Genomic DNA, 52,413 nt, shown 5'->3' with positions numbered 1-52,413 from the left:
GCGAAGAGACTCGAACTCTTACACCTTGCGGCGCTGGAACCTAAATCCAGTGCGTCTACCAATTTCGCCACGCCCCCGATGGCTGTGTATATTAGCGATAAGATCTGACAGTGACAAGTGTTTTTTTTCTAAAAAAAACTAACCGTGTAAATTGTATACAGATACTAGATCAATGATTTTTATCAATTTGAATCTCTTTTAAGCAATTTATTACTTCATCAGCATTTGAAAACCGATTTTGCTGTTGTTTTTGTAATAAACCTGCAAGTAAGGGATAAAAAATCAAAAACTGCGTGGATAATTGAATGTTTAATTTTTGACAGTGCAAGACTGCCCAATCACGATAACTACCAGCTTCTAAGCGAGTTTGAGTCAACCATTCATATAGAACGATGCCAAAAGCATATAAATCACTTTGTATTCCCTTATGCCCTCCTCTAAATAGCTCAGGAGCCATATAACGAGGTGTTGCATCCATGACTGTATCGCAACTTGAGATCGGTTTCGTTTTCTCAAAATCAATTAAACAAGGCTTTTGCTGAAACTTTCTAAAATGCTCTGCCTTAACGTCTCCATGAATCCAGCCAAGTTCATGAAGTTCTGCAAGCTTATTTATTGCGAACCAAATCTTACGGTATACATCAGTTAAATCACTTTCATGAACCAATGAACTGAACCACACTTCACTATCAGGTAAAATTAAAACCTTACCCAAAGAATGGCCTAGCTGAGGGATTAAACTGACCTCAATTAATTTATGAGGTAAAAGCCATGCAGGTTTTTTAAAGTGAATTTCTTCGTAAAATAATTGCTCATGCATGAAATCTTGCTCACTTTGAGCATGGGTTTCAGGCAAATGATATTTTAACCAGTAATTTTCGGTATCTATGGTACATGTCCATAAACACCGCCCTAACGCTGCACTTGTTGGCTTTGTTACACATGTTAAGTTTTCTATATGCGAAGCAAAATCATGCCTCAGCATAGTAAGACTCAGGCTGTTGTTTCTTTTCTTCAAAGCGCAAAACTTCTAAACAATGCTGAATTGTCTTACCAATACGAGCATGGGTTTCAATTGAAGAAATTTTTGGCCAAGTTGCACGTTCCCCTTCTCTTTGCAAACGCTTAAACAGATGCGGACGCGGGTTTTGCAAAGTATAGGTATAGTGACTTAGGCTATATTTAGCAATGATATTTACATCACCATAATAACGCTGTCCCATTACTCCATATCCATGATCCAACAATCTTCTAACGGGAGAAATTGAACCAAGTCGTTGACGCGTAAAGTCCATAATGCCCATTGATAGCACTTTACCTTGGCGTCTTAAAATTCTTTCCGGCCAACTTAAAACGTCTTTACGGAAGCGATCCGCATCATTTTGCATAAATGGAACAATATGTGGGTTAACCTGACTCGCAATGGTGTAGTTTAAATTATAAAGCCGCGCCATTCTTTCTTGCGGGAAATCGCTTCTTACACTTCCATCTACCCACTTTGTATTTGCCATATAAGGTGTATGTTCACCGTCATAACGTTTACTGGTTAAGCGTACTGGTGGGAATAAAATTGGCACAGCACATGAAGCCAATACAGCACTCCACACCAAAACATTCGGTGTCATAATGGCATTCATAATTCTTGGGTTTTCTGTTGCATCATACGGCGCTACTGCCACATTAATGTTTAAACCAGATTTTTTGAAAGCCTCTTCAAACGTAAGATCACCTAAATTCTCAATAAGGAATTTTTTCAAATACTGAACATCGGCAATTCCACCATTGCCTTTAATGAGTTCACGGAATTTCCTAAAATGAAAAGCATCACTAAAAAATTGCTCACCATTTAATAAGTTTTGGATATCTTCACTAGCAGAGGTTCCAAGCATACCTGTCATAATTGCCCCTGCACTTGAGCCAGAGAGCACTTTAGGCATTAAGTCTTGTTCAATTAAAGCCTTACATACTCCCGTATGAAAAAGTCCTAAAGTCGCCCCACCCGAAAACATAAGTGCAGGTTGTCCATATGCCCTTTCACAGTTTTCAAAAAACTCTATTTTTTCTTTTCTTTGAAACGTAATGCATTCACTTGAAGCGATGTAAGCCAAGCTTTGGCTAACTTCTTCAATATAGTCTTCAATTAACTTTTTTGTACCGACATGCGTTGCGGCAAAAAGCATTGGATGACCAATATTTGCAATATCGTAGGTTAGACCCTCTTTAAGTAAATAGATGAGGTCTAATGTGCGATGTTGCTGACGATATCTTTTGAGCAAAGTGTATCGATAAGAAATGAGTTCGGCATCAAAGTAAGGTGAACTATTATCAAACTTCCACTCTTGCACACCTGTTTCTTCATCTAGTTTTAATGCAAAAGACTTCCATTCCTCATAAGATTCAGCCATGTCTAATTGACGTTGTAATTTTTTGATACGGTAAGCCTGATGTGGATTCATATCACTTCGTATTTTTTCAAACATATTTCGTCCTCATCTTCACAGATGATTTTACTGAATAGACATCACAACACTATGCTCGGTCTGAACATTTCAATCAATTGCAAAACCGATAAAGTGTATAGGCAATAAGTTTTTTGTCAGCCTGTTAATTTCGGTGTTAGTATCCTATCAAACACTGTTTAACATGATTGACTTACCATGGCTACCATTGATTTACCGGACAATTTAGTTCAAACATTATCACTTGTATTAAATCAGTTACAGCAAGTCTTGCCTGAGCCTCGACAAGAAACAGATTTTACTGCACCTGCTTTTAGATGGGAAAATCAGCAACTTAATGCCATCTATAAGCCAAAAAATATTTATCTTGATGACTTAAAAGGCATTGAGCGTCAAAAAGAAAAAATTATTCAAAATACTTTGCAATTTTTAAATGGCCTACCAGCGAATGATGTGCTGTTAACAGGCTCACGTGGTACAGGAAAATCATCTATTGTTCGCGCTTTACTCACAGAGTATGCCCCTCAAGGATTACGTTTAATTGAAATTGAACGTGATGATTTATCAGACTTACCTAAAATTCAAAAACTCATTCAAAATCGTCCTGAAAAATATATCGTCTATTGTGATGACTTGGCTTTTAATGCCGAAGATGAAAATTACCGTAGTCTAAAAAGTGTATTAGATGGTTCATTACAATCAGGTTCAAGTAATTTTATTATTTATGCAACCAGTAACCGTCGCCACCTGTTACCTGAATTCATGCATGAAAATACACCTGTAACTAAGGTGGACGTTCCCCAATATACTGAATTACATCCACAAGAAGCGATTGAAGAAAAGATCTCTTTATCAGATCGTTTTGGTCTATGGTTATCTTTTTATCCAATGGATCAAAACTTATATTTAGAAATCGTAGAACATTATCTTGATAAATCAAACATGCCTTTTAATGATGAAGTCCGTGCTGAAAGTTTACGTTGGTGTCAGATGCGGGGTCAGCGCTCTGGTCGAGCGGCTTATCAGTTTTCTAAGCATTGGATTGGTTTAAACGCCTTAAAAGATTTGTCTAACAATTAAATAAAATGTCCCGCAAAGCCTTAGCTTTGGCCTATAAACCGCTTAGCTTTGGCAGTTGTTTTTCATAACCTAAAACAAAGATAGCCCTTCTTTAGGTTTATATATGAAAAAGCAATTGCCAAAAATTTCTACAACAAGTAAAGCGCTTGGTAAAAGTTTATTACTTGCACAAGGCGTTTTAGACCAAGCAAAAAAATATTCAACTCTTCCTTTTACTCAAGCTCATATCATCCGTCCACGAGTTGACGAAAAATATTATAGCTGGACACATTACGGTATCTTTTTCCCGCTTTTACCAGAGCCGCATCGTTACTTAAATATTATGATTTTAATCGGTACGCCTGGTGCACTTGCTTTTGACCATGATGATATCATCACTGAAAATCCTAGAAAAACAGCTACTTTCTTTTCAAGTACAGCCGCTCTGAAACAAGCTTTACTGAAGGCCTATATCATTCCCGAAGATACAAAAATTAATAAAGATGGGACCTTAATAGAACTAGGTCAAGAAATTTCAATTCAAGGAAAATTTCCGCACATCCATATTAATGGACATTATGATGGGTTTGATTTCGACTTTGATATCGATATTACTTCACATGTTTCATGGTTTATAAAAACACCAATCTATGATCATTTTAGCTTATTGGCAAAGTTTAAAGGTTTTCTAAGCTATCAAGCAGAACGCATTGAAAGCCAAGGACTCTGCACTTACGAATATGCTCGAGCAGTTGGTCCTCACTCCATCACAAACAAACTTATTCCTGATGTATATAAACTGCCACTTGATTTTTTTACTTATCAAATCATCAATTTAAATGAAACCACTCAACTTCTTCTTACCAAAGCCGATATTGCAGGACAAACAGCTGCATATACCCTGCATATTCGACATCTGGACCAGCCAGCTGAAATTTATACAGATGTAAGCTTTGATATTATTTCGCATCAAGTTGATGACTTTGTTTCACCTACTGGGCATAAAATGCGACTTCCAAAATATTTTTCTTGGATCGCTAGAAATGAGGCAAAGCAAATTATCTTAAACATTCAGGCAGAAATTGACTGCCCATTCCGCTATGGTCATGGGCGAGGTTATGCGAGTAGCTATATATTTACAGGTCATTATTTTGGTAATGAAGTTCAAGGTCGTGGTTACATCGAATACATTGATATTGAAAACCAACATGCTTTTGAAGATGAATAATTTTACTCAGGAATAGTGAGTTCAGTCATCGGCCAGCGCGGCGTGGTCGTTACCGCTAAACCATCATGCTGACCTGCTTTTAAACGTTGATATCCAGCAAAAGCAATCATTGCCCCATTATCAGTACATAAAGCAGGCTCTGCATAATAAACTTGCGCTTTAATTTTCGCCAAAGAGGTTTCTAATTGCTCGCGTAGTCTTAAATTTGCGCTAACTCCACCTGCAATCACTAAACGTTTAAGTCCAGTTTGCTTTAAAGCTTTTACTGATTTTTTTACCAAGGTATCTACAATTGCTTCTTGGAATGAAGCAGCAATATCAGCGTCACGATTTTCGCCATTCAATTTTTTCAATTGAACAGAAACAGCTGTTTTTAAGCCACTAAAAGAAAAATCCAAACCTTGATGAAGCATAGGTCTTGGAAACTCAAATGCTAATGGATCACCAGATAATGCAAGTTTTGCGATATTTGGCCCACCTGGATATGGCAAGCTCATCATTTTGGCAACTTTATCAAAAGCTTCGCCCGCAGCATCATCAATAGACTCACCCAATAGTTCATATTGACCAATAGCGTGGGCTGCCATCAATTGTGTATGTCCACCTGAAACTAACAATGCTACAAACGGAAATTCAGGTGGTTGACTTGAAAGTAATGGGGCCAACATATGACCTTCCATATGGTGAACACCAATTGCAGGCTTATTTAAAGAAAAAGCTAAAGTTCTGCCAAACAGTGCACCTGTCATTAATGCTCCCATTAAGCCAGGACCACGCGTATACGCAACCGCATCAATCTCTTGTTTTTTTACACCACTTTGTTCAAGCAATTGATTCATTAAAGGAATTAATTTACGAACATGGTCACGAGAAGCAAGTTCAGGTACTACTCCACCATATTCGGCATGAAGTTTAATCTGGCTATAAAGAACCTGTCCCCGTAAGCCGAGTTCGCTATCATAAAGTGCCAACCCTGTTTCATCACAAGAAGTTTCCAAGCCTAAAACAATCATCAAAACTGCCTTTTATATGAGTCAAAATATTGCAATCGCTATTATAGACTTGTGATATGAGTTGTAAATGAGTAAAATACTGACCTTCACTTGTGATCCGGCGCAATGGTGTGCCTGATCTTATCCATAATCTAGAGGATTTTACATGCCACAAGTTAAGTTGAAAGAAGGCGAACCAGTTGACGTAGCTATCCGTCGTTTCAAACGTTCATGCGAAAAAGCTGGTGTTTTAGCTGACGTTCGTAAACGCGAATTCTACGAAAAACCAACTCAAGAACGTAAGCGCAAAAAAGCTGCAGCAGTTAAACGCTACCAAAAGAAATTGGCTCGCGAATCTGTACGTACTACTCGCCTTTACTAATTAATTTGTGATTGACTGCTGAATTATGACTACTTTAAAAAACCAAATTACTGATGCATTAAAAACTTCTATGCGTGCCAAAGATATGGCAACAGTGACGGTTTTGCGTAGTCTACAAGCGGCAATTAAGCAAATCGAAGTCGATGAGCGCAAAGAGCTTGACGACGCTCAGGTTCTTGCGGTCATTGAAAAGCAAATTAAACAACGTAAAGAATCGATCAAAGCCTTTGAAGGTGCTGGTCGTAATGATTTAGCTAGTAAAGAACAAGCCGAAGCTGAGATAATCTCTCAGTTTCTACCAGAAGCTATGACTGAGGAAGAGCTTGATTCTATCATTGAGCAAACGATTGCTGCTCAAGAAGCAACTAGCATGAAAGATATGGGTAAGGTGATGAATTCTCTACGTCCGATCATAGCCGGGCGTGCCGATCCTGCTCAAGTTTCAGCAAAAATTAAAGCTAAGTTAGCTTAATTCCCCTTTTTAAATTTTATATTTCTTCCAATCAAGCTTCTTTAGTTTGTATATATTTGCACATCTGCAAATTAAGTAAGATATAACTTTTAAATCTTCATTCGTCGCTCATCTTGCATTTGTTTCAAACGACTGTCTATTCTTGCCGACATTGCTTGATTATCTTTTGCCAATCGCTGAGCATGCAACATTGATTTAATTGCATTTTCCTCACTACCTGACCAATATTCTGCTTCAGCCCGATAGCGTAGAACATTAACCGCTCTTAAAGGTCCATTCTTATCCAAATTCGCAGCTTGCTGTAAAAATTGCCAGCCTTGTATATCTCTTGGATTCTTATTAATAAATCTTTGAACTAAGGTTTGAACTTGCGCAAATTTACCTTGGCGTAGCAGCACCTCAGCCAACTTATAACTAAAAGCTTTATTTTCAGGCATCGTCATTTGTGTAGAAGCAATTGTTGTATAAGCTTGATCTAATTTATTTTGGCCGAGATAAATATCTGTCTGCAATAATGTGACAAGAGGCTTTCCACTAGATTTCGCTTGATCTAAAGTAGACTGCGCTTGCACATAATCACCTTGTCTTGTGTAAAATGCTGCTAAAGCAATCAGACCAGCAATATTTTTTTGGGACGCCAAACTTTGTAGTTGGTTTTCAGTTGCCTGATTGGCAACCACCATGGTGTACCATTTTAAAATTTCAAAATCTGCATCATATATACGATTTTTAACTCTAGGCAGCTGGTTTGCACGGAGCCTAGCTTCACTCATACGCTCAGTCGTCAATGGATGAGTCAACCAGAAATCCGGTAAAAAACTTACTCGACTTGTAGCTCTATGCATTGTTTCAAAATAATCAGCCATACTTTGAGGGTTATAACCTGCCGCAGACATATATTGCATACCAATACGGTCTGCTTCACGCTCTTGATTTCGACTATATGTTAATTGCTTATCCATGAGCGCAGCTTGGGTTCCAAGCATCACTGCTGCACCCGCATCGCCACCACCCTGCGCAGCTATAGCCACCCCTGCTAAAAGCCCCGCTAAACTTAACAAGGTTTGACCTTTAAAAGCTTCTTCAGAGCGACTAAAATGTCTTTGCGATACATGCGCAATTTCGTGAGCCATAACCCCAGCAATTTCATCAATATTTCGTGCTGAGGCAATAAGCCCTGTATTGAGCGCAAATAAGCCACCTGGAACAGCAAAAGCATTAATTTGTGGATCTTTAATCACGACTAGACCAATCGGCTGCCCAAGCTGAGTTTCACTTAAAATACTCGAAAATACCTGAAAAAATTGATCTTCTAGCCAGACGTCTTGAATAACGGGCATTTGTTTGTGAACTTCACGAAAAACTTTTTCGCCAATAAATTTTTCTTTTTGTTGATCAAGCAAACCAATCCCACTTCCAATATTTGGAATTTCTACTTGATTTGCAGAAGGCTGAGGATCGAAAGGCTGTGCGTACGAAGCATTTGTTATAAAAGCCGTACTTAAAATAATTGGCAAAAATCTCAAAAGTTTTTCTCTAGTAAAATTAAACCATCAAAAAAAGTCTACTGATATAAAACATAAAAAATTATGTTCAATCAATAGACTTTTAATATATCACTCGAGATCGCTTAGTTTTGCAATGAAGTGTTATTAATCATTTATGCAAAGTTTGGGTTTACCAAATATCTAGGAGTTTTATCCTCTAAAGCTTCAACCAGATTTTTATAAGCAAGATTTGCCATTTTTTTTCGGGTCTCTGCAGTCGCAGATCCTACGTGAGGCAAAGTAACAACATTTGACAGTTTAAAAAGCTCTGAATCTTGTAAAGGTTCTTTTTCATATACATCCAAACCAGCCCCAAAGATTTCTCCGCTTTGTAAGGCCTCAATCAATGCTTGCTCGTCAACCACTGAACCACGCGCAATATTAATAAAAATAGCGTGCTTTTGCATAAGCTCAAATTGAGCTTTACCCATCAAGGCTTTCGATTCATTATTTAAATCAACTGCGGTTACTACAAAATCAGACTGTTGCAATAACTCATCTAAACCAAGATATTGTGCTTTTAAAGGCTCTGCCAATTCAGGCTTTTCACGGCGGTTATGGTAAACAATATTCATGTTAAATCCATAAAAACCACGTCGTGCAATTGCAGCACCAATATTACCAAGTCCAATAATTCCTAGCGTCTTTCCAAAAACATCTAAACCAAACTGCTGAGGCCCAACAGTTCTTTTCCATTCACCTTGTTTAGTCCAATGATCAAGAAAAGGAACTTTTCTAGCAGCACTAAGCAATAACGTAAAAGCAAGATCAGCCGTTGTTTCAGTTAAAACATGAGGTGTATTTGATAACCAGATTTTTCTTTGGTTTAGATAAGCCACATCATAATTGTCATAGCCAACTGTTACAGATGAAATAATTTTGAGTTTTTGAGCAGGCGCAAGATTACTTTCATTAAGAAGTCGACCAGCACCAATCATCCCATCAGCATCTACAACTTGTTGGCGAATTTGCTCATTAATATCACCCAGTTTTGGATTAAGAACCACAACATGATAATCCTGTTGTAATCGAGACAAAATTTCTTCATCAATTTGGCTAAAAACTACAACTTTTTTCATGTAAATCCCTACTACTCGTTGTTATCTTGCATTAATTGCCATAACCTTTTTTTAAGGAGTGGTTTCTCCAACATCTCTTTTAAACTCGCCAAATGAATAATATTGGCATGTTGAATATAAGAACATTCCCCAAGGCACAAGATTTTCTTGTCTGCTGCGACAGCATCTAAAAATCCTTGAATATATGAACCTGCACCACGTTGATCTTGATAGTTAGCTAAAGGGAACGGCCATTTTAGTTCAGCATATTGCCCTATTTTTGCTTTTTGAATGTTATTCCAAAGCTGCTTTTCTTCTTCACTTAAATTGGTAACATCTAAAAAAATAACGCATTTTTCAAGCGCAAAAGCCTGTAACTCAAATGAAGCAATCGTAACCACTGGAGCTTGTACTTCAGTACGAGGCGACACAACAGGCGGAACTTCTACTGGAAGTGGTACCGCAATTTCAGGTTCAACTTTTGGAACTTCGTTGACTTGTGGTTTTGTCGGTTGCTCAACAACTGGATTGCTCTTAGAAGGCAATATAATTGGTTCACCTTCTGGCGCAGCTTGATCTCGCCAGAGACTTTGAGCATTATTTTTTTGGCACACCTGTGTCTTAGGAATCCATACATCAATTCCTAAAGTTGCCAATATATTTCTTTGCTGCCCAATCATCTGTAAATCAATACCTCTACTCTATCTACATTCTAACGGGCTTCAGTTTTTTTTTCAGTGTTTTATTTCATTCAGATGTTTTTATAATCGTATATGTCTTTTAAATAATCATCACACTATTTCTCTTTTGCATTTGATCCACAATTTCTTCTGTCTCGAAGCCAAAACGCCAATAAAGCAATTCAAGCACATCCAGTTCATCTTGCGTAATAATACGGTCGCTCCACAAACACATTTCTGCAATAGCTAGAATACTTAGACGGTCACGTAATAATAAACCAGCAATATCATTTAAAATTTCAGCCAGATCTAATGGCTCATCTGAAATTTCATCATAGATATACATTTCATCGGGATTGAGCAGCGAACGCAAAATACGCTCACGTACTTCTAATTGATTTGGGCTATTAATTTGCTGAACATGAAGTAAAGCATCAATCAAACGAACAATTTGAGGTTTCACTTCTTCAAATGCAGTCGGTAGATGTAACGGCATCAAATTCAATTCATGTTTAACTCGCTCCAATAGTAGTGCATCTAACAACCCAATCTCACCATCTTCTTGGATAATGAGGGCCAACTTAGTAAGAAATTGCCGCGCAATACTTGCGGGTATATGTCCAATATTTTTACAAGCATCATGAAATATCTGAATATGAATACGCCCATCCAAATTCAATAATGCATCGATAATGGCATGACTCACAGGTGCATCTTTTGGAATAAACTCGCGATATTGGCGAATCATCAAAATAGCAACCATAACTTCACGTGAACCAGTCGCAGTTTGTAGTGCTCGCTGAATTAATTCAGGACGCTTTTTATTTCGACGTACATCACTACTCAGGGGTTTAATGGCATCATTTAATGCAAAACTAATTGGTGATAACCTTAATAAAGGTAGAGGCTGTGGAGATGACCACGGAATATAAATTTCTTTCTCAGATTCTTCCAAGAAATGAAATAAGCTAAACAACGGACGGTTGCGAAGCTTCTTTAAATTTTCTAATTGTAAATCTTGTAGCAAAGTAGGATTTAACTCATAAATACGTTCACGAATACTCGGGTGAATATTCATCCAACTTTGTGGACTCAGTGAGTTAGCAAAACACATATGTGCGATTGATTCGGAATAAGCACTATGAATTTGCGAACCAGAGTGGTGAACATAAATACGCAACAAAGTTTGGGTATTCGCATTATTTTTTAATAGTCGTACTGTTTTTTGGTCATTACGAAATGTGCGCCCACTCAAAGTCAAATATTTAATAAAGCGAGTAATCAGTACACCTAGGCTTCCAGCCAACCAAATGACTCCACCGACCGCAACAAAAACAGTTTCAAATTTATGTTTATAACCCGGGCTATAGCGCTTAAAACCTTGCTTGGCTAATTTACTGCCCCACTGACTAAAAGTTGTTAAGCCGCTATATAAAATCTTTAATTTAGTATTCTCAACAGCCTCACCCGATAAAATCTGATTAAATTCATGGCCCAATAAACCATATAACTCAAGCTTATCCAGATTCTGTAAAGCACCCCATGTCAGAATAATTACAATATCTTTGGGATGAAAACCTGCCGTAAGTGCATTTACACCAACTTCATCAGGTAATACATATACGGTTGGAACTTTTAGTGAAAAATTTTGGGCTAAGTGTTCTGTAATTTTTAATGCCGCGAGTTCTTCGGGAGTACTCTCCTCTTTCACCAAACGACGTGCTTTAAGTTGTTTTGCTAAAGAGTGCCCACCTTTACGCAGAATATAAAGTTCGGTAACTACCGACCAAACCATAATAAAAAGTAATAGCGCAACGAAGTAAGGACTTAAGGTGTGCCACCAAATTGGCTGGCTATAATCAAAAAAATGAACGAGTAAACCTAAAATTAAATTTAAGATAAAAATAGTAAGCAGCACAGCAACCAAACACATAGTGATGGACCATGCCATATTTTTATTTTCGATGAGATAGTGGCTTACTTCTTTCAATGTAAATATTCCCAATTACATTGTTAGGTTTCATCATAAAAGAAAAAAGCGGGAAATACCCGCTTTTTTCGGCTATTTCTATTCTTCTTTGATGCCTGTTAAATCTACAGAAGCAGCATCGACATTAACGTCAATATAACCATCTTTTTTCTTCTTAGCAGAGTCATTACGCTTCTGCTCCAAATTATTTAGATAGTTACCATCAATATCACCTGTTACATAGATTCCATCAAATACTGAGCAATCGAACTCAGTTAAGTCAGGCACTTTGCTGGTACGTACAGCATTTTTCAAGTCTTCCAATTCTTGGAAAATCAAACGATCAGCACCAATAATTTCTTGGATTTCTTCCACGCTGCGTTCTGAAGCAATAAGCTCAGCTTTAGCAGGCATATCAATACCGTAAACGTTTGGATACATTACTTTCGGTGCTGCTGACGCAAAGTATACCTTTTTTGCACCAGAATCACGTGCCATCTGAATAATCTCATTACACGTTGTACCACGTACAATAGAGTCATCCACCAATAGAACGTTCTTGCCTTTGAATTCCAACTCAACAGGGTTTAATTTTTGACGTACAGATTTTTTACGTTGCTGTTGACCCGGCATAATAAAGGTACGGCCGATATAACGGTTTTTCATAAAACCTTCACGGAACTTCACACCTAGAATATTTGCAAGTTCTAAAGCTGAAGTACGGCTCGTATCTGGAATTGGAATCACCACATCAATATCATGGTCCTCACCCCAGTCACGTAAAATTTTATGAGCAAGCTTTTCACCCATTTTTAAACGTGCTTTATAAACCGAAATTCCATCAATAATGGCATCAGGACGAGCAAAATAAACGTATTCAAAAATACATGGACGGTATTTAGGATTAGCAGCACATTGTTTAGAGAACAACTCGCCATTTGCATTGATGAAAATTGCTTCACCTGGTTCAATATCACGCTCAATTTTGAAACCAAGAGCAGTAATAGCAACCGATTCAGAAGCAATTATGTATTCCATCTCACCTTGTTCAGTCACGCGTGAACCGTAAATAAGTGGGCGAATACCATTCGGATCACGGAAACCAACCAAACCATGACCAGTGATCATCGCTACTACACCATACGCACCTTGGCAACGCTCATGCACACGAGAAACCGTGTGAAAAATATCGTCAGCTGTAGGATTTAAAGTGCCTTTTTTCTGTAATTCATGCGCGAATACGTTTAAAAGAACTTCTGAGTCAGAATCTGTATTCATATGACGTAAATCTGTTTTAAACAGATCATCATGAATTTCTTCTGCATTGGTCAAGTTACCATTATGTGCAAGCGTGATACCGTAAGGTGAGTTTACATAAAATGGTTGTGCTTCAGCACTGCTCGCAGAACCAGCAGTTGGGTAACGTACATGGCCAATACCATAATTACCAAGTAATGCTCTCATATGACGAGTATGAAAGACATCACGCACCATACCGTTATCCTTACGAAGGAAAAGACGGCCTTCATGGCAGGTTACTATTCCAGCTGCATCTTGCCCACGATGTTGCAACATCGTTAAAGCATCAAACAACATTTGGTTCACTGGCGATTTACCGGCTATACCAACAACTCCACACATAGCAACCTCGCAGACAAGCTAGGAATTAATAAAAAGGATTCTTTGTCGAATGGTCGGATCGGTTTTCTAAATCTTCCGATTCGTCCATTGGTTTTGAAGGAGTGCCTGATGCACTACCTCCAGATGTTATTTGATGAAATGCCTCACTTGCAGCATCTTTAGACAACTCGGTAGCCAAAGGCGCATAAGGCAATAAAAACTGTATAAATTTGGACTGTTTCCAGTGTGGTGAACTCTCAACCCAAGGCCCTACACCCTGCATTGTAATTAGTACAACCAACAAGCCCTTTAAAGAACCAAAAGCACCACCTGCTAAACGATTTAATGGCCCCAATTTCAGACTTTTCAAGAGGCCATTTAAAAATGCAGAGACGATCCATGTTAAAACAATGATCAAAAGCGCTATAAATGCAAAAGCTGCAATTTTTTGAACAACTGGATCATGACTTAAACCCGACATAGACGGAGCAAGAAGGACAGCATATTTTGCACCCATAATTAATGCAATGACCCATCCTACCAAGTTCGCAAAGGCTTTAATAAATCCTTGTCGCAAACCGTTTAGCCCCCCAATGAGCAAAAGTATCAGAATAATGATATCAATTGTGTTCATATTCACTTAAGACATAGCTGCAACACATTGTTTCACTAAAATAGGACCTGTATAAATTAGCCCACTATAGATCTGTACTAATGTTGCTCCAGCTTGCTGTTTAACTGCTGCCTGTTCACCCGACAAAATTCCACCCACGCCAATTAACGGGATTTGTCCTTTTAATGTTTGGGCAAACAAACGTAAGCATTCTGTACTTTTTTCAAAAACAGGTGCGCCTGATAAACCACCCGACTCATTACCATAAGGAAGATTTTCTACACCTTCTCTTGATAAGGTCGTATTAGTAACGATCAAGCCATCAATTTTAAACTGCACTAACTGCGCTGCAATAAATTCAACATCTTCCACTGTTAAATCAGGTGCAACTTTCAGAACCAAAGGAACATAGTGATTATTTTGTTCAGCTAGCTCAAGTTGTCTTTCTTTTAAGGTTTGCAATAGTTCAGTTAATGCATCGCCACTTTGTAAACTTCTTAAGTTCTTAGTATTTGGAGATGAAATATTAACGGTAATGTAAGAAGCGTAGTTATACACTTTCTCAAGGCAAATCAGGTAGTCATCAACAGCTTTTTCTACAGGTGTATCAGCATTCTTACCAATATTAATGCCTAAAATTCCTTTAAACTTTGAAGCCTTGACATTTTCAATCAGCTTATCAACACCATCATTATTGAACCCCATACGGTTAATAATGGCTTGAGCTTCTGGAATACGGAATAAGCGGGGCTGCGGATTACCCGACTGAGGACGCGGCGTAATGGTTCCAATTTCAATAAAACCAAACCCTAGCCCTGCTAAAGCATCAATGTGTGCACCATTTTTATCAAGACCAGCTGCTAAACCTACCGGATTTGGAAATTCAATTCCCATACAAGTCGTTGGCTTCGCTTCTACGCTCTGACGGAGTAGGCCGAACTTATGTGCTTTATCAAGCATAGATAATGTTAATTCATGGGCACGCTCTGGTGCTAAACTAAACAACATCGGGCGAGCAAGTGAATATAACATACCAATCACAATCTACTGATTTTAGGTAGGCATATTATAGGCACAGGGAGCACAAAACACCATGCTTAAGACCAGCATATTTTAATATGTTATTGAACCGTCGCTGTTAATTTAATCTGACCTTCACTTGAAACCATTTCCATTTTTTCAATACTTAAGCCCATTTGTGCCAGTTGGGTTAAAAAGTTAGCTAAAATTGCGTAATTCTGATGAGTAACAATAATTTGTAACTGCTCGCCATTTTGCTGAGAAGTAACCGTTAAACCTTGCTGTTGAGCTACACGTTGTATTTTTTCTGCCTGCCCCAGCTCAAGCTCACTCGCAGGTTTCATAGTGACTGCATTACTTTGCATCCACACCATCAAATCTTTTAAATCATTTAAGCGCTGTTGCTGCTGTTCTGCTAAGGAATGCATTTTCCAAAGTGAAGCCCCAATAATAGCCACTACAACAAAAATTGTAGTAAAGACCACCATGATACGTTCACGGGCAGTCAAACGGTCTAAATATTGATTAACTTGTTCGATCCACTGATCAAAGCGGTTTTGCAATTGAGCTAACATTTTCATTATTGTATTTTCACCACCCCAATCGCCCCACCACCATCGGCTTGAATATTACCTAACTCCGCCTTAAATCCTTGCTGATTAAGCTGCTGTGTTAAAGCTTGCAAATCATCTGCCGACTTTGCTTTCAAGGCCATGGTTAGTGTAGAAGCATCATAATTTAATTGCTGAGCTAAAATTTGTCTTTGCATCAAAATAGGTCCAACACGACTCAATAAAGAAAGTGCTTGTGTATCGCCTTGTTTACTCATTCTTAAATGACTTTCAAATTGGCTTTTTATATTTTGTTCATTTACGCGACTAGAAGGACCAAACCAATATTTATATTGTTCAATCGTCTGCTCAGCTGTTTGATTCGCTACATTTCTTAATTTTACCCAACGCAACAAATCATAGCTAAACTGAACCACAATTATTGCTAAAAGAATAACAGCACATGCTTTCCAGTACCCAGAAACCGTTTGCTCTTGCCCTTTGGCTTTTGGTAAAACGTTAAAAGGATGCTGTTTAGGTTTATCTAAGCCCTGAAACTGATAAAAAAATTCTGAACGTTGCTCAACACTAGAAGCTGCTTCTAAGCTTTCTAATTGTTCTGTCGTTAATCCACTATATTGATAGTTTGTTTCAACTGGCTGGAATTCCAAAAACAATCCCAAATCATCTAGTGAATTACCAACCCATTTACTTTCACGCGCCAGTAATTTTTGGTCAATATTACACAGGATAACTTGGTGTTCTTGTGGTTCTGGCAAAATCAAAAAGTCTGGCAACAAAGCAACCAGCTTGATTGGCAACAAATTCATTGCATGTTGCCATGTTTCCACAGTAGTTTTTGCAACGCCCAATATTGTTAATTGATCAGCATGAAAATGATGAACTACTTTCATGTGATCAATAGGCAAAGTTACAAACTCTTCAAGCAAATATTTAACACCATCTGCTCCGAGTTGCTTGTAATGAGACTTTGCTATTTGTTGCTGGAATACCTGAGCATGACGACTAGGAAAAAAGACAACAGCCTCTTTTCCTTGGTGCAATTGTAGGTCTTGTATTAATTGATCGAGGCTTTCAGCCTGCAACCAGTTTTCTCCGTTAGACCAATGCCATATTCCATTGGTTTCAGGCATCCATAAATACAGCATAATGGGCTAAATAACCTTTTTATTTATATTGTGGGTATAAAACTATTTTTTTGTGTTGATAAACCAGTTGCAATCACAGCCTGATCATAAATTCGAGCTTCAGCCAACGCAAATGGATTAAAGCTTTCATGAGTCAGTAGCTCAGCAATATGCCCTACTACATTCATATGACACACGACTACAATTGACTCATAAGGAACCTGAGACAACCACTCGACTGCCTCTTTGGCGTTATCATCAGGTTTAATTTTATCGCATAACAACACAGGCACATCTTTAAAGTACGCTTGAATATGTGCCAATGTCTCTTGAGCACGTAACAAAGGACTAACTACAAAAATATCAGGCTTAACAATATCTTTTAAAAATGTTGCTGTCTGTTCTGCTTGAGCATGTCCACGAGCAGTAAGAGGGCGTTTAGTGTCGTTACCATTTACAGGTGGAGCGGCTTCCCCATGGCGAACCAATGTCAGTTGCATAAATTTTCCTTGTTAATAATTCCTGCATTATAACCACAATTTATGACATTTCTTCTTCAGACTTCGTGATGAGGTAAAACAAATTCAACATCACTACGGTGTCCGTTTTTCATAAGAGACAATGCAATATTTAAAGGAGGCGCCCCTTCGAAAATAACTTCATATAAAGCATTAGTGATAGGCATATAAACATCTAATTCTTCTGCTTTACCACGCACCTGAACAATTGTATTGATACCTTCTGCTGTCTGCCCCAACTCTTTACTTGCCTGATCCAGCGTTTTACCCGAACCTAAAGCATAACCAATCTGATAATTACGGCTTAAAGGGCTATTACAAGTCGCGAATAAATCACCAACACCTGACAACCCCAAGAATGTAAGCGGATTTGCGCCTTGTTTTACTGCAAAACGGCTCATCTCGGCCAAAGCACGCGTTAAAATCATACTTTTGGTGTTTTCACCAATCTTGTAAGCAGCACCAATTCCCATTGCAACCGCATAAATGTTTTTAAGCGCACCACCTAACTCTACCCCGTGTACATCATCACTACCAAAAACACGGAATAGAGCACTATGTAAGGCATGTTGCACAGCATAACGAACTAATTCGGAGTCACTGGCAATCACGGTGCCAGACGGCATACCCGCCATAATTTCTTTTGCAAGGTTTGGACCTGATAGCACACCATAAGGAACTTCAGGTAATTCTTCACGAATAATATCGCTCATGAAGCTGAAAGTTTTAGCTTCAACACCTTTGGTTAAAGACACAACCGCTTGTGCAGTAATATAAGGAGCGATTTGTTTTAAGACATCGCGGAATGAGTGACTTGGAATTGCGACTAAAATAATATCTCGGTCACATACAGCTTGTTCAAGATCAGACACAGCGCGTAATGATGACTCTAAAATAAAATCTGGCAAATAACGTTTATTAATGTGGGTTTTATTAATTTCCTCAGCTGTTTCGGCGTCACGAATCCAGATCATGGTATCGCAACCATTACGTGCAGCTAAATTTGCCATAGCCGTTCCAAAGCTTCCTCCCCCTAGAACGGTAATACGTAAAGCAGTTTTTTTATCAACCGCAACAGGTTCCACCAAATCTGTAAACTTAAATTCAGCCATCTTTTATTATCCTATTTCTTACTTCTACAAACGTTTAAGCCTGCCAAACTTCTACGAATTCTTTACTTTCAATATCTGCACGCGGTGCAATTACTTTAGCTGCTGTGCCGACGTAAATAATACCTGAAATTAAATCAAGAGGTTGCAGACCTAAATGCTGTTTTAACCAATTTGATTCGACAACTGCACCACTACGCCACATGGTCGAAAAACCTTGAGCTTGTAGAGATAATAAAAGATTTTGTACTGCGGCACCCGTACTTAAGATTTGTTCGAAATGCGGTACTTTCGGATGATCTTGTAGTTGTGTAAGCGCCAAAATGAGTAATGGTGCGCGAAAAGGATGTTGTTTAACACGTTCGAGTTGAGCGGGATCAGTTTCACCTAAATCTGTTAGAGCCTTTGCTAAAACTTCACCAAAAGCACCACGTTGTTCGCCTGAAACAACCACAAAACGCGTTGGCTTAAGTCTATGATGATCTGGAGCAGTCAAAGCTGCTTGGAAAGCTAACTCTAATTGCTCTGTACTTGGAGCTGGCTCAACTAATTGGCCAATAGACTGACGCTGATGAATATTTTGGTGAATTATTTGTATTGCTGATTCCGTCATTAATATTGATCTAACTCAAAAATTCAAAATAGATTAGCATAATCTACCGTTAATCCACCATTGAATCTAGCTTATAAAATTAGCGAACTCTCACTTTGACATTTTTTAATACAAAACATCAAAACTCATACAACGTCTTCAAAATCAACTAGAAAACTTATGTTCAAATAGCTATGTCTTTTAGCGATTAACTTTAGGTGCATTATGAAAAAAATAATTTTAGCGAGCGCAATGAGCGGTGTTGTTTTATTACTTGGTGCTTGCGCAACTACTCCTAAAAATACTTTAGCAGTTCAAAAAGAAAATAATCAGTTTGAAGTTACAGGTATTGGCAAAACCAATTTAATTGCGAAAAATAATGCGATTACTGCAGCTCAAAAAACTTGCTCAAAAAGCACTACACCAGTCGTTGTAGATGAAAAAACAACATATAACGGTGTATTAAAAGATGTTGTAAGTGAAAAAACTGGTCAAATGGTTGAAGCAGCAGCAGGTGTTATTGGTACATTAACTGGTAAAAATGCATCTTTAGCAAAAGATGATGACTACCAAACAACGCTTACTTTCTATTGTAAAATTAATTAATAAAAAAAATCCCAATCATTTGATTGGGATTTTTTATTAGCAATAACCATCTAATCTGGTCAGTGGTAATTTTTTACCAATTGCTTTTTCAATCTCGGGTAAATAAAAGGCATCATCTTCAGATAAGAAACTAATACTTACCCCTTGTGAGCCAGCACGACCTGTACGACCAATACGGTGTACATAATCGTCAGATTGTTCAGGCAATGTAAAGTTGATGACATGCGACACGCCATCCACATGAATACCACGACCAGCAACATCTGTCGCAATCATAATATTATGTTTACCTTGCTTAAATTGCTCTAACATTTTTAAACGTTTATCTTGAGCAATCTCACCTGAAAGCATACCAACTCTATATCCATCTTTCTTTAAATGATCATAAAGACGGCGGACTTGGTCACGTCGATTAGCAAAAATCATAACCTTATCGATTGGCTCTTCACGTAAGATATCTTGCAGTAAACGATATTTGTCTTGTTTAGCAACAACATAAACACGTTGCTCTACATCGTTATTGGTCTTTTGTTCAGGCTCAATTTCAACAGTTACAGGTTCAAATAACCATTGTCTTGCCAAATTCAAGACGTCATAACTAAACGTCGCTGAGAACATGAGTGTTTGACGTTGTTCCTTGCGTGGTGAATAACGAACAATACGTTTTACCGAAGGAATAAAGCCCATGTCTAATAAACGGTCAGCTTCATCAATAACTAGAAATTCAATTTGATCGAGCCAGACTTCTTTTTGTTCTACAAAATCGATTAATCGCCCAGGTGTGGCTACCATGATATCGACAAAATTAGCATCAAGTTGCTTCTTCTGCTTATCGAAATCAACACCACCCAACAGAGTCACTAAATGTAAATTAGAGAATTTTGTGAGAAATTTTGCATCGCTTTCAATTTGCAATGCCAACTCACGAGTAGGTGCCAAGATTAAAGCACGAGGCTCGCCACGGAAGCGTTGCTCTTGAACCGGATTATTGAGTAAATCATTAATTACACTAATCAGAAAGGCAGCTGTCTTACCTGTTCCTGTTTGTGCTCGCCCAATTGCATCATGCCCGGCTAATGTATATTTTAAAACCTTTTGCTGAATTGGGGTCATTTGAGTAAACCCTAAAGCATCAATCGCCTTTTTAAGTTGCGGATGTAAATTCAAGGTTTCAAAACCAGATGTCATAAATACGCGCTCTAACAAACAATCTCTCGAATGAGAAGATCATTATAAACAAAAACGCCCCAATTCAAAAATTGGAGCGTCCATCATTCATCAAAAAGATGAATTAGTCTTAGTCTAAAGGCTGAACGTTTTCAGCTTGAAAACCTTTTTGACCTTGTACAACGCTAAACTCTACACGTTGACCATCACGTAGAGAACGGTGACCGTCACCTACGATTGCACGGAAGTGAACGAATACATCGTCGCCGCCGTTACGTTGAATAAAACCAAAGCCTTTAGTGTCATTAAACCACTTTACTACGCCTTGTTCACGAGCTGTCATAAGTCAATCCTCAGATGTTGAAAAAAGGACCTTCCGGTGTTGCAAACAGCAGAGCAAACAAGGTTTTAAAATATTTATAATCTTAAAGCTTGTAATCATTCTGTAAAACTATCAACAATTTCCGGTTACATCCATTTGTTATAGGGTTATTAAATCAATTTGATTGTGTGGTAAATCCTAAAACGGTTCGAGCTTAACACGGGTTTATGACAATTAATAGAATTTTTTTCAAATATTTCCCCTATTTTTAGTTCTTTTTTTAAACAGCTTATTACAATATTTTTTATAGAAATTCCCTGCATCTTCTTTCATAAAATATGCTGTATTTATTAAAAATTTGTTAGAATATTTTTTTTAGTTGTTTTGATGATGAATGAGCAATACTTCTTCTAATACAGCACCCATTGAAATTAATGCCCTTGGACAACCCTGCCCAATGCCATTGTTAATGCTAAAACGTGAACTTAAAAAAGCGTCAGGCAAACAACAATTTTTATTAAAATCTTCAGATCCTCATAGTGAAATTGATGTAACTCGTTACTGTGGTTTACATCATTTTACGTGTCAAACTACACACATATCAGAAAGAGAATTTCACTATTTAATTGAAACTCAATAATTCTTTGCTAAACTAAAAGATTAGAAATTGCATAAAATTTTACATTTCTCTACCCAATTTTCCTTAATTATGAAGCTGATTCAAATTAAGATGAATTTATTGGTTATCCCATTCGATCCTATAAGGAGAACTCATGAGTGACAGCAGCAATCAATTGATGCCCCTGTCATTGTCTGCGCCCGGTGTAAACCTTGGTGCATATATCAGTACTGTCAATCAGATTCCTATTTTAACGGCTGAGCAAGAAAAAGAACTTGCTGAACGTTATTATTATGACCAAGATCTTGATGCCGCAAAAATGCTGGTAATGTCGCATTTACGTTTTGTCGTTCATATTGCGCGCAGCTATGCAGGTTATGGCCTACCACAAGGCGACCTTATTCAAGAAGGTAATTTAGGCTTAATGAAAGCCGTGAAACGTTTCGACCCAAATATGGGCGTGCGTCTAGTATCTTTTGCCGTCCACTGGATTAAGGCAGAAATTCATGAATACGTTATTCGCAACTGGCGTATCGTCAAAATTGCAACGACAAAAGCTCAGCGTAAATTATTTTTCAATTTACGTAGTTTAAAGAAATCGAGTAAAAAGTTAACGCTCGAAGAAGCTCAATCGATTGCGAATGACTTAAATGTAACTCCAGAACAAGTTCTGGAAATGGAAGGTCGTTTAACTGCTTATGATGCTGCTTTTGAAGCACAAGGCGATGATGACGACGATACCCCACATACTGCCCCTGCGTTGTATCTTGAAGATAACCGCTACGACCCTGCCCGTTTAGTCGAGAACGAAGACTGGGAAGAGCAAAGTACTTCAGCCTTGCATGATGCAATGGACCAGTTAGATGACCGTTCGCGTAATATTTTACAACGCCGCTGGTTAGATGATGACAAATCTACTCTTCACGAGTTAGCAGCTGAATATAATGTTTCGGCAGAACGTATTCGTCAGCTTGAAAAAAATGCGATGGAAAAAATCAAAACTGCCATGTCAGCAAGCTAAAATAAATGAAAAAAATAAAAGGGCGAATCGCCCTTTTGTTTTATCTGGCTATGTTTAGCCAACCCAATCTATGTTAACGTTGCCTTTCATTATTCAGTTGCGTTTTTTGTTATGTGGATCGCCATTTCAGCCCTTAATCTTGCTTTTGCAGTCATGTTGGGTGCTTTTGGAGCACATGGTCTTAAAGCTCACGCGGGTCCTGAGCAACTTGCTTGGTGGCAGACTGCAACCGACTACTTTTTTTATCATGCGCTTGGCTTATTAGCTCTTGGTATTTTAAGTAAGGTTCTTCCTCATTTCCCAATCAAGTTATCTTTCTTGCTTATCCAAATTGGTATTCTATTTTTTTGTGGTTCGCTTTACATCATGGCGCTAGGTTTACCACGAATATTAGGCGCAATTACGCCAATCGGTGGAGCCTTAATGATTGCGGGATGGCTAGTCTTGGCTTGGAATGCTTTCAAATACGCAAAATAATCGGAATGTGATCATGCAAATTTATTTAAATGGCGAATTAACGGACACGCCTAGCCAAAACCTGTTGCAACTCATTCAGGAGTTGGCACTTGAAGGAAAACGTTTTGCTGTCGAGCACAATCAGCAAATCGTTTCTAAAAGCAAATTAGAGCAAATTTCTATTGCTCAACATGACCGTATCGAAATTATTCACGCTGTTGGCGGCGGCTAAGTCGGAGTTATCCATGCAAGACACCCCTCTCATTATTGGTTCACGTTCTTTTCAATCTCGTTTATTGGTCGGAACTGGCAAATATAAAGACTTAAATGAAACGGATTTAGCTATTCAAGCCAGTGGTGCAGAAATCGTAACTGTCGCAATCCGCCGTGTGAATATTGGACAAAATCCAGATCAACCGAATTTACTTTCGGTCATTCCGCCAGAGAAATATACAATTTTGCCAAATACTGCAGGTTGTTTTGATGCTGACAGCGCAGTACGCACGTGTATGCTAGCGCGCGAGCTACTGGATGGTCATAACCTAGTAAAACTTGAAGTATTGGGTGATGAAAAAACCTTATATCCAAATGTAACCGAGACTTTAAAAGCCGCGCGCACTTTGATTGATGACGGTTTTGAGATTATGGTCTATACCTCTGACGACCCAATCATTGCTCAAGAACTTGAAAGTATGGGCTGTGTTGCGATTATGCCTTTAGGTAGTCTAATTGGTTCAGGTTTAGGTATTTTAAATCCACATACCATTTCAATTATTAAAGAAAATGCGAAAGTTCCAGTTTTAGTCGATGCAGGCGTTGGTACAGCAAGTGATGCTGCTATTGCGATGGAACTTGGTTGTGATGGTGTATTGATGAATACAGCAATTGCAGCTGCTCAAAACCCTATTTTGATGGCTTCCGCAATGAAAAAAGCTGTTGAAGCAGGACGTGAAGCATTTTTAGCAGGTCGTATGCCACGTAAACGCATGGCAAATGCAAGCTCGCCAGAAACAGGTTATTTCTTTAAATAATTTATTTCCAAGGAATCACTGCTTTTTCCAGTGATTCCTCTCCTGTCATATAACCATTTTACGTTTTAAAAATATATCGCTTTATTCTAATATGCTTAGGCTATTCCAATATTCGTCTTAAATTATCCTTGGCGTTTAACTCAAAATTCTTTTGGAAATATACAGTTTGATAAAGTGGTTCAGACTGATAAAAATGTATTAAAACTTGTTTTCTCTTAATTGAATATACTTCTGGATCAACCCAAGAATACTCCCGCTGAATTTGCTGTTCATACTGGATAAAACGTTCAGGCGTTGCTGCCAAAATAGCTAAATCAATATCCAACAAAAATTGCAAATCTATTTCATCGGTTAATCCATGCTTTTGAGTCGCAAGTATCCAACGCTTTATTTTCTCTAGAGTATCGAACGATAAATCTTGTGCCATCAATTGTTCAAATAACTCAGCACTTTTAAGCTCATTATCTGGTGCTTGAGGATCATAGATAACATCATGAAACCAGAGAGCCAATGCAACAGCGTACGGATCATTTAATCCGTATTGAACCGCCTCCATTAAACTCAAACATTCATATAAATGTTGGTCGGTATGGTAGGCTCGCTGCTTTTCACTATAAGCCGCAATAAGTTCATTATAGATTTTCTGCGGTTCAGAAAAATCATAATGCTGATGCAGCTCAAACCAAACATGCTTTAGTTTTGATAAATAAAGCTGCATCATCATCTATTAACCACGCTTAAGATTATTGCTCATCACGTTTAAATACCAACTCTTTTGCCGTTGAGTTATCAACATCAAAGTAGTAACCCTCGGTATTAAACGCTTTGATGTCTTCAGCTTTATTTAATTGATTTTCAATAATAAAACGAGCCATTAAACCGCGTGCTTTTTTCGCATAGAAACTAATGACTTTATATTTGCCATTTTTCTGGTCAAGAAAAACAGGCTTCACAATTTCAGCCTTAATTTTCTTTTCATTGACAGACTTGTAATATTCATCTGAAGCTAGATTTACCAGCAATTCAGATTTAATTTCTGCCAAGTCTTCATTAATCTGGTTTGTGATAATTTCACCCCAGAATTCATACAAATTATGACCACGCGTATTTTTTAATTTCGTGCCCATCTCTAAACGATAAGGCATCATTAAATCTAAAGGACGCAATAAACCATATAAACCAGAGAGCATACGCAAATGCTTCTGTGCAAAATCAATATCTTTGTCTTTTAAATGGTAGGCATCTAAACCAGTGTAAACATCCCCTTTAAATGCATAGATTGCTTGGCGAGCATTTGAGAAATTAAATTCGGGATTCCAATCTCTAAATCGATCTGCATTTAGTGTGGCAATTTTTTCACTGACACTCATTAAACTCGCAATTTCCGAAGCAGAAAGTTTGCGACAAACATCAATTAATTGTGCTGAGTTTTCTAACAAGCGAGGCTGAGTAAACTCATCTGTAGGTAACGCTGATTCATAATCTAAAGTTTTTGCAGGAGAAATTAAAGCAAGCATAGACAACCTGAAAAAATTATTCTTAATACCAACTATAACAGTTGATATTTTTTAATGCTAACTCGTGTTTTCAATGACGACTATCGGTAAAATAGCATCACGTATTGTTATTTAGCGGTTCTTATATGTCTGAGCAAACTTTCATCCAGGGTCCAGTAGGTAAAATTGAACTTTTCGTTGACCGCCCTGAAGGTGAAATCAAAGGCTTTGCGGTTGTTTGTCATCCGCACCCATTGCAAGGTGGAACCCCTCAACATAAAGTCCCTGCCCTTTTAACCCAAATCTTTAATGAATATGGTTGCATTGTTTACCGCCCAAGTTTCCGCGGCCTAGGTGGCAGTGAAGGCATTCATGATGAAGGCCATGGTGAAACTGAAGATATCTTAGCTGTAATTGAGCACGTTCGTAAGCTTCATGAAGGCCTACCATTTTATGCAGGCGGTTTTAGCTTTGGCTCACATGTTTTAGCAAAATGCTTTGCACAGCTTGCACCTGAATTACGACCTGTACAGTTAATTTTATGTGGTTTACCAACCGCTACTGTAGTAGGTTTACGTCACTATAAAACTCCTGAAATTCAAGGTGATATTCTACTCATTCATGGTGAGCAAGATGATATTACTTTACTTTCAGATGCAATTGAGTGGGCAAAACCACAAAAACATCCAATCACAATTTTGCCGGGTGCCAACCACTTCTTTACAGGCTATTTAAAGCAGCTTCGCCAAATCATTACACGCTTTATTATCATGAAATAAACGGTAATTTGATGGGCATAACTTGAGAGTATGCCCATCATTTTATAAGCCTTGTCATTATTGAAAGTTATTCCAGCTTAACCCAAAACGTGCCAAATATTTTTTCACTCGGTCGCTATTATTCGTTCACCATAATTTCTATAAAATTTTATAAATGTCTATAATCTCTCTAAACATTTGACTAAAAATTCCAAGAATATGCTTCATTTTACCTTTTTAGGCACATCATCAGGTGTACCCACACTTTCACGCAATGTTTCAGGATTAGCCGTTCGTAACAGTAAAAATAAGAACTGGATTTTAGTTGATGCTGGTGAAGGCACGCAGCACCGCATTCAGCAAGCCAAACTTTCTCTACAAAACCTAGTTGCCATTTGTATTACACACGTTCACGGTGATCATTGTTATGGCCTAGTTGGTTTACTGGCAAGTGCAGGCATGAATGCCCGTACAAAACCATTAATCGTGATTGCACCCAAAGAAATTCAACAATGGTTTAAAATCACTGCTCAACTTACAGACTTACATTTGCCTTATTCAATAAAATTTATTGATGTTAATGAAGCAACTCGGCCACAGCAGCTCACCGATGAGCTCTTTATTCAAGCACATCCACTAAGTCATCGTGTTCCGAGTTTTGCATTTAGTATTTATATAAAATTCACCCAGAAGAAGATAGATATTCAAGCTTTAACTCAGCTTGGCGTACCTAAAGGCGATATTTGGGGGCATTTAAAACGAGGCTACGATGTTGAGTTTGAGGGGCGAATTTTAAAATCTCAAGACTTTATCAAAATTCAAAATCAGCAGATTCATGCAATTATAGGTGGTGATAATGATCGGCCAGAATTATTAGCCGATGCTTGTAAGAATGCTCAATTACTTATTCATGAAGCAACTTATTTGCAAACAGTCTTAGATAAAGTAGGTAAAGGACCAATGCACAGCTCAGCAAAAATGGTGGCTGAATTTGCTGAGCAGCAATCTCTAGACAATTTAATTCTGACACACTTTAGCCCTAGACATCAGGATAAAACTGGGCAGCAAGCTATTACCGAAGAAGTTCGCCAGTTTTATAAAGGTCATTTTTATTTAGCGAATGATTTTGATGAATTTACTTTAAGTGAAACAGGACAACTTTTAAAAATCGAGTAAAGGTCAAAGTTTAAGAAGCTCATGACTGAGCTTCTTATTTATAAAGAACTACTCTACAGATGCCAAAGCGGTTACCAGTAGCTTCCAGCATTTCTCTACAGTATCAACTTTAACTCGTTCACCTGGTGCATGTGCACCTTGAATATCAGGCCCAAACGAAACCATCTGTAAATGTGGGTAATGTTCAGCAATAATCCCACACTCCAAGCCTGCATGAATCACTTTAAGATTTGGCTCAATATTAAATGCATTTTGATAGGCCTGCTGTAAGCACTTTAGAGCAGCCGAATCTGGATTTGGTGTCCAACCCGACACTAACGGCGTAAGTGTAGAGCCGATATTAAATTGACTGAAATATTTTTGAATTTTTTCTGCAAAGTCTTGAGTTTCTTGGTTCACCATTGAACGGACCATTAAGACAGCTTTTCCGCCTTCTCTATTTAGTCTCACCACTCCAATATTATTTGAAGTCTCAACTATATCTGATAGAACCTGACTCATACTTGCAACGCCATAAGGACTTGTTGCTAAAGCTTGCAACCATTCATTTTGCTGTTGTTGAGCAATCACTTCGGTCACTTCAGCACTATTAGGCTGAATAGTTAATTGCAGATTGTCATCAATACCTTGTAGCTGTTTTTTCCATGCTGTTTGATATTCAGCGAGTAATTTTTCTAATTCAGGCAATTGGTTAGATGAAATGGCAATGGTTGCTACAGCTTCGCGAGGTAAAGCATTACGAGCTGTACCACCTATAAACTCAACAAGTCGTCCACCAAGCTTCGCTAAATGCTGATTTAAAAAACGGGCCAGAATAACGTTGGCATTACCACGTCCTAAATGGATATCTACGCCAGAGTGGCCACCTTTAAGACCAGCCACCTGAATATTAACAATATTCAAATTTTCAGGAATTGGTTCATAATTAAGCGGCTGCTCAACTTCAACATCAATACTACCAGCACATCCGAGATACAACTCGCCCCACTCTTCTGTATCAATATTAAATAACCACTTCCCTTTTAGTACACCTGCCTGTAAAAGTCGCGCACCACTCATCCCTGCTTCTTCATCAACTGTTAGAAGAACTTCAATTGGCCCATGAGCAATATCATTTGAGTCTAAAACTGCCAAAGCTAATGCTACCCCAATGCCATTATCAGCACCTAAAGTAGTATCTTTAGCAATTAACCAGCCATCCTCAAGAACTGGACGAATCGGGTCTTTAAAGAAATCATGTACTGTGCCAGTATTGGCTTGAGTGACCATATCTAAATGGCCTTGCAGAATAACGCCAGACACATGTTCTTTACCCGCCGTCGCATCCTTACGAATAATCAAATTCCCCACTTTATCTACGTAAGTTTCTAAATTCCGATTTTCGGCCCAGTTTTGTAGAAATTCACGAAGTTGCTGTTCATGCTTCGATGGACGAGGAATAGTACAAAGTGTTTGAAAATGCTGCCAAACCACTTGAGGAGATAACGCTGCAATATCAACTTGTGTCATGAAAACCACACTCTAATTATGTAAATATCGTAATAATTTCAATATACACAATGCATTAAAGATAGGTAGGGATTTCGGGAAAGATTTTGTATTTTTATATTTAATCTAAAGAGATAGTACGACTTTTCTAAAAAGTCGTACTCCATAAAGAACTCTTAAAACAATATGTTTTAGCTTTTCCACTCAAATGCTGAAAAGCTATGATCAGCTTTCAAACTATTTTCAACTGCCTGTGCAAGCTGACGAATAATGCTTTGTGTTTCAATTTTCTCAAACCAGTCTTGTTCTTCATCTGGATTGGCAGAAATTTCACACATCAGGTGTCCATCATGGTCTGTTTTTTGACAAGTAATAGACAAAGGTAAAAGATGATTATCAATACTCACTTCTACCTTTTCATGCTCATGCACAATATGCTGTGCATCAAAGCCATAATGCCCCAATTGTTTAAACAGTAAAGCCGCTACATATTCTTGAGTGATATGGCATTCATTTGGTGGATGATCAAGCACCCCATGTTGTGGGCAACTGGCAATAAATTGTAATTTTTTCATCCTTTGTCCTAACACTATTATCATTATCTGCGCTTAGCATAAGCAATAAACAAACAGCAGCCAAGCCTTTAGCCCGCTGCTGCCGTTGCTATTGTGTTAGCAATTATAAAATGTGTTAGGTCAAAAGTTATTGGCTAACTTCGATTGTTAAGCCTGCACGATTCGCCAACTCCGTGAAAGTCGGGAAGCTTGTCGCCACAGTTTCAGTACCATGAATTGTAATCGGACCAGAATTACGAAGACCTGCCATACTAAAACTCATGGCAATACGGTGGTCATGATGTGACTCGATTTCACCGCCAGCAAAGATTGGTGACCAATCGCCAGATTTACCTTTGCCTTCGATAATGATGCCATCATCAGTTGGCGTACAATCAATACCCATGATTTTTAAGCCATCAGCCATGACCTGAATGCGGTCAGACTCTTTCACACGAAGTTCTGCCGCACCAGTTAATACTGTTTGCCCTTCGGCACAAGCTGCTGCAATAAATAAAGCGGGGAATTCATCAATTGCTAAAGGTACTTGGTCTTCAGGCATATGAATACCTTTAAGAGTACGTGAACCTTTAATATGAATATCAGCAATAGGCTCGCCACCAGCAATACGTTCATTTTCAACAGTCAGGTCAGCACCCATCTGTTTTAAAATTTCAATTACGCCAGTACGTGTTGGATTAATACCTACAGCTTCCAGAACAACATCGGAACCTTCTGTAATTGCAGCACCCACCATAAAAAAAGCAGCAGATGAAATATCAGATGGAACCTGAATATCAGTACCTACTAATTTTCCACCACCAACGAGTGAAATCTTGTTGCCTTCGGTTTTAACATCATAACCAAATGCACGAAGCATACGCTCTGTGTGGTCACGAGTTGGTTCTGGCTCAGTTACCGAAGTTTCACCTTCAGCCCATAGGCCCGCAAGTAAAATACCCGACTTCACCTGAGCAGATGCCATTGGCAAGTAGTATTGAATGCCTTTTAATTGCTGAGCACCAGTAATACTTACAGGTGGTGTACCTTTCTCACCTGTTGTCTGGATTTGCGCACCCATTAAACGTAATGGCTTAGCAATACGCTCCATTGGACGTTTAGAAAGTGATGCATCACCTGTCATCACTGAATCAAATTTTTGTGCTGACAACATGCCTGAAAGCAAACGCATGCTCGTTCCAGAGTTACCCATATACAAGGCACTCGCTGGTGCTTTTAAACCATGCATGCCTACGCCATGAATGGTCACTTCACCATTTTTAGGGCCTTCAATGCTTACGCCCATATCACGGAATGCTTGCAAAGTTGCCAAGGCATCTTCACCTTCAAGGAAGCCAGTGACATGAGTCGTGCCTTCGGCAATAGCACCAAACATAATGGAGCGATGTGACACAGATTTGTCACCCGGTACGGTAAATTTACCTTTAAAAGCCTTATTTCCCGGTAAGATACTGAATTGCTGTGTCACCTTATTTTTCTCCATTAAAGGTTTTTTGGCTAACATATGATTGAAATGCTGACGTGCTGCCTGAGCGTGACCGAGTAAACCCATTAATGCATGAGAATCTTCGTTTTCAATCAATTTTCTAAGTACGGTAAGTTGCTTTTCGAAGCCATCTACAGCATTTAATATGGCTGTTTTATTGGCAAAGAAAATGTCATGCCACATTTGGGGATCACTAGCCGCAATCCGTGAAAAGTCACGAAAGCCACCTGCTGCATAGCGGAAAATATCAAGATTATCTTCACGATTCGCAAGTTGCTCAACCAAATTAAATGCCATCAAGTGCGGTAAATGACTTGTATGTGCTAAAACTTCATCATGCTTGGCAACGTCCATACAAATGACTTCAGCTTTAGCAGCAGACCAAAGTTGAATTAGTTTATCAACAGCCCATTCTGCACTTGTGGGTAACGGCGTTAAAATAACTTTGTGATTTGCAAATAAATCGACCTTACCTGCATGAACGCCCGTATGCTCACTACCAGCAATAGGATGTCCCGGCACAAAACCTGCTGGTAAATCTTCACCAAATACAGCTTTTGCTGCATCAACGACATTACCTTTTGTACTTCCTACATCAGTTACAATCGTAGTTTCTGTCAAATAAGGTTTAATTAGTTCAAGCACTTTTTGTGTCGCACGTACTGGCAAGGCCAAAACAACTAAATCTGCCCCTTTCACGGCTTCAACAGGATCAGAAAATCCTTCTTGTATTAAGCCAAGTGATTTTGCATCTTCTAAAGTTTTGTGTGAGCGTGTAGAAGCCACAATATTTGTCGCCAACTTTTCGGCAACAATAACCCGTGCCAAACTCGACCCGATGAGTCCTAAACCAATAAATGCAACTTTTTTAAATAGGGGTTGTGACATAACTTCAACTTTGCTTTTGCTCAAAGTTATTTAAACCTTTGAGCAATTTGTTTTTAAGCATAATGACATGCCCATCTTGATGCATGTCATTACTCCAACATGAGTGATTAAAGAACGGCAGCAGGATAAGAACCTAAAATACGAAGCTCTTTTACCATTGGGCGAATATCATTGATTGCCGCAGCAACATTCTCTTGATCGATATGACCTTCTAAATCGATAAAGAATACATATGCCCATTTTTCAGGTAATGCTGGACGGGTCTCAATACTTGTTAAGCTAATATTATGTTTTGCAAACGGCGCTAAAATTTCTAATAAAGCACCAGCACGGTCATGTGCTGAAATTAATAATGAAGTTTTGTCATTGCCACTTTGTGGAATTTTTTCACGGCCAATGACTAAGAAACGAGTAGTATTTTCCGGATTATCTTCAATATTGCTATGTAAAATTTCAAGGTTATACATACCTGCTGCAATATCTGATGCAATCGCTGCTGAATGCCATTCGTTGCGAATACGACGTGCAGCTTCTGCATTTGAGTTTAAAGCAACACGTTCAACACCCGGATAATGCGCGTCTAACCATTGACGACATTGAGCTAAAGTTTGTTGGTGTGCATAAATCTGTTTAATACTGTCTTTACGTGTATTTTCAGAGACAAGGAATTGATGATGAATACGTAATTCAACTTCACCAATCACATTTAAATTCGATGTTTTAAAACAATCTAAAGTATGGTTCACAATACCTTCAGATGAGTTTTCAACTGGCACTACGCCGTAATGTGCACTACCAGCTTCTACTTCACGGAACACTTCATCAATTGTTGGTAATGGACGAACAACTGCATCTTTACCAAAGTGTTTAAGCACGGCAGATTGAGTAAAAGTCCCTTCCGGTCCTAAAAATGCAATACTTTGCGGAGCTTCTAAAGCAAGGCAAGCAGACATAATTTCACGGAACAAACGCGCCATGGTGACATCAGACAAAGGACCTTGGTTGCGCTCCATGACTTTGCGTAAAACTTGTGCTTCACGTTCAGGACGATAAAACAAAGGATTCTCTTCGGAAGCAAATTTAGCTTTAGCAACAGCTTCAGCAAGGCTTGCGCGGCGATTTAATAATTCTTGAATCTGTTGATCTACACTATCAATATCTTCACGAATTTGTTCTAAACTAAGAGAAGTCGTTTTGTTTTGATCATCGTTGATCATTAGAATGCAGCCTCAGTAAAATCATCTTTTAAACGAGAGTATAACAATAGTCTGCTTTGATTTGTTAGGCAATATAGCTGTAAGAGCTTTTTTCATTAACCTTTTTGCTTCCATTTCTTGATTACTTTATTTGATAATGATTTTCATTTATCATTTGTATAATAAATTTTATTATCGCCCATTATGCAAAGATCATTTTTCCTTTTATCTACTAGTTTTTTATTGAGTACTTTAATAAGCTGTTCTACCTTCGCCCAAACGCCTATACAAAATCAACCAAAAATCGTTTTTCAAAATAATCAGGCTCAATTTCAAATTAAATCTAAAAATACAGGCCATGATTATCTTATTCAAATTTATAAACCACCTGTCGCCCCGCCCCAACATGGATATCCAGTACTTTATATATTAGATGGAAATGCTACATTTCCAAGTGCTGCCAATATTGCCCAGTCGATTGGCGCTGGTTCTAACAAATTAGGACTAGATCCACTCATGATCGTAGCGGTTGGTTACCCTCAGCAAAAAACCTTTGATGTGCAAAAGCGTGCTTATGATTACACTCCAAAACCTTCTGCCCAATTTCAAGCACAAGGTAAATATAAATATGGCGGTGCTGATCAGTTTATTGCTTTTTTAAATCGCGAACTCAAGCCTACAATTGCAAAACAATTTCCGATTAATAGCCAACAGCAAAGTCTTTATGGACATTCTTTTGGAGGTTTATTTGTGCTTTATCATTTTTTTCAAAAGCCAGATGCATTTCAGCGTTACTTTGCTGCAAGCCCTTCCCTCTGGTTTGACCAAGGAGTGTTATTTCAGCAGTTAAATCATTGGCAAAGTCAGAAACCAAATCATTCCCCTTTACTCATGACCACAGTCGGGACAAATGAGCAAGGTGGCTCTCGTACTCAACTTAACAATAAATTTAATGAAGCAGATTTCTTTAAAGCTTTAGAGAATAAACGTTCAAACCAATTTAGTTATTGGCATTTTTATAATCCAGCTGAACAACACATTACAAATTTGTATGCGAGCTTGCCTAAAGCGCTTATGTTTGCTTCTTGTCAAAATTTAGAAAGCTGTAAATCTTTATTTGATGGGCCATTGCAGCAGCCAGCCAAGTAAAAACATAATTACATTTAAAGATGATTATTTTGTTGTTCTTAAAGATAGTCCTCTTAATATATAGATTGGTTATACTGACTCAATATGTCATAACAACAGTAAAATAGAATGAATAAAATTATTGTTTTAAGCCTATTGGGTTTTGCAACTTTTAGTTTAACGGCTTGTGGCGGTTGTCCAATAATTGCAGGTTGCAATGGTACTGATAATTCTCCGTACTATATGACGACTGTCGGTAATCAAGTTCGTGGCATTCCAATCCCACCTCAAACCAAGCTGACATATCAGTCACAACATTTTAGGCAGAAATATGAGCAAACACATGCTTTAAAAGAGAAAAATTTATCAGGCATCTATTTACCACCAGATATAGCAATCATTTGGGGCGGTATGCCAGTAGATATGTTTATACAGTTTTCTAATCCCGAAATGAAAGGCTTCTCGGTCTATCCAGCACGAGGATTTAAAGCAGAATTATCAAATGAATTTTTACGTTTATGGAAAAGCTGTGAAAGTGATTTAAACATTAACTTAAAGAATCCAAATGATTGGTCATTTAATCCTGAAAATATGAAAATAACGGGTTGTGGTGTCGTATTTCAAGAACGTAGTAAATACACCGAAGATTCATTCCATCAAGATGAAGCTGATGAGTTTTTAAGAAAGATGAATCATGCATTACAGCAATTACCGAAACAACAAGACTATCCTGTCATTCATCAAACTAACAAATAGGTAATATAAAAAAGCCTACTCAAAGGTAAGCTTTTTTTAAATCTATTTAATTAGGCTTTGCCAATTAATCCACGCGCTACGATTTCTTTCATAATTTCATTTGTACCACCGTAAATACGTTGAATACGTGCATCTACAAAGAAACGTGAAATTGGATATTCAGTCATATAACCATAGCCACCAAAAAGTTGCAGCAAGTTATCTGCGACTTTCATTTGCATGTCAGTGCTGAAGCTTTTAAGCGCTGCCGCAGTTTCCACATCTAGCTTGCCTTCTTGATATAGAGCAACATTTCTCTCATAGAAAGCAGCTGTAGCAAGCTCATCAATTTTTGCTTGTGCTAGAACAAAACGAGTATTTTGGAACTGTGAAATAGGTTGACCAAATGCATGACGTTCTTTTACATAAGCAGTTGCCAAATCAATTGCACCACGAATAGCGCCAATTGCGGTAGATGCAATAGCGGTACGTTCACGTGGTAACTCTTGCATTAAATAAGCAAAGCCTTGTCCAGCTTGACCGAGTAACTGGTTTTTAGGAATCTTAACATTGTCAAAAAATAGCTCAGATGTGTCTTGAGAATGTAGACCGATTTTGTCTAAATTTGTGCCTTTTTTAAAGCCTTCTAGATGCGTATCTGCCAATAATAATGACACGCCTTTTGCACGCGCTTGAGGATCAGTTTTTACTGCAAGCACCACAAGATCAGCATGTTGTCCATTTGAAATAAAGGTTTTTGAGCCATTTAATAAATAATGGTCATCTTGCAAAATGGCACTGGTACGCATTGATTGTAAATCCGAGCCTGCTCCAGGTTCAGTCATACCAATTGCACCAACCACTTCACCTGTTACCATTTTCGGTAACCAATATTGTTTTTGCTCTTCTGTCCCGATATGTAAAATATACGGTGCAGCAATTTCAGAGTGGCAAGAAATCGCTGTTGATAATGCACAAAAACCAGCGCGTGCCGATTCTTCAACCAACATTAATGAATAATAGGTTGGCACGCCATAACCACCGTATTCTTCTGGAACATCCACACATAAAAAGCCATTTTCGCCCAGTTGATTCCAGACAGCACGTGGCATAATTCCTTCGCGTTCCCATTGATCGTATTGCGGTGCAATATGCTCATTCATAAAACGTTTAAAATTATCACGGAATAATTCTAAATCTGCATCGTATGCCAACATAATATTTTCCTTCAGCTTTATTGTTTTATCGAATCTCATTGCTCTGCATGCTAATCATTTTTTTAGCAACTGTCATGGCATAGCTGCTCATTAAAACTGTACTTTTCAGTCAGCCAATAAAAAAGGAAGCCAAAGCTTCCTTTTTTATATAGGTTTATTTGAATTAATCTAAACCTTCAGCGACTTGAGGAGTTTTTTGCTCCATCATTTTTCTGTCGACTTCATCTGGATTATTTAAAGCATCATTTAGCTTATCTTTATCTAAAGCACCGACCCATTTTGCAACAACAATCGTTGCTAATGAGTTACCAACAAGGTTAGTTAATGCACGGGCTTCTGACATGAAACGGTCAATACCTAAAATCAATGCCAGACCTGCCACTGGAATATGTCCTACAGCAGATAAAGTTGCAGCCATAACAATAAAGCCAGAGCCTGTTACACCCGCAGCACCCTTAGATGAAATTAAGAGTACCAACAACAAAGTAATCTGATGTTGAATATCAAGCTGTGTATTTGTTGCCTGAGCAATAAAGATTGCGGCCATAGTCAAATAAATTGACGTACCATCAAGGTTAAATGAATAACCTGTTGGAATAACCAAACCAACTACAGATTTTTCACAACCTGCAATTTCAAGTTTACGTAACATGCGAGGCAAAACAGATTCAGAAGAAGATGTACCAAGTACAATTAATAACTCTTCACGAATCAGGCGAATCATCTTAAGGATACTGAATCCGCTAATACGGCTGATTGTACCCAAAATTAAGAAGATAAAGAGTAAGCACGTAATATAGAAGCAGATAATGAGCTGCCCTAATTGTACGAGTGAACCAACACCATATTTACCGATAGTAAATGCCATTGCACCGAATGCACCAATCGGAGCTAATTTCATGACCATATTCACAATGTTAAAGAACACGTGTGCAACTTGATCAATAAATTTTAAAACTGGACGTCCTGCATCACCTAACTTATGTAAAGCAAAACCAAAGAGAATTGCAAAAAGAAGGACTTGTAAGATTTCACCATTTGCAAATGCGCCAACTACCGTATCTGGGATGATGTGCATTAAGAAATCAATGGTAGATTGTGACTCACCAGAACTGACGTATTTTTGAATGCCCGAAGTATCGAGAGTGGTAGGGTCAACATTCATCCCTACACCCGGTTTAGCAATGTTAATTACAACAAGGCCAATTAGAAGTGCAATTGTTGAAACGATTTCAAAGTATAACAACGCAACGCCGCCAGTTTTTCCGACTGACTTCATGCTTTCCATGCCAGCAATACCGCTTACCACGGTACAGAAAATAACTGGAGCAATGATCATCTTGATCAAACGAATAAAGGCATCACCTAATGGCTTGAGTTTTTCACCTAACCCCGGAATATGCTGTTCGACACCATTGACAATTTGCGTTGAGCTTGGGGAAAAATGTCCTACCAAGATACCCGCAATAATCGCAATAATCACCTGAAAATAAAGTGATTTATAAATCGGTTTTTTAGCCATAACTTTACTTCAATCTATATTTCCAAGTCCGTTGGAAATACCAAAATGAAACGTCTATTCTTTACGAATACACAGCCCTAACCTTTCACATTAACACCGCAAAAGGGAAATGGTTTTTTGGGAACAAAAAACCTTCCTACTACCTCAATGAAAACAAAATCAATGTTTTCTAAAACAGGAGAATACCTGAAGTTTCTAACCACTTTGAGTAGCTAGAAATAACCTCTTACTTTTTCAATAAAAAGCTGAAGATATAGGAGAATCACATAAAATTATGATATGAGTGCTCAAAAAAGCACGGGAAAGTGTACTCGAATTAAATAACGATTCGATTAATTTTTTAGCTAATACGCATAAAAAACACTCAGGCAGTCCTAAGACTTTAGTATAAGAAACACTTTTGATATTTTTTCAGCAGCTTTTTATGTCATATTGATTAAATACTTGTGGACATTTCATTTTGAGCTGCCTACATCCCATCATTTTTATTGTTTTGAACTACGATGAATACTAAACGTAATATCTATAAAGATGCTGAACATCCCTTTGCTCAATATGTCCGTATTTTAGGTAAGGGGAAAACCGGATCTCGCTCTTTAAGTTATGAAGAAGCTTATCAAGCATTTACCATGATTTTAAAAGGTGAAGTATTAGATGTGCAGCTAGGTGCATTTTTAATGCTGCTTCGGGTTAAAGAAGAATCGATTGAAGAACTCGCAGGTTTCGTTCAAGCGACTAAAGACCAGCTTCATTTTGAGCCTTTAGCTGTTGATTTAGATTGGTCATCTTATGCAGGTAAGCGAAAACACTATCCATGGTTTTTGTTAGCCGCTCTTACACTTGCCCAGCATGGCCACAAAATTGTTATGCATGGTGCATCAGGTCACACGCTTAACCGTGTTTATACTGAGCAAGTCTTAGAATATCTTGGTTATCAAATTTGCCATTCTGAACAAGAAGTCCGTACGCAATTAGCAGAGCAAAATTTCGCTTACTTACCACTAGATGTGATTTCACCAGTTTTAAGCGAATTGATATCTCTAAGAAATGTCATGGGATTGCGTTCGCCTATTCATACTTTGGCCCGTTTAATTAATCCTTTTAAAGCTAAAGCTACCTTACAAGCAATATTTCACCCTGCTTACAGAACTTCCCACCAACATAGCGCATTACGCTTAGGCTATCAAAATAGTGCCGTTATTAAAGGCGAAGGTGGTGAATTTGAACGAAACCCAGATGCCAAAACACTCATTTGTGGTATTAAAAATGGTGAGCTCTATGAACATGAGTTGCCAAAGCTCACACCTGAGCGAAGCCCAATTGAAGAAGAATTAGATTTAGCAACGTTTAAAGCAGTATGGCTTGGTCAACAGCACCATGAATATGGGGAAATGGCAGTAACAGAAACCATCGGAATCGCGCTATATACGATGGGCGTTGTTGCTAATTTTGAAGAAGCGATGCAAAAAGCAAAAGTGTTATGGGATACACGAAATTTAAGCAATCTTAATTCGTAGTTAACAAATGCTATCGTGAAGGTCGACATGGATGTCGACCATATCACTGCGATACAGGAAGTATCGTCAGTGATACAAAGGATTTTTGGTTACTTTTGATCCTTCAAAAGTAATAAAAGCCTATATGCTATAACTTATGAAAAACATGCTATATAAGGCTGTATGGAATAACCAAAAATAATTTTTCTGTCTTATTAAGTTTTAAACAAAACGAATAGGTTTAAACTCTGGTTCATGCTTGTGATGATCATCATCACACTCTTCACCTTCTTCTTTGGTACCACGGTCAATATACCCACTACGCTGATCTTCTGGTAAGTTCTTCAACTCCCAAGCGATTACAGCTTGCATGCAAGTTTCACGCTGCTCTTTAGTTAAAACAACGCCGTTTGGCCATTTACCAATTTCTACTGCTGTTTTTAAACGCTCCACAATTTCAGGGTTTAAAACAGATAGCATTTGTTCAATATTCATGATTCATCTCTTTGAAAAGATTCAAAATCTTGGTTCCAACCAAGTTTGGTACGGCAGGCCATATAGAAATCATAACCTGGTGGATGCAATAAACTTAGTTTAAATGGGTGTTTACGGATGTGTAAACTGTCTCCAACATTGAGCGAGACACTATGTTGTCCATCTGCACTCACCATTGGTAACACCCGATTTTCGCGAATAACGATTTTAATTTCGCTTTGACCACCGACTACGATGGGACGTGATGACAATGTATGGGGATGCATTGGAACTAATGCAATAGCATCCATACTTGGATGTAAAATTGGGCCACCACCTGACAATGCATAAGCCGTTGATCCAGTTGGCGTCGAAACAATTAAACCATCACTATGTTGGCGGTAAACATATTGACCATCAATATTAAGTTCGAAGTCAATCATGTGTACCGATTTACCCGAGTGCAAAACCACATCATTTAAGGCAATCGCGTCATAAATGACTTCACCATTTGTTCGTACTTCCATTTCAAGCAAGAAACGACGGTCAAGCTGGAAATGCCCTTGAAGTACTTGGTCAAGTTTAAAAATGGCTTCTGAAGGTTTGATATCAGTTAAAAAACCTAACCGCCCGCGGTTGATACCAATAACAGGCGTATTATAGCGAACTAAAGCTCTAGCAGCGTGGAGTAAAGAACCGTCACCTCCAACAACTATGACTAAATCAGCAACTTCACCCAATAAATGACGACTTACAATTTGTGCATGATCATAAGGCACTAATTCAGCAGTTTCCTGATCAAAAATGGGGTTTAAACCTAGGTTCAACAAATGATCATGAATTAAACATAGTGTTTCTACTACTGATGATTTATCTGGTCGACCGATTAACCCGACGTTTCTGAAGGACTTATGTGAAATTTGCACGAATGAGTAAGCTCCGCTGCGATACTTGGCTATAATAACATTAACCTGATTAATTTAAAAAAACATAACAACAAGATGCTGTAAAATTCAATCTAAGTTTTCCAATTATTCACAGTTTTATCATTGCAAATTGATGACAAGCTATCGCATCATTACAGGCATTGTTAGGGTTTTATCTCATTTTTATGAAGTTTGAACGTGGTATCGGTTTCTTTGCACTAATCTTTTCCATTTTGGTCATTGGTGCTTTTATTGCTCTTAGTATCTATCTGATTCGTTTAGATAATATTATCCGTGAAAAATTTGAAGGACAACGGTGGGATATTCCTGCCAAAGTGTTCGCACGACCTTTGGAAATTTATAATAACGCACCTATTACCCAAGCAAATTTCACTCAAGAATTAAAACTCTTGGGTTACAAAACTTCAAGTAATTATGACAAGTCTGGAACCTATGTTGCTCAGGGTAGCAATATGTATATCCATACACGTGGTTTTGATTACGGCGACAGTGTTGAACCCGAACAAGTACTAGAGTTAAGTTTTGCAAATGACCAAGTTGCTGAAGTTAGAAGTACCAAACCTTCTTCAACTGGTGTTGCGCGACTAGAGCCACTTCTGATTGGAGGGATCTACCCTCAACATAATGAAGACCGTGTTCTCATTAAACTGAATAATGTCCCTAAACCACTTATTGAAGCTTTAATTTCAACAGAAGACCGTAATTTCTATCATCATCACGGTATTTCAATTCGTGGTACTGCCCGTGCATTAGTGAGTAATATTACAGGCGGAAAGCGTCAAGGTGGTTCAACCCTAACTCAACAATTAGTTAAAAACTTCTACCTTACACCTGAACGCACCTTAAAACGTAAAGTTAATGAAGCATTAATGGCTTTACTCATTGAGCTGCATTACAGCAAAGATGAAATTTTAGAAGCTTATTTAAATGAAGTGAATCTAGGCCAAAATGGAAGCTACTCAATTAATGGCTATGGTTTGGCTTCACAATTTTATTTTGGTTTACCGTTACGTGAACTCAATGTTTCACAACAAGCTTATTTAGTCGGTTTGGTGCAAGGCCCTTCTTTGTATAACCCTTGGAAAAATCCTGAAGGTGCGAAAAAACGCCGCGATACCGTGTTAAATAACATGCGTGTAATGGGCTATTTAACTCAAGCAGAATATGAAGATGAAATTGCACGTCCTTTAAATGTGTTAAGTAAGCCAAGTTTAGGCCCTGCAAAATTCCCTGACTTTTTAGATATTGTGCGTCGTCAATTACGCACAGAATATCAAGAAAGTGATTTAACTAATCAGGGCTTACGTATTTTTACGACTTTAGACCCAATTACTCAAACCCAAGTTCAAAATGCGTTTAAAGCTTCAGTAGACCGCTTAGCAAATAGTAATCCAGCCCGTTTGAAAAACTTACAGGGTGCGGTACTCATTGCACATCCAGAAAACGGCGAGCTCGTTGCTGCTGTTGGTTCTACACAAGACTTTACTGGTTTTAACCGTGCTGTGGATGCAAAACGCCAAGTCGGTTCTTTATTGAAACCTGTCATTTATTTAAGCGCTATTGAATCTGGGCGTTACAACTGGGCAACCCAAATTGAAGATGCACCGATTAGTGTTCCTGTAGATGGCGGTAAAAGCTGGACACCTAAAAACTACAGTGGTGGCGGACATGGTGTAGTCAGCCTGAGTGAAGCTTTAGCAAATTCATATAACCTATCTGCTGTTCGCTTGGGTCAAGAATTTGGTCTATCGACATTTACCAATAATCTAAGAAAGTTTGGTGTTGAATCAACCATTCCTGCTTACCCTTCTATTTTCCTTGGTGCAGTCAATATGTCACCAATGGAGGTTCTGGGAATTTATGAGAACTTTGCTACAGGTGGCTTTAAATATCCAACTCGTGCCATTCGATCTGTCGTAGATGCAAATGGTCGCCTGCTTGACCGTTATGGCCTGAATGTTCAACAAACCATTGATCCATCTGTTGGTTATATCATGAACTATGGTTTACAACAGGTTATGTCTTCGGGTACTGGTCGCGCAGCTTATAATAGCTTGTCTCCTGCTTTAAAATTGGCAGGTAAATCAGGTACGACTAACGATACACGTGACTCATGGTTTGCGGGCTACTCAGGCAACCACGTTGCTGTAGTTTGGTTAGGTTTAGATGACAACAAAGTGACTGGCTTAACGGGTTCATCTGGTGCATTGCCAGTATGGATTAATGTGATGAAACAATTACGTCAAACGCCTGTAAATCTACGTCAACCAGACACAGTACAGTGGCAGTGGATTGACCGTGCAACGGGTGATTTATCTGCTCAGGCATGTGATGGTGCAATGTATATTCCGATGCTAACGCATACGGTTCCACACCGTGCTACGCCATGTGGAGCACCTTATTATCAAGTTGATCCAACATATACGCCACAAAGTGATAACACAATTCCTGATTCTCAGGATGATAATACCGACAGTTATATTCGTGAAAGTGAAAACCAGATGGAACAAGATCTGTCAAACAACTCACGTGTAATTTCAAGTGGTAGTTATAATAACTAAGCGTTAACAGGAAATTAGGATATGTTGAAGAAAGGTGTTTTTTATATTGGTGCTGTTCTTATGGTCGGCTGTACAACTCTGCCCGATCATTCTGACTCCAAAGAGAAAACACCTACTCCTCCAGTCAAAAAGACGGAAACTCCATCGGGTGTAAAAATTACACCTTATGATCATCCGGAAATTCAACGCAAAAATTTACAGGTGATCGTTCCTCAACAGAAAAAGCCTCAACATTTTAGTGATGATGGTAGCCAGTTACCCGCATTTAAAGTTTTAATGCAAAAAACACAGCAGGCTTATAAAAATCAGCAATGGTCAGAGGCAGAGCGCTATGCACTTCAAGCACAGCGTTTAGCGCCACAAGCGGCTGAGACTTATTTATTTCTTGCGCTTACGGCAAATCATAAACAGCAATATTCTAATGCTGAGTCTTTAGCAAGACGTGGTTTGAGTTTTGCCCAAAGTCAGCCAATGAAAAAGCAGCTATGGTTAGTCATCTTAAAAGCTGGGCAACAACGCAATAATCAAAAAACTGTTCAAGAAGCACAGCAAGCATTAAAAGCCCTCTAGCTTTTAATGCTTTTTTATTTTCTCATTAGAAATTACGAATACCTGCTAAGCCATGTGCACCATGCTGCTGTGCAGTGGCTAAATCATCCGGATGCACTCCTCCTAATGCAAAAACCGGAATCTGGCTATTTTGGGCAAGCTCACTAAAACGTTCCCAACCTAATGCTACAGCTTCTGGATGAGTCGTTGTTGGCTTTACAGGACTAATAAAAACAGCATCACAACCAATCTGCTGAGCTTGCTTTAAAGAAACAGCATCATGACAAGCAGCAATATAACGTATGCCCACTGTTAAATCGCCTTTATGCAAATTCATGAGCTGAGATTGTTTTAAATGAACGGTCTTTATTTGTTTTTGTAATTCGGGGCTTAATTGCTGCCAAATATCTACATTTATAATTAAATTTGATCGTTGCCCTTCATCTAAAGCAGTTAATTGCTCTATATATTGCTCAGATTCATTTTCTATACGCCAATACAATAAAGCATCACTGCTTTCTACTGTTGAAAGCGTATTGCTAATTTTGATGAGATGAGGCCAATAGAGTCGTTTTATGATGTTTTTATTGGCTTTTGGAAAGTTTAAATGAAGTAGCTGATCACGTGTGTACCATGCCCATGGCTGGTGAATAAGATTTAATAACTCATCAGGTACATAACTATGGAACAAATGAAGGTTGACGATAATGTCATCATATTCATGGTGAATATAATCAAACTGATGCCAATCTTTTAAACCAATACCCACTTCTTCATAGATTTCACGGCGGCAGGCTTCTTCTGGTGTTTCACCCTGCTCAACCTTCCCTCCAGGGAACTCATGCTTTCCACCTTGATGTTGCTGCTCTTCGCGCCATCCAACTAATATTTTTCCACGATGGATCAAGATTGCTATAGCGACATCGACTATTGGTTTGGGCATCTTTTTACTCTCTAAAACTTTTCTCAAGTGTAAGCAAATTTTATCATTTTATAAAATCTTAAAAATCTCATTGACAGATCTATTCGATAATGATTATCATTTAAATCGTTCAAGAACATACCACGGAGCACAACAAATGAACGCACCTTTTAGCTTATTTACCCGTAACAATGACACAGCTCACGCCTTACCAATGTTACATTCTAATAACCTCTTTGCATTAGGCCGTGAAATTCGCATTATGCATGCTGGCGAGGAATATCGTTTACGCCTCACTCGCAACAATCGCCTAATTTTAACTAAATAAAAAACATACTCGCGTTTCAATAATATTCGTGGGAAAACAAAAAATGGATAGCATGGGTAACCATGCTATTTTTTATGAAGGAAGAATAATCTCTGCCCTCAGACCACCTTGTTCAGCATGCATAAAACGTAACTTGCCATTATGCAATTCAATAATTTTTCGAGTAATTGAAATTCCTAACCCAGAACCTTGCTGCTGAGTACCAAGCACCCGAAAAAAACGCTGCCCTAACCGTAATAGCACTTCATCATCTACTCCATTTCCCGTGTCTTCAATAGACACCTTAATTTGCTGTTCATGCTGACTAATCTCAACATGAATAGAGCCTAGTGTCGGGCTATAACGAATGGCGTTATCAAATAAATTTCTAAAAGCAATAAACAGTAATTCTTCATTCGCATATGTTTTAGTTTCTGTCGATAAAGTATTGGTCTCTATCAACATCTGTTTAGCTTTCGCATCTAAATCTACAGTTTCAATCACTCTTGCCAACAAGTAATTTAAATCGATAACTGTCTTAGGCAGTTCGGGCTGCTCAGCTTCATTAGGTTCCAAGCGTGCAAGAAGTAATAAATTTTCAAGTATTTTTGTACTTCTAGAAACGTCTTCTTGTATGCGTTCAAAATCTTGATGAAGTTCTGGAAGATGTTGGTATTTACGCTGCAAAACCTGAAGACGCATTTGTATAGCAGACAAGGGAGAACGTAGCTCATGCGAAGCATCCGCGGTAAAACGCTGTTCAGCAACGAGAGCTCTTTGCAGTCTTGCAAGCAATTGATTTAAAGCATCTATAACAGGTTGAATTTCTGTAATGACATCCGGCTCTTGAATCGGTTCTAAATTTGATGCAGTTTTTTGAGCAATCCGTCTAGAGAGTAGATTTAACGCGGCCAACTCATGTTCGGTACGCCAACTTATAATCACCCATTGTAATAGCCAGAACAACACCATAAGACCGCTATATCCAGCAAGTGCTTTAAGTACCTCTTCCACACGCGTACTCATTGGTTGAAAAACTTCAACTTGTAGCTGAGAGTCTTCTTGTTGTGCAGCCAGACTACGCCATAATTGTCCATCAAACCAAAAATACGAAAAACCTTCTGATAAGTTACCTTGCTCAAAAAGTTCATGCTGATAGCTGTGAGAATGAGTAAGTACTTGGCCTGTGTTTAATAACTCATACTGAATATCAAATTCATCACTCAGCTCATCAAACTGTTTCATGGAGTGTTCAGAAAGATCGGAAACCAGCAAAGTATCTGAAATTTCATCCATGATTTCATCTTGCACTGACATGTTGTGATAGATAGAAAATATGGTGAGTAAGCTTAAAGCCAGTAATCCCACCACGATACTACTCCACATCGTGGTTTTAACCAGTTGCGACTGCAAAGATGAGCTATTCGATTTCATTTTATATCTCCCATACGGTAGCCTAGCCCCCGTATGGTTTTAATACTGCTGCTTCCGATTTTTTTTCGAAGTTGATAAATAAATACTTCGATTGCGTTACTTTCAATTTCCTCGCCCCATGCATAGAGTGCTTCTTCTAATTGATCACGGGTAATAATATGCTCGGGATGCACCATAAGCTTACGCAATATTTGGAATTCTTTTGCAGTTAAATCGATAGACTTGCCAGCGCTTAATACGACTTTCGCTTGTGTATCAAGTTGTAGGTCACCCCATGTTAAAACCGATTGCTGACTCAAAGTTTGTTTGCGTAATTGAGCGCGGATGCGAGCCGATAATTCTTCTAAACTAAAAGGCTTAACCAAATAATCATTTGCACCTAAATCTAGCCCCTCTACCCGATCATGAATGCTGTCACGTGCAGTAATAAAAATAACAGGAACATTTTTTTGTTTATGGCGGATCGTTGTTAAAATCTTTTCACCAGCCAGTTGAGGCAGCCCCCGATCAAGTAAAATACAGTCATAATCATGCTGTTCGATTGCCGTAAGTGCATAATCACCTCTTTCGACCCAATCTACCTGATAACCGTCTAACTCTAACCATGATTGAATGCTTTCAGCTTGAGAGCGATCATCTTCTGCAAGCAAAATTCTCATCTATTTTTCCTGTTATATCCTGATTTGATCTTGCCAAGCCTTTATAAAAAAAGCAAAGCCGCATGATTTAAATGCGGCTAAAAGTAGTACATCTACAGACCTTATTCATTAGAACTGAACTTGATCTACATCAATTTCTACGCGTTTTAAAGGTTTATAGTCAATGTCTACTTCACCAATTAAAGTCACATTTGTATTGGCTGAAATAGGGCGACCTTGCCAAAGTTCATCATCTACATCAATTGTAATGCTACCTGTCTTGTCACGGAATTGATATTTTTCATCACCTAAAGATTTTACAACCTGACCATGTAATTTGATCGGTGTATTATCTTTTGAGGTTAATGCCTGTTTTACTGTGGTGACAGTTGCTGGAGCAATTGCAGCTTGATTCACTGGTGTATTCGCCACAACTACGCCAGCAGCAGTCATACCAGCAGTCATCAACATTACTTTAAGCATATTCATATTATTACCCTCTGTTTATGGTTCCCTATTGGGATAAAGCAATTAAATCAAGCATAAATGAGGTGAATCTTAAGAAAAACTTAATTTAATGGCACAACCCTCAAGACCTCTTCTAATGTCGTAAGTCCTTCAATCACTTTACGGGCTCCCGCAATTCTTAAAGGTTCTATACCTTCTTTTTTAGTTTGAGTTCTTAAATTATTTAATGTGACATGACTACTAATAAGGTGTTTAAGCTCAAGACTGACCGGCATAAACTCGTAAATACCGACTCGCCCTTTATAGCCTGTATGTCGACATTCTTCGCAGCCTACCGCTTGATAAACCGTTTCAGGCATTTCCATAATGTAGTCAAAGGTTAGGTGTTCCCACTCATCCTCATTAATGTGAGTTTTTTGCTTACAGTGTGGGCAAAGCTGCCGTACTAAACGCTGTGCGAGCACACCTAAAATGGTTGCGGCTGTCAGAAATGGCTGTACACCTAAATCATGCAAACGAGTCAAACTAGACGGTGCATCATTGGTATGTAAAGTTGATAAAACCAAATGACCTGTTAATGCTGCCTGAATGGCCATATTCGCTGTATCTTGATCACGAATTTCCCCAATCATAATAATGTCGGGGTCTTGTCGCATCAGTGCACGCACACCGTCTGCAAAGCCTAATTCAATTGCATTATTCACCTGCATTTGGTTAAAACTAGGCTCTAGCATTTCAATCGGATCTTCAATGGTACATACATTGACCTGTTCGGTTGCAAGCTGCTTTAAGGATGAATATAGCGTGGTCGTTTTACCGGAGCCTGTGGGACCCGTGACTAAAATAATACCGTGGCTATTTTTTGTTAATTGTTGCCACTGTTGTAATAAACGCTCTTCAAAACCCAGTTGCTGAAAAGAACGCACCAACACATCAGGATCGAAAATACGCATAACCAGTTTTTCACCAAATGCGGTTGGTAAGGTTGATAAACGTAATTCGGTTTCTTGCCCTTTAGGTGTACGTGTTTTTAACCGGCCATCTTGCGGTTTACGTTTTTCCGCTACATTTAAACGTCCTAAAATTTTAATCCGAGAAATCACGGCGGTCAGTGTATTTGAAGGCATGTTATAAATGGTGTGCAAAACGCCATCAATCCTAAACCTGACTTTACCATTATCTTTACGCGGTTCCATGTGAATGTCACTGGCACTCTGCTCAAATGCAAACTGTAAAATCCAATCGACTAATTTCACAATATGCTGATCATTAGCATCTGGGTTTTGACTATCGCCAAGCTGCAAAAGTGCTTCAACATTTTTACTGTCACGGTCATGAGCTGCATCTTTTTGAGCAGAGTTTACCGCGCGACTCACCTGATAATATTCGCGCAAATAGCGTTGTAACTGTTCGGGATTAAGCAGTACCCGTTCAATCTTTTTAGGCGCTAGACTACGTTCAAGATTATTAAGCCAATCTGTTTGAAATGGTTGATCTGTTCCAATCACGATTCGGTCAGCATGAATTTCAACAGCTAAAATATGGTTACGAATGGCAAACTCTTGTGACATGACCTGCGTTAAAGCACTGACATCTGCCTTTAAAGGATCGATCACAAATAGAGGTAGCTGAACCCGATCTGCAAACCATAAACATAAGCGGTTTAAACTCAAATGGGCATGCGTGTGTTGCTGATCTTTTAAATTAAAATGTGCAATCCACTGTAATGGATGCCACTTTAACTGGTCTTTTTGGCGGTGACTTGTCTGTACCAGTAATTTATCTCGTTCTGTTATACGGCCTTCTTGTAATAGTTGTTCTAGACACCAATACGTATCTATTTCTACATGTGCATTCATGCGTTATCCCCAATATATTTTTATAATATAGCAGAGATGTTTTATATTTAAATATCCTTTAACATCAGTTAATTAAACCAATTCTCATCTTAATATTTTTTTGTGTCACAGGTCATATTTATAGAAATATTTTCTACATAGTTTTGTCTAAAAAAGACACTATGCTCACTATAATAAAAAGCATAAACTGAACATGAATACATAATTTTAAAATGATTCAAATCCACATATAACAATAAGCGAAGAGGAAGTAATATGGAACTTCCAATGACAATGTCATTACAAACAGCATCATTTGAAGAATTCATTACAGTGATTGCTGCGGCGCTTGGTTGTGGCTTATTAATTGGTTTAGAACGAGAACGAAGTAAGCTTAAACATGAATATAAAACCTTTGCGGGTTTCCGTTCTTTTGCAATTAGTGCTTTATTAGGAGCGGTCTGTTTTTTATTTGGCATTGAAATTGGAATTGTGGGTGCCTTACTCATTGGTGCCATTAGTATTGTTTCCCTCAAAAATCAACCCAATGACCCGGGCGTGACCACCGAACTCGCCTTTATTATGACTTACTTCATCGGGGCACTTTGCATTTGGAATATTTCGCTCGCTGCCGGCCTAGCTGTGATCATGACAACTATCTTAATAGCTAAGCAGTCTATGCATGGCATTGCCAGTCAGTGGATTACTGAATCAGAATTACGTGATGGTATTTTTCTACTTGCCTTACTGTTAATTGCTTTGCCTTTAGTTCCAAATAAACCTTTTTGGGGTCCAGTTTTAAATCCACATGTGATTTTAAAATTACTGACTTTAATCTTATTTGTACAAGCCCTTGCCCATATAGCAAAGCGACTTTTGTCGTCTAAAAATGCTTTATTGCTTTCTTCTTTAGCTTCTGGATTTGTTTCTAGTACAGCAACTATTGCCAGTTTAGGTTTAGAAGTACGCTCTGGCAAAGCCAACGCAACAACAAATGCAGGTGCTGCATTGATGTCTTGCGTTTCAACACTGATTCAAACCTTAATTATTGTGATCGGTATTAGCTTTGCTTGGTTCAAGCTGATTATATTTCCTACACTTATTGCCTTAGTAGTTTTAGCAGTATGGGCCTTTATTTTATTACGTAAAGCCGAGCCTAGTACGGCTTCGCCCGAGCTTGACTCAAGAATGTTCAGCTTAAAAGAAGCCATTATTATTGCGGGTACACTTACCCTTATTCAGGCAGGTGTTTATGGTTTAAGTATATCTTTAGGCGATGCGGGATTAATCGCGGGGACCTTACTTGCTTCTTTATTTGAAATACATGCAGCTATAGCGGCGGTCATTGTGCAAGGTGAACCTGATAGCGCACATATGACACCTTTATTAATTGCCTTTTTAGGAGGTTTTGCAGTTCACGCTCTTGCTAAAAGTGTGAACTCTGCAATTTCGGGCGGACTACGCTATGCCCTTGCTTTCGTTCCCGCCCAGCTCATTCATATGGCTATTTTTATTACTTTACTTTGGCTCAACATCCACTGGTTTTAAAATATCTATTATGCAAGCGCAGAAGTCTTCACCACATCAATGACGGTAACTACAAATTGATCGACCTTAAAATGAATATCAAAGTCTGAAAATTTCATTTTATAAATTCTTTCAGGGTCTTCTTGATAGGCAGGCCGAGGATCTAAAGCTAACACTTGCTCAAGCTCATTAATGTACTGCGAATCTATTTCTTTATTTTGAAGAAAATATTTTTGAGCTGTTAACGCAGCTTCAGTCCAAATGACTGCCTTTCGTTCAGGCTCTGCATGCGCATAACCACTTTGAGCCTCCTCAATTGCATCAGAATATTGAATATAGGGTTTGATATCTAAAATTGGGGTGCCATTTAATAAATCACTTCCCGTGACATAGACACGGACAGACTTGCCCACCTTTTCCACTTTATTAAGTTTTACAACTGAAAGCCCAATTGGAGAAGGTCTATACATACTTCGTGTAGCAAATACTCCAATTTTTTCATTACCACCTAAACGTGGCGGACGAACCTGTGGACGGAACTTAGCTGCATTGCCTTGATTTTTATTGTCATGAAACTGCCAAACTAACCAGAGATGACTAAATTGCTCAATTCCCTCGAATGCTAACAAGTCGTTATATGGTTCTACCATATCAATATAAGACTCGATATTGACCAAATTAGGCTGGCGTGGAATACCGAATTTTTCACGATAGGGAGAGCACATGTGGCCAATGATGGGGAAGGTGACAGAATTGATCATCACTTTTTCTTATAAACACAATTAAATATATTCAGTTTATCGGGAATGAAATTAGATTAGAATAGCAATCTGTTTTCTTTTAATCGTGATCGAGACCTTTAATGGCTGCTTTTAACGTTGAACGCATTACTCATGTTCACCACTGGAATGACACTCTTTTCAGTTTTAAAACTACACGCGATACCAGCTTACGTTTTAAAAATGGTCAGTTCGTAATGATCGGACTTGAAGTGAATGGCAAACCGTTAATGCGTGCGTATTCGATTGCAAGTGCAAACTACGAAGAAGAGTTAGAATTCTTCTCAATTAAAGTACAAGACGGTCCTTTAACTTCGATTTTGCAAAAAGTACAAGTTGGTGATGAAATCTTAGTTTCTAAAAAACCAACAGGTACTTTGGTTCATGATGACCTTTTACCAGGTAAAAACTTATACCTTTTATCTTCTGGTACTGGTCTTGCACCATTCTTATCAATTATTCGTGATCCAGAAACTTACGAACGCTTTGAAAAAGTAATCGTTGTTCACGGTACACGCTATATTTCTGAATTAGCTTATCAAGACCTTATCTTGAACGAATTACCAAAC

At 38.4% G+C, this 52,413-nt stretch carries 53 protein-coding genes (1 of these 53 cut by a window edge); 20 read left to right on the top strand and 33 right to left on the bottom strand.

Features of this window, described 5'->3' with window-relative positions; genetic code table 11:
• Positions 1-169: 169 nt before the first annotated feature.
• Positions 170-985 (bottom strand): protein kinase domain-containing protein, encoded by an 816-nt coding sequence (locus RMB06_RS02290; protein ID WP_311078070.1) that lies wholly within the window; start codon positions 983-985, stop codon positions 170-172.
• On the bottom strand, positions 972-2,480 hold the full coding sequence (locus tag RMB06_RS02285) for a DUF3336 domain-containing protein (protein WP_002115307.1): 1,509 nt from the start codon (positions 2,478-2,480) through the stop codon (positions 972-974). Before RMB06_RS02285 ends, RMB06_RS02290 begins: the two co-directional genes overlap by 14 nt.
• Before the next feature lie 177 nt (positions 2,481-2,657).
• Here RMB06_RS02285 and RMB06_RS02280 point away from each other — a divergent pair, with 177 nt between their 5' ends.
• Both RMB06_RS02280 and RMB06_RS02275 read left to right on the top strand, forming a co-directional pair.
• A complete protein-coding gene (locus tag RMB06_RS02280; RefSeq protein WP_130118899.1) occupies positions 2,658-3,539 on the top strand; it encodes an ATP-binding protein in 882 nt (293 codons plus the stop codon).
• 103 nt (positions 3,540-3,642) lie between these two features.
• Entirely contained in the window at positions 3,643-4,746 is a 1,104-nt protein-coding gene (locus RMB06_RS02275) for a DUF6670 family protein (protein ID WP_002115312.1), read from the top strand.
• A 2-nt stretch (positions 4,747-4,748) separates the two neighbouring features.
• On the opposite strand, the gene tsaD is transcribed toward RMB06_RS02275, so the two are convergent.
• Positions 4,749-5,759 (bottom strand): tRNA (adenosine(37)-N6)-threonylcarbamoyltransferase complex transferase subunit TsaD, encoded by a 1,011-nt coding sequence (tsaD, locus tag RMB06_RS02270; RefSeq protein ID WP_002115326.1) that lies wholly within the window; start codon positions 5,757-5,759, stop codon positions 4,749-4,751.
• A 145-nt stretch (positions 5,760-5,904) separates the two neighbouring features.
• Here tsaD and rpsU point away from each other — a divergent pair, with 145 nt between their 5' ends.
• Together rpsU and RMB06_RS02260 are read left to right on the top strand one after the other, a co-directional pair.
• Positions 5,905-6,120, top strand: coding sequence for a 30S ribosomal protein S21 (gene rpsU / locus RMB06_RS02265; RefSeq protein WP_001136722.1), 216 nt, complete (start codon positions 5,905-5,907; stop codon positions 6,118-6,120).
• 25 nt (positions 6,121-6,145) lie between these two features.
• Complete coding sequence (locus tag RMB06_RS02260) at positions 6,146-6,592, top strand: GatB/YqeY domain-containing protein (RefSeq protein WP_002115302.1); 447 nt, start codon at positions 6,146-6,148, stop codon at positions 6,590-6,592.
• An 89-nt stretch (positions 6,593-6,681) separates the two neighbouring features.
• On the opposite strand, the gene RMB06_RS02255 is transcribed toward RMB06_RS02260, so the two are convergent.
• From RMB06_RS02255 to RMB06_RS02200, 12 genes are all read right to left on the bottom strand, one after another.
• A complete protein-coding gene (locus tag RMB06_RS02255; protein WP_081037730.1) occupies positions 6,682-8,109 on the bottom strand; it encodes a M48 family metalloprotease in 1,428 nt (475 codons plus the stop codon).
• Positions 8,110-8,252: 143 nt separating this feature from the next.
• Positions 8,253-9,218, bottom strand: a complete 966-nt coding sequence (locus tag RMB06_RS02250; RefSeq protein ID WP_069140743.1) for a D-glycerate dehydrogenase — start codon at positions 9,216-9,218, stop codon at positions 8,253-8,255.
• Between the two features lie 11 nt (positions 9,219-9,229).
• Positions 9,230-9,877, bottom strand: coding sequence for a hypothetical protein (locus RMB06_RS02245; RefSeq protein WP_069119474.1), 648 nt, complete (start codon positions 9,875-9,877; stop codon positions 9,230-9,232).
• A 100-nt stretch (positions 9,878-9,977) separates the two neighbouring features.
• Positions 9,978-11,867 (bottom strand): M48 family metalloprotease, encoded by a 1,890-nt coding sequence (locus RMB06_RS02240; RefSeq protein ID WP_005068334.1) that lies wholly within the window; start codon positions 11,865-11,867, stop codon positions 9,978-9,980.
• Positions 11,868-11,945: 78 nt separating this feature from the next.
• Positions 11,946-13,487, bottom strand: a complete 1,542-nt coding sequence (gene purF / locus RMB06_RS02235) for an amidophosphoribosyltransferase (RefSeq protein WP_005073509.1) — start codon at positions 13,485-13,487, stop codon at positions 11,946-11,948.
• 25 nt (positions 13,488-13,512) lie between these two features.
• Positions 13,513-14,100, bottom strand: a complete 588-nt coding sequence (locus RMB06_RS02230; protein ID WP_002115251.1) for a CvpA family protein — start codon at positions 14,098-14,100, stop codon at positions 13,513-13,515.
• A 6-nt stretch (positions 14,101-14,106) separates the two neighbouring features.
• The gene (locus RMB06_RS02225; RefSeq protein WP_101663108.1) at positions 14,107-15,111 is read right to left on the bottom strand and encodes a quinone-dependent dihydroorotate dehydrogenase; all 1,005 of its coding nucleotides are present in this window, start codon (positions 15,109-15,111) and stop codon (positions 14,107-14,109) included.
• An 89-nt stretch (positions 15,112-15,200) separates the two neighbouring features.
• A complete protein-coding gene (gspM, locus tag RMB06_RS02220; RefSeq protein WP_311078055.1) occupies positions 15,201-15,680 on the bottom strand; it encodes a type II secretion system protein GspM in 480 nt (159 codons plus the stop codon).
• On the bottom strand, positions 15,680-16,819 hold the full coding sequence (gene gspL, locus RMB06_RS02215; protein WP_311078053.1) for a type II secretion system protein GspL: 1,140 nt from the start codon (positions 16,817-16,819) through the stop codon (positions 15,680-15,682). Before gspL ends, gspM begins: the two co-directional genes overlap by 1 nt.
• Before the next feature lie 23 nt (positions 16,820-16,842).
• Positions 16,843-17,298 (bottom strand): histidine phosphatase family protein, encoded by a 456-nt coding sequence (locus RMB06_RS02210; protein WP_044100976.1) that lies wholly within the window; start codon positions 17,296-17,298, stop codon positions 16,843-16,845.
• A gap of 56 nt (positions 17,299-17,354) precedes the next feature.
• Positions 17,355-18,428, bottom strand: coding sequence for an NAD(P)H-dependent glycerol-3-phosphate dehydrogenase (locus RMB06_RS02205; protein WP_002115297.1), 1,074 nt, complete (start codon positions 18,426-18,428; stop codon positions 17,355-17,357).
• A gap of 34 nt (positions 18,429-18,462) precedes the next feature.
• Positions 18,463-19,038: a nitroreductase gene (locus RMB06_RS02200; protein WP_311078051.1), complete on the bottom strand. Its 576-nt coding sequence runs from the start codon at positions 19,036-19,038 to the stop codon at positions 18,463-18,465.
• 204 nt (positions 19,039-19,242) lie between these two features.
• On the opposite strand from RMB06_RS02200, the gene RMB06_RS02195 reads away from it, so the two are divergent.
• Positions 19,243-19,623: a hypothetical protein gene (locus RMB06_RS02195; protein WP_005068317.1), complete on the top strand. Its 381-nt coding sequence runs from the start codon at positions 19,243-19,245 to the stop codon at positions 19,621-19,623.
• Positions 19,624-19,659: 36 nt separating this feature from the next.
• Here RMB06_RS02195 and rhlB read toward each other — a convergent pair whose 3' ends face one another.
• Together rhlB and RMB06_RS02185 are read right to left on the bottom strand one after the other, a co-directional pair.
• Positions 19,660-20,811, bottom strand: coding sequence for an ATP-dependent RNA helicase RhlB (gene rhlB / locus RMB06_RS02190; RefSeq protein ID WP_005068316.1), 1,152 nt, complete (start codon positions 20,809-20,811; stop codon positions 19,660-19,662).
• A 109-nt stretch (positions 20,812-20,920) separates the two neighbouring features.
• The gene (locus tag RMB06_RS02185; protein WP_000126912.1) at positions 20,921-21,133 is read right to left on the bottom strand and encodes a cold-shock protein; all 213 of its coding nucleotides are present in this window, start codon (positions 21,131-21,133) and stop codon (positions 20,921-20,923) included.
• Positions 21,134-21,506: 373 nt separating this feature from the next.
• Here RMB06_RS02185 and RMB06_RS02175 point away from each other — a divergent pair, with 373 nt between their 5' ends.
• From RMB06_RS02175 to RMB06_RS02155, 5 genes are all read left to right on the top strand, one after another.
• Positions 21,507-21,752 (top strand): sulfurtransferase TusA family protein, encoded by a 246-nt coding sequence (locus RMB06_RS02175; protein ID WP_005068314.1) that lies wholly within the window; start codon positions 21,507-21,509, stop codon positions 21,750-21,752.
• A 133-nt stretch (positions 21,753-21,885) separates the two neighbouring features.
• Positions 21,886-22,752, top strand: a complete 867-nt coding sequence (gene rpoH / locus RMB06_RS02170) for an RNA polymerase sigma factor RpoH (protein WP_002115267.1) — start codon at positions 21,886-21,888, stop codon at positions 22,750-22,752.
• A gap of 111 nt (positions 22,753-22,863) precedes the next feature.
• Entirely contained in the window at positions 22,864-23,229 is a 366-nt protein-coding gene (locus tag RMB06_RS02165) for a DUF423 domain-containing protein (protein WP_002115263.1), read from the top strand.
• 13 nt (positions 23,230-23,242) lie between these two features.
• Entirely contained in the window at positions 23,243-23,440 is a 198-nt protein-coding gene (thiS, locus tag RMB06_RS02160) for a sulfur carrier protein ThiS (protein WP_002115323.1), read from the top strand.
• A gap of 13 nt (positions 23,441-23,453) precedes the next feature.
• Positions 23,454-24,239, top strand: a complete 786-nt coding sequence (locus RMB06_RS02155) for a thiazole synthase (RefSeq protein WP_001154366.1) — start codon at positions 23,454-23,456, stop codon at positions 24,237-24,239.
• Positions 24,240-24,339: 100 nt separating this feature from the next.
• Here the strand turns inward: RMB06_RS02155 and RMB06_RS02150 are convergent, their stop codons facing one another.
• A complete protein-coding gene (locus RMB06_RS02150) occupies positions 24,340-24,963 on the bottom strand; it encodes a metal-dependent hydrolase (protein ID WP_311078049.1) in 624 nt (207 codons plus the stop codon).
• A 19-nt stretch (positions 24,964-24,982) separates the two neighbouring features.
• Positions 24,983-25,756 carry a peroxide stress protein YaaA gene (gene yaaA / locus RMB06_RS02145; protein ID WP_311078048.1) on the bottom strand — a complete coding sequence of 258 codons (774 nt, stop codon included), beginning with the start codon at positions 25,754-25,756 and terminating at the stop codon, positions 24,983-24,985.
• 125 nt (positions 25,757-25,881) lie between these two features.
• Here yaaA and RMB06_RS02140 point away from each other — a divergent pair, with 125 nt between their 5' ends.
• Both RMB06_RS02140 and RMB06_RS02135 read left to right on the top strand, forming a co-directional pair.
• Entirely contained in the window at positions 25,882-26,514 is a 633-nt protein-coding gene (locus RMB06_RS02140; RefSeq protein WP_005068305.1) for an alpha/beta hydrolase, read from the top strand.
• 198 nt (positions 26,515-26,712) lie between these two features.
• The gene (locus RMB06_RS02135) at positions 26,713-27,669 is read left to right on the top strand and encodes a ribonuclease Z (RefSeq protein WP_262727827.1); all 957 of its coding nucleotides are present in this window, start codon (positions 26,713-26,715) and stop codon (positions 27,667-27,669) included.
• A 48-nt stretch (positions 27,670-27,717) separates the two neighbouring features.
• On the opposite strand, the gene RMB06_RS02130 is transcribed toward RMB06_RS02135, so the two are convergent.
• From RMB06_RS02130 to pheA, 4 genes are all read right to left on the bottom strand, one after another.
• Positions 27,718-29,178 (bottom strand): aminoacyl-histidine dipeptidase, encoded by a 1,461-nt coding sequence (locus tag RMB06_RS02130; protein WP_311078047.1) that lies wholly within the window; start codon positions 29,176-29,178, stop codon positions 27,718-27,720.
• 170 nt (positions 29,179-29,348) lie between these two features.
• The gene (locus RMB06_RS02125; protein WP_044100993.1) at positions 29,349-29,732 is read right to left on the bottom strand and encodes a hypothetical protein; all 384 of its coding nucleotides are present in this window, start codon (positions 29,730-29,732) and stop codon (positions 29,349-29,351) included.
• A gap of 127 nt (positions 29,733-29,859) precedes the next feature.
• Positions 29,860-32,106: a bifunctional prephenate dehydrogenase/3-phosphoshikimate 1-carboxyvinyltransferase gene (locus RMB06_RS02120; protein ID WP_311078046.1), complete on the bottom strand. Its 2,247-nt coding sequence runs from the start codon at positions 32,104-32,106 to the stop codon at positions 29,860-29,862.
• A gap of 107 nt (positions 32,107-32,213) precedes the next feature.
• Positions 32,214-33,323: a prephenate dehydratase gene (gene pheA / locus RMB06_RS02115; protein ID WP_002049199.1), complete on the bottom strand. Its 1,110-nt coding sequence runs from the start codon at positions 33,321-33,323 to the stop codon at positions 32,214-32,216.
• Between the two features lie 183 nt (positions 33,324-33,506).
• Between pheA and RMB06_RS02110 the strand changes: the two genes are divergently transcribed.
• Together RMB06_RS02110 and RMB06_RS02105 are read left to right on the top strand one after the other, a co-directional pair.
• Complete coding sequence (locus RMB06_RS02110; protein ID WP_311078045.1) at positions 33,507-34,451, top strand: alpha/beta hydrolase-fold protein; 945 nt, start codon at positions 33,507-33,509, stop codon at positions 34,449-34,451.
• Positions 34,452-34,559: 108 nt separating this feature from the next.
• Positions 34,560-35,186: a hypothetical protein gene (locus RMB06_RS02105; protein WP_311078044.1), complete on the top strand. Its 627-nt coding sequence runs from the start codon at positions 34,560-34,562 to the stop codon at positions 35,184-35,186.
• Positions 35,187-35,236: 50 nt separating this feature from the next.
• Here the strand turns inward: RMB06_RS02105 and RMB06_RS02100 are convergent, their stop codons facing one another.
• The gene (locus RMB06_RS02100; protein WP_311078043.1) at positions 35,237-36,382 is read right to left on the bottom strand and encodes an acyl-CoA dehydrogenase family protein; all 1,146 of its coding nucleotides are present in this window, start codon (positions 36,380-36,382) and stop codon (positions 35,237-35,239) included.
• 163 nt (positions 36,383-36,545) lie between these two features.
• Complete coding sequence (locus RMB06_RS02095; protein WP_002118145.1) at positions 36,546-37,904, bottom strand: dicarboxylate/amino acid:cation symporter; 1,359 nt, start codon at positions 37,902-37,904, stop codon at positions 36,546-36,548.
• A 503-nt stretch (positions 37,905-38,407) separates the two neighbouring features.
• On the opposite strand from RMB06_RS02095, the gene RMB06_RS02090 reads away from it, so the two are divergent.
• Positions 38,408-39,421 carry a glycosyl transferase family protein gene (locus RMB06_RS02090; protein WP_311078042.1) on the top strand — a complete coding sequence of 338 codons (1,014 nt, stop codon included), beginning with the start codon at positions 38,408-38,410 and terminating at the stop codon, positions 39,419-39,421.
• Positions 39,422-39,622: 201 nt separating this feature from the next.
• On the opposite strand, the gene RMB06_RS02085 is transcribed toward RMB06_RS02090, so the two are convergent.
• The gene (locus tag RMB06_RS02085) at positions 39,623-39,895 is read right to left on the bottom strand and encodes a YeaC family protein (RefSeq protein ID WP_002118245.1); all 273 of its coding nucleotides are present in this window, start codon (positions 39,893-39,895) and stop codon (positions 39,623-39,625) included.
• Positions 39,892-40,800, bottom strand: a complete 909-nt coding sequence (locus tag RMB06_RS02080; protein WP_005073476.1) for an NAD(+) kinase — start codon at positions 40,798-40,800, stop codon at positions 39,892-39,894. The genes RMB06_RS02085 and RMB06_RS02080 overlap by 4 nt, the downstream gene beginning before the upstream one ends.
• 185 nt (positions 40,801-40,985) lie before the next feature.
• On the opposite strand from RMB06_RS02080, the gene mrcB reads away from it, so the two are divergent.
• On the top strand, positions 40,986-43,382 hold the full coding sequence (mrcB, locus tag RMB06_RS02075; RefSeq protein WP_311078041.1) for a penicillin-binding protein 1B: 2,397 nt from the start codon (positions 40,986-40,988) through the stop codon (positions 43,380-43,382).
• Positions 43,383-43,403: 21 nt separating this feature from the next.
• Positions 43,404-43,952, top strand: coding sequence for a tetratricopeptide repeat protein (locus tag RMB06_RS02070; RefSeq protein WP_002118198.1), 549 nt, complete (start codon positions 43,404-43,406; stop codon positions 43,950-43,952).
• A 25-nt stretch (positions 43,953-43,977) separates the two neighbouring features.
• Here the strand turns inward: RMB06_RS02070 and RMB06_RS02065 are convergent, their stop codons facing one another.
• Positions 43,978-44,874, bottom strand: a complete 897-nt coding sequence (locus RMB06_RS02065) for an NUDIX domain-containing protein (protein WP_311078040.1) — start codon at positions 44,872-44,874, stop codon at positions 43,978-43,980.
• 136 nt (positions 44,875-45,010) lie between these two features.
• On the opposite strand from RMB06_RS02065, the gene hemP reads away from it, so the two are divergent.
• A complete protein-coding gene (gene hemP, locus RMB06_RS02060; RefSeq protein ID WP_002118129.1) occupies positions 45,011-45,181 on the top strand; it encodes a hemin uptake protein HemP in 171 nt (56 codons plus the stop codon).
• 72 nt (positions 45,182-45,253) lie between these two features.
• Here hemP and RMB06_RS02055 read toward each other — a convergent pair whose 3' ends face one another.
• From RMB06_RS02055 to RMB06_RS02040, 4 genes are all read right to left on the bottom strand, one after another.
• Positions 45,254-46,594 (bottom strand): ATP-binding protein, encoded by a 1,341-nt coding sequence (locus RMB06_RS02055; protein ID WP_311078039.1) that lies wholly within the window; start codon positions 46,592-46,594, stop codon positions 45,254-45,256.
• Positions 46,591-47,253, bottom strand: coding sequence for a response regulator transcription factor (locus RMB06_RS02050; protein WP_130118923.1), 663 nt, complete (start codon positions 47,251-47,253; stop codon positions 46,591-46,593). The genes RMB06_RS02055 and RMB06_RS02050 overlap by 4 nt, the downstream gene beginning before the upstream one ends.
• 108 nt (positions 47,254-47,361) lie before the next feature.
• Positions 47,362-47,721 (bottom strand): NirD/YgiW/YdeI family stress tolerance protein, encoded by a 360-nt coding sequence (locus tag RMB06_RS02045; RefSeq protein WP_002118236.1) that lies wholly within the window; start codon positions 47,719-47,721, stop codon positions 47,362-47,364.
• 80 nt (positions 47,722-47,801) lie between these two features.
• On the bottom strand, positions 47,802-49,559 hold the full coding sequence (locus RMB06_RS02040; protein ID WP_130118924.1) for a GspE/PulE family protein: 1,758 nt from the start codon (positions 49,557-49,559) through the stop codon (positions 47,802-47,804).
• A gap of 255 nt (positions 49,560-49,814) precedes the next feature.
• Here RMB06_RS02040 and RMB06_RS02035 point away from each other — a divergent pair, with 255 nt between their 5' ends.
• Entirely contained in the window at positions 49,815-51,086 is a 1,272-nt protein-coding gene (locus RMB06_RS02035; RefSeq protein WP_101663095.1) for a DUF4010 domain-containing protein, read from the top strand.
• A gap of 8 nt (positions 51,087-51,094) precedes the next feature.
• On the opposite strand, the gene tsaA is transcribed toward RMB06_RS02035, so the two are convergent.
• Positions 51,095-51,826 carry a tRNA (N6-threonylcarbamoyladenosine(37)-N6)-methyltransferase TrmO gene (gene tsaA / locus RMB06_RS02030; protein WP_101663094.1) on the bottom strand — a complete coding sequence of 244 codons (732 nt, stop codon included), beginning with the start codon at positions 51,824-51,826 and terminating at the stop codon, positions 51,095-51,097.
• A gap of 101 nt (positions 51,827-51,927) precedes the next feature.
• On the opposite strand from tsaA, the gene RMB06_RS02025 reads away from it, so the two are divergent.
• Positions 51,928-52,413, top strand: the 5' portion of a protein-coding gene (locus RMB06_RS02025; protein WP_002118187.1) for a ferredoxin--NADP reductase. 294 nt of this gene lie beyond the right edge of the window; 486 of the gene's 780 nt are visible here — the first part of the coding sequence; it begins with the start codon at positions 51,928-51,930; its stop codon lies beyond the right edge, outside the window.

Origin of the sequence: Acinetobacter sp. V104_13, from assembly GCF_031798995.1 — a bacterium.
Taxonomy (GTDB): domain Bacteria; phylum Pseudomonadota; class Gammaproteobacteria; order Pseudomonadales; family Moraxellaceae; genus Acinetobacter; species Acinetobacter pittii.
Note: the sequence above shows the minus strand (reverse complement) of the source record. Positions and strands in the feature narration are given on the sequence as shown.

What these genes read in the sequence shown, in the direction of transcription:
- RMB06_RS02200 (WP_311078051.1), bottom strand. Translation starts at nt 19,038, where the DNA reads ATGACGGAATCAGCAATACAAATAATTCACCAAAATATTCATCAGCGT.
- RMB06_RS02280 (WP_130118899.1), top strand. Translation starts at nt 2,658, where the DNA reads ATGGCTACCATTGATTTACCGGACAATTTAGTTCAAACATTATCACTT.
- RMB06_RS02195 (WP_005068317.1), top strand. Translation starts at nt 19,243, where the DNA reads ATGAAAAAAATAATTTTAGCGAGCGCAATGAGCGGTGTTGTTTTATTA.
- RMB06_RS02260 (WP_002115302.1), top strand. Translation starts at nt 6,146, where the DNA reads ATGACTACTTTAAAAAACCAAATTACTGATGCATTAAAAACTTCTATG.
- RMB06_RS02230 (WP_002115251.1), bottom strand. Translation starts at nt 14,100, where the DNA reads ATGAACACAATTGATATCATTATTCTGATACTTTTGCTCATTGGGGGG.
- RMB06_RS02120 (WP_311078046.1), bottom strand. Translation starts at nt 32,106, where the DNA reads ATGTCACAACCCCTATTTAAAAAAGTTGCATTTATTGGTTTAGGACTC.
- RMB06_RS02205 (WP_002115297.1), bottom strand. Translation starts at nt 18,428, where the DNA reads ATGGCTGAATTTAAGTTTACAGATTTGGTGGAACCTGTTGCGGTTGAT.
- gspM (WP_311078055.1), bottom strand. Translation starts at nt 15,680, where the DNA reads ATGAAAATGTTAGCTCAATTGCAAAACCGCTTTGATCAGTGGATCGAA.
- RMB06_RS02100 (WP_311078043.1), bottom strand. Translation starts at nt 36,382, where the DNA reads ATGTTGGCATACGATGCAGATTTAGAATTATTCCGTGATAATTTTAAA.
- RMB06_RS02045 (WP_002118236.1), bottom strand. Translation starts at nt 47,721, where the DNA reads ATGAATATGCTTAAAGTAATGTTGATGACTGCTGGTATGACTGCTGCT.
- RMB06_RS02210 (WP_044100976.1), bottom strand. Translation starts at nt 17,298, where the DNA reads ATGCAACTGACATTGGTTCGCCATGGGGAAGCCGCTCCACCTGTAAAT.
- RMB06_RS02095 (WP_002118145.1), bottom strand. Translation starts at nt 37,904, where the DNA reads ATGGCTAAAAAACCGATTTATAAATCACTTTATTTTCAGGTGATTATT.
- RMB06_RS02285 (WP_002115307.1), bottom strand. Translation starts at nt 2,480, where the DNA reads ATGTTTGAAAAAATACGAAGTGATATGAATCCACATCAGGCTTACCGT.
- RMB06_RS02155 (WP_001154366.1), top strand. Translation starts at nt 23,454, where the DNA reads ATGCAAGACACCCCTCTCATTATTGGTTCACGTTCTTTTCAATCTCGT.
- RMB06_RS02125 (WP_044100993.1), bottom strand. Translation starts at nt 29,732, where the DNA reads ATGAAAAAATTACAATTTATTGCCAGTTGCCCACAACATGGGGTGCTT.
- RMB06_RS02065 (WP_311078040.1), bottom strand. Translation starts at nt 44,874, where the DNA reads ATGCCCAAACCAATAGTCGATGTCGCTATAGCAATCTTGATCCATCGT.
- RMB06_RS02050 (WP_130118923.1), bottom strand. Translation starts at nt 47,253, where the DNA reads ATGAGAATTTTGCTTGCAGAAGATGATCGCTCTCAAGCTGAAAGCATT.
- mrcB (WP_311078041.1), top strand. Translation starts at nt 40,986, where the DNA reads ATGAAGTTTGAACGTGGTATCGGTTTCTTTGCACTAATCTTTTCCATT.
- RMB06_RS02185 (WP_000126912.1), bottom strand. Translation starts at nt 21,133, where the DNA reads ATGACAGCTCGTGAACAAGGCGTAGTAAAGTGGTTTAATGACACTAAA.
- thiS (WP_002115323.1), top strand. Translation starts at nt 23,243, where the DNA reads ATGCAAATTTATTTAAATGGCGAATTAACGGACACGCCTAGCCAAAAC.
- RMB06_RS02130 (WP_311078047.1), bottom strand. Translation starts at nt 29,178, where the DNA reads ATGACACAAGTTGATATTGCAGCGTTATCTCCTCAAGTGGTTTGGCAG.
- RMB06_RS02090 (WP_311078042.1), top strand. Translation starts at nt 38,408, where the DNA reads ATGAATACTAAACGTAATATCTATAAAGATGCTGAACATCCCTTTGCT.
- RMB06_RS02250 (WP_069140743.1), bottom strand. Translation starts at nt 9,218, where the DNA reads ATGAAAAAAGTTGTAGTTTTTAGCCAAATTGATGAAGAAATTTTGTCT.
- RMB06_RS02135 (WP_262727827.1), top strand. Translation starts at nt 26,713, where the DNA reads ATGCTTCATTTTACCTTTTTAGGCACATCATCAGGTGTACCCACACTT.
- yaaA (WP_311078048.1), bottom strand. Translation starts at nt 25,756, where the DNA reads ATGCTTGCTTTAATTTCTCCTGCAAAAACTTTAGATTATGAATCAGCG.
- RMB06_RS02040 (WP_130118924.1), bottom strand. Translation starts at nt 49,559, where the DNA reads ATGAATGCACATGTAGAAATAGATACGTATTGGTGTCTAGAACAACTA.
- RMB06_RS02290 (WP_311078070.1), bottom strand. Translation starts at nt 985, where the DNA reads ATGCTGAGGCATGATTTTGCTTCGCATATAGAAAACTTAACATGTGTA.
- rpsU (WP_001136722.1), top strand. Translation starts at nt 5,905, where the DNA reads ATGCCACAAGTTAAGTTGAAAGAAGGCGAACCAGTTGACGTAGCTATC.
- rpoH (WP_002115267.1), top strand. Translation starts at nt 21,886, where the DNA reads ATGAGTGACAGCAGCAATCAATTGATGCCCCTGTCATTGTCTGCGCCC.
- RMB06_RS02150 (WP_311078049.1), bottom strand. Translation starts at nt 24,963, where the DNA reads ATGATGATGCAGCTTTATTTATCAAAACTAAAGCATGTTTGGTTTGAG.
- RMB06_RS02245 (WP_069119474.1), bottom strand. Translation starts at nt 9,877, where the DNA reads ATGATTGGGCAGCAAAGAAATATATTGGCAACTTTAGGAATTGATGTA.
- tsaA (WP_101663094.1), bottom strand. Translation starts at nt 51,826, where the DNA reads ATGATCAATTCTGTCACCTTCCCCATCATTGGCCACATGTGCTCTCCC.
- RMB06_RS02105 (WP_311078044.1), top strand. Translation starts at nt 34,560, where the DNA reads ATGAATAAAATTATTGTTTTAAGCCTATTGGGTTTTGCAACTTTTAGT.
- pheA (WP_002049199.1), bottom strand. Translation starts at nt 33,323, where the DNA reads ATGATCAACGATGATCAAAACAAAACGACTTCTCTTAGTTTAGAACAA.
- gspL (WP_311078053.1), bottom strand. Translation starts at nt 16,819, where the DNA reads ATGCTGTATTTATGGATGCCTGAAACCAATGGAATATGGCATTGGTCT.
- RMB06_RS02085 (WP_002118245.1), bottom strand. Translation starts at nt 39,895, where the DNA reads ATGAATATTGAACAAATGCTATCTGTTTTAAACCCTGAAATTGTGGAG.
- RMB06_RS02165 (WP_002115263.1), top strand. Translation starts at nt 22,864, where the DNA reads ATGTGGATCGCCATTTCAGCCCTTAATCTTGCTTTTGCAGTCATGTTG.
- RMB06_RS02035 (WP_101663095.1), top strand. Translation starts at nt 49,815, where the DNA reads ATGGAACTTCCAATGACAATGTCATTACAAACAGCATCATTTGAAGAA.
- hemP (WP_002118129.1), top strand. Translation starts at nt 45,011, where the DNA reads ATGAACGCACCTTTTAGCTTATTTACCCGTAACAATGACACAGCTCAC.
- RMB06_RS02070 (WP_002118198.1), top strand. Translation starts at nt 43,404, where the DNA reads ATGTTGAAGAAAGGTGTTTTTTATATTGGTGCTGTTCTTATGGTCGGC.
- RMB06_RS02055 (WP_311078039.1), bottom strand. Translation starts at nt 46,594, where the DNA reads ATGAAATCGAATAGCTCATCTTTGCAGTCGCAACTGGTTAAAACCACG.
- rhlB (WP_005068316.1), bottom strand. Translation starts at nt 20,811, where the DNA reads ATGACATCTGGTTTTGAAACCTTGAATTTACATCCGCAACTTAAAAAG.
- RMB06_RS02225 (WP_101663108.1), bottom strand. Translation starts at nt 15,111, where the DNA reads ATGTTATATTCACTTGCTCGCCCGATGTTGTTTAGTTTAGCACCAGAG.
- purF (WP_005073509.1), bottom strand. Translation starts at nt 13,487, where the DNA reads ATGTGTGGAGTTGTTGGTATAGCCGGTAAATCGCCAGTGAACCAAATG.
- RMB06_RS02140 (WP_005068305.1), top strand. Translation starts at nt 25,882, where the DNA reads ATGTCTGAGCAAACTTTCATCCAGGGTCCAGTAGGTAAAATTGAACTT.
- tsaD (WP_002115326.1), bottom strand. Translation starts at nt 5,759, where the DNA reads ATGATTGTTTTAGGCTTGGAAACTTCTTGTGATGAAACAGGGTTGGCA.
- RMB06_RS02175 (WP_005068314.1), top strand. Translation starts at nt 21,507, where the DNA reads ATGAGCAATACTTCTTCTAATACAGCACCCATTGAAATTAATGCCCTT.
- RMB06_RS02275 (WP_002115312.1), top strand. Translation starts at nt 3,643, where the DNA reads ATGAAAAAGCAATTGCCAAAAATTTCTACAACAAGTAAAGCGCTTGGT.
- RMB06_RS02110 (WP_311078045.1), top strand. Translation starts at nt 33,507, where the DNA reads ATGCAAAGATCATTTTTCCTTTTATCTACTAGTTTTTTATTGAGTACT.